This window comes from Candidatus Manganitrophus morganii (genome assembly GCA_021651055.1).
Lineage (GTDB): Bacteria > Nitrospirota > Nitrospiria > SBBL01 > Manganitrophaceae > Manganitrophus > Manganitrophus morganii.
This window is the reverse complement of the sequence record JAJHOH010000001.1, coordinates 2,878,354-2,936,024: the sequence shown is the minus strand read 5'-3', so window position 1 is coordinate 2,936,024 and position 57,671 is coordinate 2,878,354. Positions and strand designations below refer to the sequence as shown.

53 protein-coding genes (2 of these 53 only partly in view) are annotated in these 57,671 nt (G+C 58.1%); 20 read left to right on the top strand and 33 right to left on the bottom strand.

Annotated elements, in window-relative coordinates; all coding sequences use genetic code 11:
- The 5 genes from folP to MCM46_13555 all read left to right on the top strand — a co-directional run.
- On the top strand, positions 1–6 hold the 3' portion of the coding sequence (folP, locus tag MCM46_13575; GenBank protein ID MCG3112841.1) for a dihydropteroate synthase. The gene continues 963 nt to the left of window position 1, outside the view; 6 of the gene's 969 nt are visible here — the last part of the coding sequence; its start codon lies off the left edge, out of view; its stop codon occupies positions 4–6.
- Complete coding sequence (locus tag MCM46_13570) at positions 6–389, top strand: PilZ domain-containing protein (protein ID MCG3112840.1); 384 nt, start codon at positions 6–8, stop codon at positions 387–389. The genes folP and MCM46_13570 overlap by 1 nt, the downstream gene beginning before the upstream one ends.
- Positions 390–407: 18 nt before the next feature.
- Positions 408–1,001, top strand: a complete 594-nt coding sequence (locus MCM46_13565; protein ID MCG3112839.1) for a DUF309 domain-containing protein — start codon at positions 408–410, stop codon at positions 999–1,001.
- 53 nt (positions 1,002–1,054) lie between these two features.
- Positions 1,055–1,438: a tetratricopeptide repeat protein gene (locus MCM46_13560; GenBank protein ID MCG3112838.1), complete on the top strand. Its 384-nt coding sequence runs from the start codon at positions 1,055–1,057 to the stop codon at positions 1,436–1,438.
- A gap of 89 nt (positions 1,439–1,527) precedes the next feature.
- Positions 1,528–1,890 carry a hypothetical protein gene (locus tag MCM46_13555; GenBank protein MCG3112837.1) on the top strand — a complete coding sequence of 121 codons (363 nt, stop codon included), beginning with the start codon at positions 1,528–1,530 and terminating at the stop codon, positions 1,888–1,890.
- Between the two features lie 67 nt (positions 1,891–1,957).
- Here the strand turns inward: MCM46_13555 and MCM46_13550 are convergent, their stop codons facing one another.
- The 33 genes from MCM46_13550 to MCM46_13390 all read right to left on the bottom strand — a co-directional run bounded on the left by MCM46_13550 (position 1,958) and on the right by MCM46_13390 (position 41,354).
- Positions 1,958–2,611, bottom strand: a complete 654-nt coding sequence (locus MCM46_13550) for a response regulator transcription factor (protein ID MCG3112836.1) — start codon at positions 2,609–2,611, stop codon at positions 1,958–1,960.
- A 61-nt stretch (positions 2,612–2,672) separates the two neighbouring features.
- A complete protein-coding gene (locus MCM46_13545) occupies positions 2,673–4,838 on the bottom strand; it encodes a GAF domain-containing protein (GenBank protein MCG3112835.1) in 2,166 nt (721 codons plus the stop codon).
- Positions 4,820–6,019: an aminoglycoside phosphotransferase family protein gene (locus tag MCM46_13540; protein MCG3112834.1), complete on the bottom strand. Its 1,200-nt coding sequence runs from the start codon at positions 6,017–6,019 to the stop codon at positions 4,820–4,822. Before MCM46_13540 ends, MCM46_13545 begins: the two co-directional genes overlap by 19 nt.
- Positions 6,016–6,738, bottom strand: a complete 723-nt coding sequence (locus tag MCM46_13535) for an acyltransferase (GenBank protein ID MCG3112833.1) — start codon at positions 6,736–6,738, stop codon at positions 6,016–6,018. The genes MCM46_13540 and MCM46_13535 overlap by 4 nt, the downstream gene beginning before the upstream one ends.
- 14 nt (positions 6,739–6,752) lie before the next feature.
- A complete protein-coding gene (locus MCM46_13530) occupies positions 6,753–7,985 on the bottom strand; it encodes a glycosyltransferase (GenBank protein MCG3112832.1) in 1,233 nt (410 codons plus the stop codon).
- Positions 7,986–8,001: 16 nt separating this feature from the next.
- Positions 8,002–8,814, bottom strand: coding sequence for a PHP domain-containing protein (locus MCM46_13525; protein MCG3112831.1), 813 nt, complete (start codon positions 8,812–8,814; stop codon positions 8,002–8,004).
- On the bottom strand, positions 8,798–10,036 hold the full coding sequence (locus MCM46_13520; protein MCG3112830.1) for an ATP-grasp domain-containing protein: 1,239 nt from the start codon (positions 10,034–10,036) through the stop codon (positions 8,798–8,800). The genes MCM46_13525 and MCM46_13520 overlap by 17 nt, the downstream gene beginning before the upstream one ends.
- Entirely contained in the window at positions 10,033–11,013 is a 981-nt protein-coding gene (locus MCM46_13515; protein MCG3112829.1) for a polysaccharide deacetylase family protein, read from the bottom strand. Before MCM46_13515 ends, MCM46_13520 begins: the two co-directional genes overlap by 4 nt.
- The gene (locus tag MCM46_13510; GenBank protein ID MCG3112828.1) at positions 10,997–11,737 is read right to left on the bottom strand and encodes a hypothetical protein; all 741 of its coding nucleotides are present in this window, start codon (positions 11,735–11,737) and stop codon (positions 10,997–10,999) included. The genes MCM46_13515 and MCM46_13510 overlap by 17 nt, the downstream gene beginning before the upstream one ends.
- Positions 11,721–12,926, bottom strand: a complete 1,206-nt coding sequence (locus tag MCM46_13505) for a hypothetical protein (GenBank protein MCG3112827.1) — start codon at positions 12,924–12,926, stop codon at positions 11,721–11,723. Before MCM46_13505 ends, MCM46_13510 begins: the two co-directional genes overlap by 17 nt.
- Positions 12,927–12,930: 4 nt before the next feature.
- Positions 12,931–14,802 (bottom strand): asparagine synthase (glutamine-hydrolyzing), encoded by a 1,872-nt coding sequence (gene asnB / locus MCM46_13500; GenBank protein MCG3112826.1) that lies wholly within the window; start codon positions 14,800–14,802, stop codon positions 12,931–12,933.
- Positions 14,803–14,811: 9 nt separating this feature from the next.
- Positions 14,812–15,771, bottom strand: a complete 960-nt coding sequence (locus MCM46_13495) for a hypothetical protein (GenBank protein MCG3112825.1) — start codon at positions 15,769–15,771, stop codon at positions 14,812–14,814.
- Positions 15,768–16,814, bottom strand: coding sequence for a glycosyltransferase family 4 protein (locus tag MCM46_13490; protein ID MCG3112824.1), 1,047 nt, complete (start codon positions 16,812–16,814; stop codon positions 15,768–15,770). Before MCM46_13490 ends, MCM46_13495 begins: the two co-directional genes overlap by 4 nt.
- Entirely contained in the window at positions 16,811–18,025 is a 1,215-nt protein-coding gene (locus MCM46_13485) for a glycosyltransferase (protein ID MCG3112823.1), read from the bottom strand. The genes MCM46_13490 and MCM46_13485 overlap by 4 nt, the downstream gene beginning before the upstream one ends.
- Before the next feature lie 11 nt (positions 18,026–18,036).
- Entirely contained in the window at positions 18,037–19,623 is a 1,587-nt protein-coding gene (locus MCM46_13480; GenBank protein ID MCG3112822.1) for an oligosaccharide flippase family protein, read from the bottom strand.
- Complete coding sequence (locus MCM46_13475; GenBank protein MCG3112821.1) at positions 19,620–21,041, bottom strand: O-antigen ligase family protein; 1,422 nt, start codon at positions 21,039–21,041, stop codon at positions 19,620–19,622. Before MCM46_13475 ends, MCM46_13480 begins: the two co-directional genes overlap by 4 nt.
- Positions 21,042–21,063: 22 nt before the next feature.
- A complete protein-coding gene (gene wecB, locus MCM46_13470; GenBank protein ID MCG3112820.1) occupies positions 21,064–22,218 on the bottom strand; it encodes a UDP-N-acetylglucosamine 2-epimerase (non-hydrolyzing) in 1,155 nt (384 codons plus the stop codon).
- Positions 22,219–22,227: 9 nt separating this feature from the next.
- Entirely contained in the window at positions 22,228–23,370 is a 1,143-nt protein-coding gene (locus MCM46_13465; protein ID MCG3112819.1) for a polysaccharide deacetylase family protein, read from the bottom strand.
- Entirely contained in the window at positions 23,367–24,659 is a 1,293-nt protein-coding gene (locus tag MCM46_13460) for a GNAT family N-acetyltransferase (protein ID MCG3112818.1), read from the bottom strand. The genes MCM46_13465 and MCM46_13460 overlap by 4 nt, the downstream gene beginning before the upstream one ends.
- On the bottom strand, positions 24,656–25,822 hold the full coding sequence (locus MCM46_13455; protein ID MCG3112817.1) for an aminotransferase class V-fold PLP-dependent enzyme: 1,167 nt from the start codon (positions 25,820–25,822) through the stop codon (positions 24,656–24,658). The genes MCM46_13460 and MCM46_13455 overlap by 4 nt, the downstream gene beginning before the upstream one ends.
- Positions 25,819–27,063, bottom strand: a complete 1,245-nt coding sequence (locus MCM46_13450) for a GNAT family N-acetyltransferase (GenBank protein MCG3112816.1) — start codon at positions 27,061–27,063, stop codon at positions 25,819–25,821. Before MCM46_13450 ends, MCM46_13455 begins: the two co-directional genes overlap by 4 nt.
- Positions 27,064–27,147: 84 nt before the next feature.
- Positions 27,148–27,477: a hypothetical protein gene (locus tag MCM46_13445; protein MCG3112815.1), complete on the bottom strand. Its 330-nt coding sequence runs from the start codon at positions 27,475–27,477 to the stop codon at positions 27,148–27,150.
- Complete coding sequence (locus tag MCM46_13440; protein MCG3112814.1) at positions 27,449–28,501, bottom strand: glycosyltransferase family 2 protein; 1,053 nt, start codon at positions 28,499–28,501, stop codon at positions 27,449–27,451. The genes MCM46_13445 and MCM46_13440 overlap by 29 nt, the downstream gene beginning before the upstream one ends.
- Before the next feature lie 52 nt (positions 28,502–28,553).
- Complete coding sequence (glmS, locus tag MCM46_13435; protein ID MCG3112813.1) at positions 28,554–30,374, bottom strand: glutamine--fructose-6-phosphate transaminase (isomerizing); 1,821 nt, start codon at positions 30,372–30,374, stop codon at positions 28,554–28,556.
- Between the two features lie 76 nt (positions 30,375–30,450).
- Positions 30,451–31,839, bottom strand: coding sequence for a TIGR03013 family PEP-CTERM/XrtA system glycosyltransferase (locus MCM46_13430; GenBank protein MCG3112812.1), 1,389 nt, complete (start codon positions 31,837–31,839; stop codon positions 30,451–30,453).
- The gene (locus MCM46_13425) at positions 31,832–32,593 is read right to left on the bottom strand and encodes a CpsD/CapB family tyrosine-protein kinase (protein MCG3112811.1); all 762 of its coding nucleotides are present in this window, start codon (positions 32,591–32,593) and stop codon (positions 31,832–31,834) included. Before MCM46_13425 ends, MCM46_13430 begins: the two co-directional genes overlap by 8 nt.
- A gap of 10 nt (positions 32,594–32,603) precedes the next feature.
- Positions 32,604–33,674 carry a Wzz/FepE/Etk N-terminal domain-containing protein gene (locus tag MCM46_13420; protein MCG3112810.1) on the bottom strand — a complete coding sequence of 357 codons (1,071 nt, stop codon included), beginning with the start codon at positions 33,672–33,674 and terminating at the stop codon, positions 32,604–32,606.
- A gap of 91 nt (positions 33,675–33,765) precedes the next feature.
- A complete protein-coding gene (locus MCM46_13415; GenBank protein ID MCG3112809.1) occupies positions 33,766–34,362 on the bottom strand; it encodes a polysaccharide export protein in 597 nt (198 codons plus the stop codon).
- Between the two features lie 31 nt (positions 34,363–34,393).
- Positions 34,394–35,740, bottom strand: coding sequence for a sigma-54 dependent transcriptional regulator (locus tag MCM46_13410; protein MCG3112808.1), 1,347 nt, complete (start codon positions 35,738–35,740; stop codon positions 34,394–34,396).
- Positions 35,741–36,033: 293 nt separating this feature from the next.
- The gene (locus MCM46_13405; protein MCG3112807.1) at positions 36,034–37,236 is read right to left on the bottom strand and encodes a hypothetical protein; all 1,203 of its coding nucleotides are present in this window, start codon (positions 37,234–37,236) and stop codon (positions 36,034–36,036) included.
- Positions 37,237–37,307: 71 nt separating this feature from the next.
- Positions 37,308–37,925 (bottom strand): polysaccharide biosynthesis/export family protein, encoded by a 618-nt coding sequence (locus MCM46_13400; protein MCG3112806.1) that lies wholly within the window; start codon positions 37,923–37,925, stop codon positions 37,308–37,310.
- A gap of 252 nt (positions 37,926–38,177) precedes the next feature.
- The gene (locus tag MCM46_13395; GenBank protein MCG3112805.1) at positions 38,178–39,566 is read right to left on the bottom strand and encodes a sigma-54 dependent transcriptional regulator; all 1,389 of its coding nucleotides are present in this window, start codon (positions 39,564–39,566) and stop codon (positions 38,178–38,180) included.
- Positions 39,567–39,704: 138 nt separating this feature from the next.
- Positions 39,705–41,354: an ATP-binding protein gene (locus MCM46_13390; GenBank protein ID MCG3112804.1), complete on the bottom strand. Its 1,650-nt coding sequence runs from the start codon at positions 41,352–41,354 to the stop codon at positions 39,705–39,707.
- Between the two features lie 537 nt (positions 41,355–41,891).
- Here MCM46_13390 and MCM46_13385 point away from each other — a divergent pair.
- The 15 genes from MCM46_13385 to MCM46_13315 all read left to right on the top strand — a co-directional run.
- Positions 41,892–42,239 carry a hypothetical protein gene (locus tag MCM46_13385; protein MCG3112803.1) on the top strand — a complete coding sequence of 116 codons (348 nt, stop codon included), beginning with the start codon at positions 41,892–41,894 and terminating at the stop codon, positions 42,237–42,239.
- A gap of 320 nt (positions 42,240–42,559) precedes the next feature.
- Positions 42,560–43,750 carry a sensor domain-containing diguanylate cyclase gene (locus MCM46_13380; GenBank protein MCG3112802.1) on the top strand — a complete coding sequence of 397 codons (1,191 nt, stop codon included), beginning with the start codon at positions 42,560–42,562 and terminating at the stop codon, positions 43,748–43,750.
- A complete protein-coding gene (locus MCM46_13375; protein ID MCG3112801.1) occupies positions 43,740–45,434 on the top strand; it encodes a hypothetical protein in 1,695 nt (564 codons plus the stop codon). Before MCM46_13380 ends, MCM46_13375 begins: the two co-directional genes overlap by 11 nt.
- Positions 45,435–45,728: 294 nt before the next feature.
- Entirely contained in the window at positions 45,729–46,097 is a 369-nt protein-coding gene (gene ndhC, locus MCM46_13370) for an NADH-quinone oxidoreductase subunit A (protein ID MCG3112800.1), read from the top strand.
- A complete protein-coding gene (locus tag MCM46_13365; GenBank protein MCG3112799.1) occupies positions 46,088–46,564 on the top strand; it encodes an NADH-quinone oxidoreductase subunit B in 477 nt (158 codons plus the stop codon). Before ndhC ends, MCM46_13365 begins: the two co-directional genes overlap by 10 nt.
- A gap of 155 nt (positions 46,565–46,719) precedes the next feature.
- Entirely contained in the window at positions 46,720–47,199 is a 480-nt protein-coding gene (locus MCM46_13360; GenBank protein ID MCG3112798.1) for an NADH-quinone oxidoreductase subunit C, read from the top strand.
- An 87-nt stretch (positions 47,200–47,286) separates the two neighbouring features.
- Positions 47,287–48,510 carry an NADH dehydrogenase (quinone) subunit D gene (gene nuoD / locus MCM46_13355; GenBank protein MCG3112797.1) on the top strand — a complete coding sequence of 408 codons (1,224 nt, stop codon included), beginning with the start codon at positions 47,287–47,289 and terminating at the stop codon, positions 48,508–48,510.
- A 48-nt stretch (positions 48,511–48,558) separates the two neighbouring features.
- Positions 48,559–51,321 (top strand): molybdopterin-dependent oxidoreductase, encoded by a 2,763-nt coding sequence (locus MCM46_13350; protein ID MCG3112796.1) that lies wholly within the window; start codon positions 48,559–48,561, stop codon positions 51,319–51,321.
- Between the two features lie 44 nt (positions 51,322–51,365).
- Positions 51,366–51,998: an NADH-quinone oxidoreductase subunit NuoI gene (gene nuoI / locus MCM46_13345; GenBank protein ID MCG3112795.1), complete on the top strand. Its 633-nt coding sequence runs from the start codon at positions 51,366–51,368 to the stop codon at positions 51,996–51,998.
- Between the two features lie 49 nt (positions 51,999–52,047).
- Positions 52,048–52,692: an NADH-quinone oxidoreductase subunit J gene (locus tag MCM46_13340; GenBank protein MCG3112794.1), complete on the top strand. Its 645-nt coding sequence runs from the start codon at positions 52,048–52,050 to the stop codon at positions 52,690–52,692.
- On the top strand, positions 52,692–52,994 hold the full coding sequence (gene nuoK / locus MCM46_13335; protein MCG3112793.1) for an NADH-quinone oxidoreductase subunit NuoK: 303 nt from the start codon (positions 52,692–52,694) through the stop codon (positions 52,992–52,994). The genes MCM46_13340 and nuoK overlap by 1 nt, the downstream gene beginning before the upstream one ends.
- Positions 52,995–53,116: 122 nt before the next feature.
- Positions 53,117–54,655 carry a monovalent cation/H+ antiporter subunit D family protein gene (locus tag MCM46_13330; protein ID MCG3112792.1) on the top strand — a complete coding sequence of 513 codons (1,539 nt, stop codon included), beginning with the start codon at positions 53,117–53,119 and terminating at the stop codon, positions 54,653–54,655.
- Entirely contained in the window at positions 54,652–54,912 is a 261-nt protein-coding gene (locus tag MCM46_13325; GenBank protein MCG3112791.1) for a transglutaminase-like cysteine peptidase, read from the top strand. Before MCM46_13330 ends, MCM46_13325 begins: the two co-directional genes overlap by 4 nt.
- Positions 54,905–56,770, top strand: a complete 1,866-nt coding sequence (locus MCM46_13320; GenBank protein ID MCG3112790.1) for a Na(+)/H(+) antiporter subunit D — start codon at positions 54,905–54,907, stop codon at positions 56,768–56,770. The genes MCM46_13325 and MCM46_13320 overlap by 8 nt, the downstream gene beginning before the upstream one ends.
- 84 nt (positions 56,771–56,854) lie before the next feature.
- Positions 56,855–57,671, top strand: the 5' portion of a protein-coding gene (locus tag MCM46_13315; GenBank protein ID MCG3112789.1) for an NADH-quinone oxidoreductase subunit M. Its footprint extends 821 nt past the window's final position; the window shows 817 of its 1,638 coding nt (coding positions 1–817); its start codon is at positions 56,855–56,857; its stop codon lies off the right edge, out of view.

The window sequence follows — 57,671 nt, the reverse complement described above, 5'->3', positions numbered from 1 at the left end:
CGATAATGGAAAACAGTCCCGACAAAAGAAAATCGTCCCGTCTGGAAGGGGTCACTTTCCCGGTGGAGTATGCCTTATCCAATCAGCACTTCCAGCGGGCCCGCGCAATGGGCATCGGCGAGGCCGGCTTCATGCTCCTTCTTGAAGAGGCCCTTTCGATGGGAACGCCGCTTCAGGTGAAGCTCTATCTTCCCAAGACCCTCTTTCCCTTCTCGAACTGGCAGACGATTCCCCTGGAGGCCAAAGTCGTCCGGGTCGACAGCCAAACGAGCCAGGACGGCTGTTACCGCCACGGCCTGCTGATCACCCAAATTTCGGACCAGGACGGCCTGACGCTGAAGCGGTATGTCCACCTCTCTCACTGGATGAAAGAGAAAATCCAGAGCTAACGGATCGACCCGACAGACATGCCGGTACTCTCTCCCATTCCCGATCCCCCTCGCATGGAGACCTTTCCCTGGTATGCCAAGGAACGGGCGCTCCCGGCGTACCGATTCGTCCCAGGCCTCCTCCCCCACCCAATCCGCGACCCGAGCGGGCACAGCCGTCGCGCCGTCCGCACCCAGGTTCATCCTTTCTGGACACCGGACCAGTGGAAGAAGATCGAGGCCTACCTGCGCGGCGTCGATCTCTTTAACCGGTTCTACTTTTGGGAAGCACACGAAGTCTGGGAAACGCTCTGGAAAAGCCATCCTCCCCGGACCGATCCGGCCCGATTGATTCAGGGATTGATCAATCTCGCCGCCTCGCTCCTTAAACTTCACATGCGGGAGGCTTCCTCTTCCCAAAAACTCTGGCGCGCCGCATCGGAGCAACTCAACCCCTTTCGGGATCAACGCTGGATGGGGATCGATGTGGCTCGGCTTCAGAGTGAGATGGACGATTACCTCCGCCCGATGGAACAGGGGAAGCTCCCACTGTTGGGGCCAGGCACCCCTACGATCCAATTGGCGGACCCGCATTCTTCTCGGGAGCCTCACTTGAATTCGGCACCAGATTGACCTATAGTATTCGAAGTCGTCTCACCCCCATCCATTAACCCAGGAGGTGCAACATGAAGATGAAATCCCTTTCAATCGTATTTGTACTATTGGCGCTCGCCGGTTGTTACGGTTCGGGAGGGGGAGGCGGTTCGAGCGCGCAGATCCCCGCCATCACCTCACCGGCCAGCATCAGCAACAAAGATGCGGCGGCCAAGAACAACGAGGGAGTTGACCATCTTGTTCAGGGCCACTACGACGTGGCCGCCCCGCTCTTTCAAGAGGCACTCGGGATGCAACCCGATTTCGCCGAAGCCCATTTCAACCTGGCCATCGCGCTGGATGGAAAAGGAGATCACGCCGGAGCGACGGAGTCGTTCAAGAAAGCAAAGGAGTTCGGGGGAAGCAACCCGAAGATCGCCGAAAACGAAAACCTGAAGAAACATTTGGGAATGTAAGTCTAAAGGTGGGTCGAGGGTCGGGTGTCAGCGAGAGATCGCTCCCGACCTTCGTCACCCGTCACTCGACACTCGCTTTTGGAGGACTTTTGAAGAATTCGTCTGCACGAAAGGGGACACTTCACTTCACCCCGGAAGATCACCAGAAAATCGCATCGTTGAAAAAAACGGCCGAGAGCACCCCCTGTTGGGACGGCGCGCGTCCGGCCGATTGCCATCGCGCCGTCGTCTGCGGGGTCGATATCGCTTTTTTTCTCGCAGTCGATCGGGAGGATGCGTCCGGCCAGTATCAGCTTCATATTACCGGAAAAGAAGGACAGCCGGCCCTCGAGGTGGTCCAGGCGATGGCCGTCCCCTTTTTCGGAGATCAACCATTCCAGATCCTCCCCGATGAGCGCCATCCCGCCCGCATCCGCGTATTAGGACTGTTCTTCGATCACGCGGGGCGATGAAGGAATCTATTTTTTGTAGAGGCGTGATTCATTACGCCCACCCCGGAGGGCGCAATAAATTGCGCCCCTACACCTTTATGATTTTTCGCCTGATCGCGTATTTAATCAGATCGGTGCGGGAGTGGAGTCCCAGCTTCTTCATGAGGTTGGATCGATGCGCGTCGACCGTTTTGGGCTGAATATTAAGAAGGCGCGAAACCTCTTTTGCGGAATGCCCCTCGGCCAGCAGCCGGAGGATTTCCCGCTCCCGAACGGTCAATTGCTCATAAGGGGTCTTCGGCTCCGGTCGTTTCGTCCGCTGAAGGTAACCGGTCACAATCTTCTTAGAGACGCCGGGAGAGAGATACGTATCCCCCCGATAAACCGAGCGGATCGCCGAGATCAACTCGTGGGAAGCCGAATCTTTTAGCATGTAGCCCGACGCCCCCGCGCCGAGCGCCTCTTCGACATATTCCTCGTCGTCATGCATCGTCAGGATAATGAGCTTGGTCTTCGGCTCCATCTGCTTGATTCGAAGCGCCGCCTGCGGTCCGGTCAATCCCGGCATGGCATAGTCTAGGACCACCACGTCGGGGCGAAGCTGCTCCGCCTTGTGAATCGTCTCCAGCCCCTCGCCGGCCTCTCCCACAATTTCGAAGTCGTCTTCCGCTTCCAACAATCGCCGCATCCCCTGCCGAAGCAAGGTGTGGTCATCGGCCAACAGAACCCTTATTTTAGCCATTTTTCGTCTCGCATTCTTCGTTAGGAAATATCCTTCAGTGAAACAGATTCCCGCTCCGAAATCAATGGGGCGGAAGCCGCCGCGGCCTGCGGATCGAGAGGGGACGCTTTGTCGCCTTGGTCGAGATCGGCTCCCTTCGAAGTTCCGGCCCGGACGGAGGAGGCAGCCACTCCGGTCTCTGGACGGCCGGTTCAAAGGGAAGCTCGACCCGCAACTCGGTCCCCCGCCCTCTGCAGGAGAGGATCTGGAAAACGCCCCCCATTAAGTCGACCCGCTCTTGAATCCCGACCAGCCCAAACCGGCGGGCGCGCCGCCGGGCCAGGGTCGTCGCATCAAACCCGACCCCGTTGTCGATCACCCGGACCCGGACCTGCTCTTCAATCCGCTCCAGCCAGATCGACACCTGCGTCGCCCGGGCATGTTTGGCGACATTGGTCAGCGCCTCCTGAACGATCCGATAGATCATCGTCTCCATATCGGAGGGAAGCCGACGGTAAAGTTTCACCCGTTTCAATGTGGTCCGGATCTTAAACTTCCTGGAAAAGTCTTTGATCAGCCCCCGCAGGGTGGGGACCAGTCCGAGATCGTCCAGCTTGAGCGGCCTCAGATCGGCGACCAGCCTTCTGATCTCCTCAATCGTCTGAGTTGCAATGGCGTGAGCCTCCCCGATCTCCTCTCGCTGGTTGGTCATTTCTGGAGGGATCTGGTCGGCCAGGATCTCCAGGTGAAGTTTGAGCGCCAACAGACCCTGTCCCATCGCATCGTGCAGCTCCCGAGAGATCCGCCTCCGCTCGTCCTCCTGCGTCGAGAGGACCTTCAGCGAGAGCTGCCGCAGCTCCTCTTGATGCGCCCGGTTTAATTTGTAGAGACGCACGTTCTCGATTGTCAATGCCACCTGGTGGGCGATCGAGTTCATCAATGCAACCTCGCGTGGAACGAAGCTGCGCGGTTGCCGGGTCGCGATGGAGAGAATTCCCCGCGTCATTCCCTTATAGACCAACGGGACGCCGAGATAAGAGGCCCACCCCTTCAGCCTCCCCCGCTCCGACGCCGGGAGTTTCTTCTCCGATCCGATGTTCGGAATCGCCCACGGTTTCTGAGAAAGCGCCATCATCCCTTCCAGCCCCCGCGGGGAGAGCGGCTTCGGCCTCCCGGTCGGCGCCAACGACGGCCCGCGCGAAACCGAAAGGGTCGGGATCCAACGCTCCGGATCGATCAGAAAAACCGTCCCGGCATCCACCCGCATCAGCGAAACGGCCTTCTCGATCGCCAGACTCAGGATCGATCGCTCCTCGTGCAATTCCGTCCCCGTCGTCGCAATCTCCGCCAGAAGACCGAACTCTTTCGCTTTATCCCGCTCACGCTGGCAGTATCGTATATTCTCAATGCCGACCGCCGCCTGATCGGCGATGAAGCGAACGAGCTTGACCTCCGATTCGGTAAAACGGTGAGGGGCTTCGCCCGAATCGACCGAAAGGACACCGAGCAAGTTCCCCCGGAGGAGGACCGGAACAATCAGCATCGAGCGGAGATGCAACTTTTTCAATAAAGAAGGAAGCCGTCGATCCTTCTGTGCATCGTCGATGACGACCTCTTTCCCCTCATGAAGGAGGTCATAGATCGCCCCTCTGCGAACCGGAATGCGGACCTCCCGCTCCACCGGAACATTCGACGCCTTGAGCACCAATGCTTCGCTCTCCTCAGTCAAAAGAAAGAGCAGACAGCGGGGAAGGGCCAAGACCTCCGAAAGTTTTTCAACCAGATTTTTCAGAAAAGCATCGATTTCGGTCTCCCCGGTAATGGAGCGGCCGACCTGATAAAGCAGCTCCATTTTTCGCTGAAGGGTCACCGCCTCGGAGATCTTCTTCCGCTCCAGCGCCTGCCGCACCGACCGCTTCAACTCCTCCGGATGGGCCGGTTTGAAAAGATAATCGCTCACCCCGCGTCGAAGGGCCTCGATGGCGGTCTCGATCGAAGCGTAGCCGGTCAGCAGGACCGTGGCGGGAGTGGGCTGGATCTTTTCAATTTCGCTCTGGAGCGCAAGTCCGTTTCCGTCCGGGAGATGATGATCGATGATGGCGACGTCATAGGGCGCGTGGCGCAGCTTCTCCAGTGCCTCTTTGCCGGTTCTCGCGGAGTCGACCTCATACCCTTCTTGCCGCAGGATCTCCTCGAGCGTAATGACGAGGTGCGGTTCATCATCGATGATTAAGATTCTTTCCGGCATCGTACCGACTTTGCGGCGCTCCCCTCTTCATCCTCAAGGTGCTGGTGAAACCACTCGATCAAGAAGCGGCGGAAGGGAACGGCATAGAGTGATTGATAATAGGAGCCCGCGGGAATACAAAAGATCGATTGCGCAAAGTAGGTCATGTGCATCAATCGAAAAGCCTCAAACAAAGGGAGGGGTTGCTTCATCTCCAGAAAACCGGCCTCTTCATGACCATTGAGATAAGCATCGACTAAAACCGACTGCATCCGGGACAAAAGCGCCCCATCCACGGTTCGGTAACGGTAGAGAAGGTCCAGGGCGCAGTAGAAGAACGCCAGATCAAAGGAGGCAAAACCGGGGGTGAAGTTTTGGAAATCGGTCAAATAAAGATGCCGATCCCCCACCATCAGATTCCAGGGGGCGAAATCGGAATGTTGCAAAACGATCGGTGGAAAGGGGGATTGGCTTTCAAGCCGATGAAACACGGCAGACTGGATCCGTTGAATCAAATCCTCCGGAAAACCCCCTTTCCGGCAAATGCCGAGATGGCGCAAGAGCTGCTTTTCATAACGCAGCACGATTCCCTCCGCCGTCTCCGTCCCGGCCGCCGGGTGGTGGCTGACCGGGATGCGCTGAAAGTGCGACAGAAGCCGGCCCGCTTCGATCATATATTCGAGCAGTCTCTCACGCTCTCGGCTCAAAAGCAACAGGCGCGAAAAACGAAGCGGCCGGAAAAGCACTTTTTTCAGACTGGCGGAGGGACAATACTCCATAAAAAGGATCTTCTCGCCGAGCCGGCAGCTGTAAGGCTGGGGGGCGCGGAACCGGTCGGTCGATTGAAAGGCCTGATGGGTGATCTGAATCCCGCAGAATTCGTTCTCCACCACGGCACCGTCGATCTGCGGATGGTGATACTGCTTCAGAAACACCTTCCGCTGCGGTTTTTCATCTTTTGAGAAAAAGGTTGCAAGATATTTGGCGGCGTTTTCTCCCTCGGCCTCGATCGGCGCGAGGGTGAACGACCACTCCGGTGAGAAACCGAGCGCCTCCCATCGGGTCTGTTGCTCCCGGAAAACCATCGCGCGTAGACGCGCGAGGGAATCCCCGTTCGTCTTGCCCTCTAAAAACCGTGAGGCGTCCGGCGTGGGGGAGGCGTAAATGATTGGCGCTTGGCGCTTTGACTCCTTACGCCTCACGCCTCACTCCTCACGGCGCTTGAGAGCTGTTTCACCACGCGCGCCGGATTCCCGGCCACCACGGCGTAGGAAGGGACATCGGACGTAACGACCGCGTGCGCGGCGACGATCGCCCCCTCGCCGACGGTGACCCCTTTTAATATCGTTGCGTTCGAACAGATCCAGGCATTGTCCTCGATGATAATCGGCCGTCCATCCTCCCTTGGCGCGGGCCGGTGGTTTCTCCGCTCGACCGGATCTTGCGGATGGCCGTCATATCCGATCAAGCTGACACGGTCGGCGATCAAGACATGCCGCCCGATCCGAACCCGCGGGCCGACGGTGATCGTCACCTGATAACCGATGTAAGAGTCATCGCCGATCTCCAGGGCCGGTTTTTCCCACACGGTCGCCCCGGCGAGCGTCGTGATGCCGTTGAGCGTCACATCCGCCCCGATCCGGATGTCGAGATATCCCTCCACCCAGGGGATGCCGCTGACCAGCCGGAACCGCGGTCCGACCTCTCGACAGATGCTCTTGAAGAGCGGCTCCCAATAGAAGACCCGCCGGAGATAATGCCACGCCGACTTCCTTGAGAGCCGTTCGTAATAAAGAAATCGATGCAAAGGAACGAACACCGGACAGGCCAAATGCCGGATCCGAATCGCGAGTTGGTAGAGACCCTTGTAAAGGGTCCCCTCCCTCCTCCTGATTTTCAATGCCAGCTGTTGTAAACCCATGTTCTCCCCCAAACTCACTTCATCGGTCTTATACGACCGATCGGATCTAAATGACTGATAGGACCGATTACTGACGCGCGGGAACGATCTCCCTCCTGGGATAAAGCCCCCTTCTCGATCAGCATCGAGAGAAGCTCCACCTTGTGATCCCAACTCTCCTGCTCCATGCTCTTGGAACGCGCAAGAGAAGGACCCGTCCCTTCTTTCTGAACGAGATCGGCGACGTGCGCGATGAAACTGGAGTGGCTTCGGCCGATCCGGATGTCTCCCCCGAGGCTCCGCACCTCCGGAAGATCGGTCGAGACCACCGGCAGGCCGGCCGCCAGATATTCCCGGAGCTTGAGAGGATTCGCATACAGCGTCAGACGATTCACCACAAAGGGGAGAATCGCCGCATCGAATCCCTTGCAGTAAGAGGGCAAACTCTCGTAGGGACGCTTTCCCAGGAGATGGACATTTTTTAACCCGGCGATCTGCGAGACGTCGGTCGTGGCCGATCCCAAGAGAACAATCGACCACTTGGGATATTGGATCGCCATCTTCCGGATCAGGGGGAGGTCGATCCAGTCGGCCACAAGCCCATGAAACCCGATGATCGGCCGCGGCAGGGCCGCGAGTTCCGGAGGAATGGCCGTTGCAGGATCGAGCGCCTTTCTGAAGTGATCGTACTCGACGCCATGGCGAACGAGGTGGGTGTTCGGATTCCACCGCCGTTTGCTCTCCTGGAGGGTGCTTGCCGAAACGATCACCATATCGGACTTTTTCAGAAGGGTCTCCTCCATCTTTTGAATCGCCGTTTGAGGCGCGTCCGAAAAAGCGGAGAACTCGTCGACACAATGGTAGATCACCTGGGATTCGCCGAGCCATCCCACCACATCGGCGGAGGAGGGGGCAAATGTCCAGGTGATCGGCTTGGAGAAACCAAGACGTTTCAGCTGTCTCCGGATCATCGCGGCCAAGAGGAGCTGGTTCGCCTTTCGGAACGCCATCGAATGGTAGAAGGGAATCATCACCGGCGAGAAGACGTAGATGTTCTTCTCCACCTCGCGGACCCCCTGGAAAAATTGGTTCGCCTTCCTGAAAATCCGGCCGAGATCTTTTTTATTGATCTTGGGGCTCCGATTTCCGATCGAGTTGACCCAGAGGATGCGATTCCGTTGCGCCAGCCGTTTCATAATATGTTTCTTGCTCAATGGATCGCCGTCCCAATCGTTCGCAAAACAGATGATCTCTTTTCCCTGAAGCATGATAACCCCCTATGAATTAGAGCACTTTCCTTGCCATCGCCTTGAGCCGCTGCGGGATCGGGAGACGAAGGGCCTTGAAGGGGCCCCGCGCGCCGACCACCATCTTTCTCCAGAGCCGATAAAACCGCTCCTTTCTTTCGAAGGAAGACTTCTGATCGGAGGTGAGGGAGCCGTCCGGGGTGAGGCGCATCCCCTCTTTTTCCGCATAAAACTTTCCGTTTCGAAGCGCCGCTAAAAGGGATGCCGGGGTCAACGCGTCGGCCTCGATCCAGACCGCTAGCCCGGCGTATTGCGTCTTCCAATGAAAGTCGGTGCCGTAGAAACCGAGGACTTCCGGCCGGAGTCTCCTCACCTCCTTCAAGAACTCGTAATTCCAGAGGGCGGGGGCAATTCGGCCGTTGTACTTCGTGTTCCAAAGTTCGATCCCATCAATCGTTCCTTTCATCGGAACGATTTGAGGCAACAACGGCGGATAAGGATGGGCCAATACCGCGACCCCTCCCAGTTGATGAATCGTCTTGACCATCTCGACCGGTTCCTCCTCGCGTTGGTACCGACTGACGCCGTAACCGAGCAGGTGAAGACTGCCGCTCTCAAATGGATATGCAAACTCAAGACCTGGGACGATGCAGAATTGATCGTCGGAGAGGGCGCGGCATTGAGCAACATACCTTTCCATCCCTTCCGGCGTCATCGATTCGGCATGATCGCTCATCATCAAACATCGAAACCCTTCCTTCTGGAACCGGGCTTTCAATTCTTCCAGGGTCAGCTCCCCATCCGAATAGGTGGTATGAAGGTGAAGCGCGGCCTTAAACCGGTTCGGCATGTTTGGCAAGCCTCCTCTTGGAGCTTCGAAAATATCCGGGCGCTTTCGTGAAGGCAAAATAGAGCCACTCGATCAATCCCGGCATCGGGTCTTCCCATCGGAAGGTGTCGGAGACGATTCCCCGCCGGTGCGATTTTAAAAAGTCTAAAAGGGTCTTGCCCCGCCCCGGAAAAGGGACCGGCCATCCCGGCGGCGCCCCGCGCAAAACGGAAAAGAGATGACGGCAGTCGCCGAGAAACCACCGGCAGAGGAGATCGGTTTGATATGCCGGGAAATCGTCGAACGGCTTTCCTTGGGCCATCTGCAACAAAAGCCAAGGAAAGTCGACCCCCGCGGCGATCGCCAGCGGAAGGGAGTTCCAGAAACGCCCGTTGATTTCCATGAGAACCGGCTCGGAGCGCCCCCGCTCCCACTTGAATTCGACCATCGCCACCCCGTGCCACTTCAGCGCTTTGAGGAGCGACACGGCATGCTTCGTCAACAGCGGATCGGGGGGGATGCTCCTCCGCAAGGCGCTCCCCGAGCCGGTCGGCCGGACATCCCGCAGCCGCTCATGGGCGAACAAGACCCGCGGCTCTCCCTCCTCGAAGAGGGCGTAAAGCCCATATCCTCTTCCGGGAACAAACGACTGGATCAATGGGAACGGAATTTCTTGATGGACGCGCCGGAACTTCTCCACCAGCTCGTCCGGCCCGAAGGCATACGCCGCCCCTCCTCCCGACGTCATCCGGTCTCCTTTCCAGTAAGAAGACCACTTCGGCTTGATCACGACCGGATAAGGAATCGTCTTTGCCAGGGCCGGCAGCTCCATCAGCTCCTCCACGAACCAGGTCTGTGGAATCGGAACCCCCTCCTGCTGCGCGAGGGCAAGGGTGTCTGCTTTATTGCAGGCCTGAAAGATCGCTTCATGTGAGGGGAGCGGAAGGCGGACATAAGGAAGAAAACGATCCCGATTCGCCGAGATCGGCAGCAGACACCCCTCCGTCATCGGCAGGAGGAAATCATACTCCCCTTTTTTCATCTCCTCGACCATCCAGGAGAGGAAACCGCCGACACTCTCCGCCGGGGAGGGATAGACCCGACGCTGCCGGCAATAGCGGGAAAACCCCCCTTTGGAGAGGACGGAAGATTCCCCGACCACCACCTCGACCCCCTTCGCCCCCAGGGAGCGGGCCACCGCCAAGGCATGGTTCTGTGCGCCGTCGGTCACAAATACCTTCATGGCGATCTCTCCGTGTTGATGGAAATCTCTCTTCCCTCTTCTCGGATCGTCGGGATGAACTCGGTTTTATCGTCCCGCCGGAATCTCTTCTGCCAGCCGTCCTTCAGCCATCCGACCCAATCGGCCGCGCCGACCACCTTGCACTTGAAATCGAAGAGGGTGTCATGGTCATAAACCGGAATTCGTTTGAGCCGGTAGCAACGCTCCCCGGCCAGGTTGGCCCCCCATTTGGTCGTGCAGGCAAAGCGGTATCCCGCCTCTCTCAATGCCTCTTCCGTCCCCTCATTCAAATCGCCATAGACTGCGGAACCAAAAGGATAAGAAAAGAGAGTGATCGCCGTCTGCAGGCCCGACTCCAATTCTTTCTTCGACTGGGCGATTTCATTCCAGACCTCGCTCCGGGTCAGACCGGCGAGTGAGCGATGGGACCAGGTATGGGATCCGATCGTATGGCCCTGCTCTTTCAACCCGCCGAGCATCCCCCAGGTCATCGGGAGCCACGGCTCCGGGTGCGCCGCTTGATCGGCCAACGAGGATTCATCCCATTGAAGGTGATCGAAAGGGGCATTGCGTCCGATCGCCCCTGTGATCACGAAGAAGGTCGCCGGCAACTGATGCCGCCTCAAAATCGGCGCGGCGTAAAGATAGTTATCCTGAAAACCGTCATCAAAGGTGATCACCACTTTTTTCCGTCCCCTTCCGAAAGACCCTCCTTCCAGCCAGCCCCCGAGATCGTCCAATGCAACCACCTCCAACTCGCTCTTCGCCAAAAAGCGCATCTGCGTCTCGAAGGAGGCGACCGGGACATTGCAATAGGGAACCTCCCGCTCCGGCGGAAGATTGGAAACTTTGTGGTACATCAAGATCCGGACCTCTTCTCGTCTCCTGAAAAAATCGATCAGAAGATAGAAGGGATAAAAGAGGCGGACCATCCACTTGATCCCCCGCTGCAATTTTCGCTTAAGAAGAGACCGCATCCGATTCCATCCGCGAAAAAGAGGTTTGAAGCGCGAACTTGATCTGCTCTCCCAGCGAGAGCGACCCGGTCGCCGGGATCGAAACGGGACCCCGTTCGATCGTAAACTGTCCGTCCCGCAGGGCCGCCAGAATGCCGGCCGCCGTTCGGGGCGATTCGACGGCGACGGAAAGCCGCCGGTCTTGCGTCCCTTTGTGAAAATCGATCCCGGCAAAGCCGTGGAAAGCGGGCCGCGTCTCTCGGAGCTGCTCCAGCGCCCGCAACAACCGGAGCGGCAGACGGCTTCCTTTGTGATAGCGGGTGTTCCAGATCTCCATGCCATCGAGCGCTTCGGCCGCGGGATAGATCAGGTTGAGCGCCGCCGGAGTCGGATGTGCCAAGACAGCCACCCCCCCCGCCTCATGGATCTGATCGATCAGCGCTTCGATCGACCTGCCGCGGAGCAACTTCCGGATGCCGAACCCGAGGAGATGGATATTCCGTCCGACGGAGAACTCGAACCCCGGGAGGAGCAGACAGTCCGAATCGGAGAGGCGATCACACTCGTCCAGCCAGGCCGCCACCTGCTCCGAGTCGAGCCCCTCCGCATGTTCGGTCATCGCCAGGAAGTGATACCCCTCCGCTTTGAAGACCGTTTTACATCGCGCCAGCGGCCACTCGGCGTCATGCGAGGTGTCCGAGTGAATATGAAGCGCTCCGATCTGTCGTTCAGACGGCCGGTCCATGGCCCCCCTCTTTTTTCGGCGGAATGTCCGAGAAGGCAAAAAGCAGCCATCCAAGCTCATAGGGGCGACACTCGCGATCAATCATCATCAGCGACGGGTGATCCAGGGCCGAGATCCAGCCGGTCGGCCCGACGAAGCTGGCGACCTTATTGATGTAGATCGCTTTCGCCATCGGAGATCGCCGCTTCATCGACCGCCAGATCACCGAATGCGCCTCATCGACAAATTGAAACCCGAGGGGATTCTCGCCGAAGAGATACCGAAGCCCCCGGGTGATCTCAACACGGTAATCGCCGGTCGAGATTTCGGAGAGCCCTTTGAGGGCGAGCGGCGCCATCCCATGTTGATGGACGGCGTAGACCGGATAACGGTCGACCATTTTTCCCCGCAGGGCATTGTAATGCCATGCCCACTCCCCCCGCCCTCCCTGGAAATCGCAAATCCGCTCGGCGCAGTGTTTGGCATGGGAGAGGGCCTCCCCGTCCGAGAAATGCCGCGCATACTGCGCGAAGGAATAAATTCCATAAACCTGCCCGTCGAAAAAGCCGAGCCGGCTCCGAAGCGGCCGCGTCCAGCTGCTGGAGAGTTGCGTGGAGAAAGCAAACAGCGAACTCCTCGAATTGAAATTCCGTTTCAGAAGCCGGTAAGCGAGATGGGCTGTCTCCTCGAAGCGATGCCGCTCGGCCCCCGTGGTGATCTCCGCCGCTTCGATCATGGCGATCAACAGCCAGGCCAGCTCGGTCGTGGCATAGACCCCGTTGCCCGCTTCTTGATAAAAAGGACCATGCGACCGGATCGCCGCCTCGACCTTCGGATCGACCTTTTGCGTCAAGGCCGCCCCCGCCCAGAGAATCAGCGCCAGGGTCCCGATGTTCCGTGTCGTCGGCGCGGCGTCGATCGTCTGACGGAGGATCGACTTTAGATCGAGCGGAACCGGCCAGCCGTTCGTTGCGGCGCGATGCAGGCCGAGAAGGGTGATCGCCGTATAACGGAGGGAGACCCCTTCCGGCGCGGGACCGTTTTGGCCGTCGCGCACCGTAAAACAGAAGAGCCCTTGATCTTTCATCCACATCCGCTCCAATCCTTTGATCGACAGTTCAATCAAAGGGCGGACGGTCTCCTCCAGGGTTGTGGGGCTGCCCACCTTACCCGACAGATCCGACGGAACACGAACGGCGCTTTCCTTCATTTGTTCAACTCCCTTTTTGTCGAATAAAAATCCGGTGCCAATAATCGAGGATCACCAATGTCCAGATTTCCTTGTGACGGGTGTAAGGATGCGCTTCCTCCTCCGCCAACATCTGCGCCACCTTCTCTTTTCGCATCACCTCGCCGATGAGCGAGCCGCGCTCGGAGAAGAGCGCGCGCGCCGCCGGCAGGACCTCCTTCCGGAACCAGACCGCCGGGATCGGAAAACCTTTTTTGGACCGGGTCAGAATCCGCTCCGGGAGACGATGGGCCATCGCCTCGCGAAGAAGGCGTTTCCCCACCCCTTTAGAAAGCTTCCGGTGGATCGGGAGGGTCGCCGCAAACTCGACCAGCTTATGATCGAGGAACGGAACCCGCAGCTCCTGCGAATTCGCCATCGTCATCTTGTCAGCCTTCAGCAGGATCTGGTCGGGAAGCCAGACCTTGGTGTCGAGATAGAGCATTCGGTTGAGCGGATCGAGGCCGGCGCTCTTCCGGTAATACTCTTTGAAGAGGGCCGCGACCGATCGACCTTGATCGGGATGTTGAAGCAGCTCGCGCTTGGCCGTCTCGGTAAAGACCCGCGAAACCCCCCAATACCGATCTTCCAGCGGGCGATCGATCCACTCGGCATATTTCCGCCAGCGGGCCGCCCGTTGTGTTGATAACAACCGCGCGGCACCGCCCAGGAGCCATGCGGGCACCTTTTTCTGAACCTGGTCGATGAGGCGCATCTTCTGGTAAAGCCCATACCCCGCCAGGATCTCATCGGCCCCTTCTCCCGAAAGAACCACCGTCACCGATTTCTTGGCGTATTCTGAAATGAAGAAAAAGGGGACGCAGGAAGGATCGGCCATCGGCTCATCGAGATGCCAGACCATTTTGGGAATGAAATTATGGAACGCATCTCCTTCCAGGAGAAACTCGTGGTGATCGGTTCCGAAATATTTTGCCACCTCCCGCGCGTAGGCAAATTCATTCGCCTTCGGATCGTCATAGCCGATCGAGAAGGTCTGAATCGGCCGGTTCCATCCCCCCTCTTTCGAAATCTGAGTCATCTCGGCAACGATGGCGCTGGAGTCGAGGCCGCCCGATAGAAAGACGCCGAGCGGCACCTCGCTCATCAACCGCATTCGGACCGATTCTTTCAGGAGCGCTTCGAACTCCTCCTGCAGATCGTCTCTCCCATCCTCTTCCTCTCGAAACGCGACATCCCAGTAGCTTTGGACCTTGACCTCTCCCTCTTTATAAAGAAGATAGTGCCCCGGCATCAGCTTGGTGATGTCTTGAAAGAGGGTCATCGGACCGGGAACGTAGCGCAGCGACAGATAGGGATCGATCGCCTCCCAGTTCACCCCCCGCGTCACCCCCGGAACGGTTAGAAGCGCTTTCACCTCCGAAGCGAAGAGGAGCGCGCCGTCGCGCCGCGTGTAGTAGAGCGGTTTTTTTCCGAGGCGATCGCGCGCCAAAAGAAGCTGCCGTTTGGAGCGGTCCCAGATCGCGAAGGCAAACATCCCCCGCAGCCGCCGGAGACAGTCGGGGCCGAATTCCTCATAGGCATGGAGGATCACCTCGGTGTCGGATCGGGTGGCGAACCGATGTCCCCGCTGAATCAGCTCGGGACGAAGCTCCTGGAAGTTGTAGATCTCCCCGTTGAAGACGATCCAGACCGATCCGTCCTCGTTGGTCATCGGCTGCCGGCCCCCTTCCCGATCGATGATCGAGAGCCGTCGATGCCCCAGACCGATTCCCGGCTCCGTAAAGAGCCCCCCCGCGTCGGGACCGCGATGCCGGATCAGATCGGTCATCTGTTCCAGCAAGCCACGATCGACCTCTTGTCTCGGATCTCTCTGAACCCACCCTGCAATGCCGCACATCGTCGTCCCTCAAAAATGGAGAATCAATCGATCCCTGTCCCGCGTGAAATAGGTCTTTTCTCCATTCACATGCACCTCTTCGACCCCGTCGGCATAAAAGGAGATCGGTCCCGAGAGGGTTCCCCGAACGTACAAAATTTCTCCGCGATAAGAGAGTTCAAGGAAGGGGACCGGCTGCGCGCTCTCGAAAAGGGTTTTCCCCTCCCAATAACAGAATCGGCCGGAGAGGGCGAAGACGCGCGCGATCTCCCCGACATAGTCCCGTCGCACGAAGAGCTGCTCCCCTTCGAACCGGACGTTGGAAAGGGCAAGCCGTTTCCGGGCGGGTGCGAAGAGGAACGTATCGGTGTGGGTCGCCGTCAGAACCTCAAAGGCGCTTCCCCCTTCGATCGAAGGGAAGTAGAGCGATTTGAAATCATACCGGCTGAGCGAAGAAGCGTGATCGGGATAAAGCAGCGTGGTCAGAAAGAGCGGGAGCGGCCCCGCGCTCCGAACTACCACCTGCTTTTCCGTCGCATGCAGTCGCACCTCGACCCCCTTCATGTGTGTTCCGAAGGCAACCAGCCAGAGGCGTCCGTCGGGGGTAGTGATATGGAACCCCTCGGCCAGATTCCCTTCGATCCGCGCCTGCGGCGCGAAGGAATGAAGCCAGTCGATATTCACGACCCCCTCCCCCGAAAAAAGGTCCCGAACAATCGAGTAGTCCGGTTTGACGAAAAGGACCGAGCGTTTCTGCGTGCAGGCGGGGGAGGCGCGGTCGATCGGCTCCTCTCGCTCGACATAATCGACCTCCTCCCCCAAGAACGTGCGGGTCCCCGGAGAAGGGGACGCCCCGTTCTTGGGAAGAACGGTCTGAAGCGGCCGGCTTGGGCGATGCGGCTCATTATTTTTCCCACGTCGGATAGTGATTAACGGGTCCTTGAAGAAGAGGGGTCCCGGCGCCTTTTCTTGTTCTACAGATCGCTTCATCGTCTCTCCTTTACCACCCGTTCATACACCCCCCGGAGGAGGACCAGATTTTCAGGAATTTCCTCCGCCGCGGCGGGGGGCCGCCCCTCCTGCAGCGCCCGATCGATCTGAAGCGCCAGGTCGGCGACGTCCCCCGGCTTGAAGAGCCGCGTCCCGTGAGGCCGAAACCCAACGTCGCTCGCCACGGTCGGGACACCGAGCGCCAGCGCCTCCCGAACCGAAATCGCATCCCCATCGAAGAGGGTCGGACGGACAAAAAGATCGGACTGCGCCATCAGAGAGAGACAGAGATCATGAGGAACGTTTCCGAGCAGGAAGAGAAAATCTTCCCCTTTTTCCGTCCGGATCTGGGATCGAATGGCTTCTTCCTCCGAACCGGAGCCCATGATGATGCAGCCGAGGCGCGGATATTTTTTCCGAAGCGCCGCGCAGGCGCTCACCAGCAGATCGGTCCCATATTCCTTTTCCAGATAAACCGCCGAGGCGATGAGGGGGGAGAACCGTTTTCGATAATCTCCGGCCCACGCCGGCACCACCTCGGCGCGCGGGCCGAGGGCGAAGGCCGGGAGGACCGAAATGCGCGACGGCGGAACACCGATCTCAAGAAGCGCCCGCTCGATCTTTTGATTGACGGCGATCACCCCTCCCAGCGGCCAAACGGCGGCCCGGATCAGAAGTTTGCGGCGCCGACCCCCGGCGGCATACGCCGGCATCAGTCCGGAGTGAACGGTGGCGATGTTCCGTAGGCCGGAGAAAAAACCGACCCATGCCGTCACCGCGATCGCCAGCCAGCTTTTGAAATTATGGCCGTTGGTATGGATGTGGCTCACATACCGCCGTCCGGAAAAAAGGATTAACGTCCAGAGGAAACCGAGATACCCATTGAACCGAATCGCTCCCGGCTTGGGATCGGTCCCGCGCTCGATGTCAAGCACGACACACTCGGAACCCTGCCGCCGGAGGAAGTCGGCGAGTTGCTGCACATGCACCGAGATCCCGCCGTAGGGGGGGGGATAATCACCGATCAAGAGGACCTTCATCATGGCGAGACCTTGACGCGCGAGAGATCGGTTTCAATTTTCTGACCCTCCGGCCCCCGGCCCCGGGCCCCCGCCCCCCGTTCTTCCAGCAGCCGTTCATAAAAACGCTCCGTCTCGGTCACCATCCGCTGAAGCGAGAAGGTCGTCTTGATCCGCTCCCTTCCCGCCTTTCCCATCCGTTGCCCCCCCTCCCGATCGCCCAAGAGTCGGAGAATCCGGTCGGCCAGGGTCTCCGGATCGCGCGGCGGCACCAGAAAACCGGTCTCCCCTTCCACGATCGCTTCGCGGTTGCCCCCGACGTCGGTCGCCACCATCGGAAGGCCGGCCGCCATCGATTCGAGAATCGCATTCGAGAAACCCTCCGCCAGCGAGGGGAGGACCGAAATTTCCATCTGCGGCAAGATCTGAGGAACGTCCTGACGGGGGCCGAGAAAGAGGACCTGTTTGTCGATCGCGAGTTCCCGCGCCCGCGCTTCGAGAATCGCCCGGCGCGCCGCCCCCGTTCCGACCAGGACGAACTTCGCCGTCGGGTAATAGGCGGTGACCCGAACCGCCGCCTCGAAGAGAATCTCATGCCCCTTCACCGGCCAGAGATTCGCCACGACCACAATCGGCCGATCCCCCGGCTCAAGGCGGAGATCACGCACAGGCGGGACCGGTCCTTTCTCCTTCGACGGAATCTGGAATTGATCGAGGTTGACCCCGTTGTAGATCAATTCGATCTTCGCCGGATCGATCTTCTCCTCCTCGATCAGCATCGTCCGGACCCCTTCGGAATTGGCCATCACCCGGGTGATCGCGAATGACAGCAGCTTCAGCGCCCGGCGATGCCATCGCTTCATCGTGTGCCCCAAATCGAGCCGGTTCGTGATCACGACCGGCACCCGCGCGATCAACGCGGCGGGGACGCCGACCAGGTGGGAGTAGAGATCCTGCGTATGGACGATCTGCACCCGCTCCCTGCGCATGAACCGGGCAAGGCGGAGAATCTCCCGGATCGAGCGGGGGTAGAAGAGCTTGCCGCGGACCGGAAATTCTTCTACGACGATCCCGGCCTCCTCCAGAACGGGAACGAGCTGCCCCTGCTTGCGAAGACAGCCGACCAGCGGGCGGAATTTTTCCCGGTCGATCCGCCGGAGGAGATCGGCCATCTGCATCTCGCCGCCGCCGATAAAGAGGCAATCAATCAGGTGGAGCACGGTCGGTTTCGTCATACCATTCCTCACTACGATTTGGACGTCGCCGGAAGAAGCGCCCCCACCCGCCGGACCATTCGGGCGATCTCCCGCTTCTCATCAAAGGTGATCAGGTGCGAGGTGAAGAGGAAAATCAGATAAAAGAGCGCAAAAACCGCCGCCGACATCCCCAGAAGAAGGAGCGGCGAGGCGATCTCGAAACTTTTGACAAAAAGAACCGGAATCCCGCAGAGGAGCGAAAAAAAGGCGATGCTGAAGAGGTCGCGCCACGGGAGAAGGGCGGCCAGCGGGAGCGGGATCAGACGCGAGACCTTCCAGAGCATCAACGTCTTCGCCGTCGCCAGCACCACGATCAGCGTGACCACCCCCCCGGAAAGCCCGAACCAGGCCAGAAAGGGGAAGATCAAAATCAAGGTGAGCACCAGCTTCATGAAGGTGGTCTTGAGAATAAACTGGGTTTCCGCGTAGGCGCGAAGCACCCCTTCGGTCAGGATAATGGCGGTCAGCAACGAGAGGAGGGCGACGCGGAAGAGGGGGACGCTGGCAAGATAGGTCGGCGTGAAGAGAAGCGTGATCAGCTCACGGGCCATCAATTGCAAAAAGACAAAGACGGGGAAAAAAACCATCGCCAATTTTCGGGTGATATCGAACCAAAGGGAGATGATCTCTTCCCGGGTTGCCCGCTGCCGGAGCGCCGCCATCCGAACGATCAAGAGCTGCGACATGGGGGTGTAGATCAGCTCGACGATCGGAAGCTGGAACATCCCGACCGAATAGACGGCAAAAACGGCGGCGCTGTAGGAGTAGGCGACGACATATTGATGGAACTGGTCCTGGGAGACCTGGAGAATCACCGCCAGGCCGAACGGAATCGCATAGACCATCTGCTGCCGAAAGGCGGGCCACTGGACATCCTTCCAGGAGAGGGAGTAGCTTCGGAAGACATAGACAAAGACAAAGCAGAACCGGCAAAAGGCGAAGAGGTTCATCCCCCACATGAGGTCGGAGAGCCGGCCGGTCAGGATCAACGGGATCAACATGCTCGCCGTTTTGGTCGCTTCCGAGACAAAGCCGAGCAGCGCCGCCTGGCCGATCTTTTGAGAAGAAATCAGAAGGGCTTCGAAATAAGCGGAAGAGAGCATCAAAAAGATAAAAAGCCCCATCTGGAAGAGATATGGGGAGAGGCCGGGATTGCTGAGCTGGAGGGCGATGCTCTCCCTAAAAAACGCCAAAAAGAGAAGGGCGATCAGCCCGGACCCCTGCAGGAAAAGAAAGGCCTGGACCAGGTACGCTTTCATCCGCTCCGGCTCCTTCGGCACGAAATAATAAAGACTCTGGATAATCCCGAACGGAAGGATCGAAAAGAGGCTCGCATAGATCAGGAAAATTTGCTTGTAGGTGCCATATTCGGCCGGGGCCAAATAGCGGGCGAGGACGATCGGAATCAAAAAAGTAAAACTGGAGGAGAGACCCCGCCCGAAAATCAACGTCAACGCCTGCTTGTTGATCGAAGCCGGTTTGGCTTCTCCTTTCGGAAGCGACGGGGGGAGATCGATCGACTCTCCCGATCCCGCCTCGACCCCTTTTAAGATGTCGTTCTGCCGGGGCGGCTTCATTTGAATTCTCCACGCGCTTCTCTAACGTCCGCCATTCTGAGGGTGTAAAGGGCCACGGCCAGACCGGCAAAGAGGTAAGGGGGCCAGCTTCGCGCGATTCCGAGCGTCAAGCTGCACGCCAGGAATCCCCAAAGGGCGATCTCCACACCGCGCGCATAAAGCGCCGCCCGCCGGTTTGCTTCGGTCACGGAAGGGGCTTCGGCCGGTTCTTTCTTTTCGACGGAGGGGGAGATGAAGAGCGGCCGCGGCGCCGGGCGGGCCAAACGGTTGACTTTCTGCGCCCCCCGCAAGGTCGTTCCGATAAAGGCGCCGAACGCCGCCAGTCCGAGCAGGCCGGTCTCCCCCATGACCGCCACAAAGGTGTTGTGCGCCGCTCGCCACTTCGTCCCCGCTTCGGCGGGGGCGTAGATCGGCCAGCCCATGACAAAACAGCCCAGCCCCACGCCGAGCAGCGGCCGATCGGCCACCATCGACAGCCCCGCCTGCCAGGCGTAGACCCGCCCCATCGCCGATTCGTCGTGGTGGAACTTCAAGATCGTCTCGGCCCGCTCCCAATACCGGGCCGGCGCCACCGCTAAAAAAACCATCAAGAGAATCGTTGCGAGCGAAAAATGGAGCATCCGATTCCGCGAGCGGAGGATCTGGAAGAAGAAGACGGCCATCAGCCCGACGAGCCCTCCCCGGGAAAAGGTCACATAAATGGCCATCATAAAGACGGTCAAGATGCCGAAGACAAGACCTCTTTTGACAAACGATCGCTCCGCTTCCAGAAGAGACAGGCCGATCGGAACCAACACGATCAGGTTATAGGCGAGATCGTTCGGATCGGCGTAAACCCCCCGCCAGGCGCCGCGATACCCCTCGACCAGATCGATCTTGAGGAGATAGTGCGCCAGCGTCCCGGCCGCCGGGACCATCCCCGCCCAGAGCATCACCCAGAAGAGCCGGCGGACCCGCTCCAGGCGATCGACGAGATGGAGGACCAGGAGATAGACCAGGATCAGCTTCAAGACGTCGAGAAACGCATTCAAGGAATAGATCCGCCAGAGGGAGGTGGCAATCGACAATCCTCCGATCGCCACAAAGGCGATCAGCCAGAGGGTCGCCGGATCGGAGAGCCTCCAGGAGGCCCCCTTCGCTCGCAGGGCGGAGAAGAGAAAGAGAAAAGAGATCACCGCCACCCCTTTGGCGATCGGCACCGCTTCCAGCGGCGGATAAAGGGTCCCGGGGGTAATGTAGATGAGGGCGACAAACAAGAGGAGCGCGCCGTAGGCGATCCGCTCTTGCCGTGAGGGGGCCTCCGTTTCCTGAAACGATCGGCCTCCCGTCTCCGAAACCTCCGCCGTTTTCCTCCAGCCGAGAGCGGTCATCGATCCGCCGAAGCGCCGCTTCGGAAAAGGGGTTCGAACTGTTTCCATCTGCGCCACGTTACAGTCTCCGCTAAGAACGGGGGAGGATCGTTGAAAGAGGAACCTCTTGACTCGGCTCCCGACGCGTCGATCGGCTTTGCAAAACCCGGACGATGCGACGGGCCGCCTGGCCGTCCCAGAGGGTCGGGACCTTCCCGCGCTTCCCGCGCCCCTCCAAAATATCGATCACCGCCGCCAAGACCCGCTCCGGATCGGTCCCGGTCAGAAGATTGGTTCCCTCCGTGATCGTGACCGGCCGCTCCGTGTTCTCTCGCAGGGTCAGGCAGGGAATTCCCAACGCGGTGGTCTCCTCCTGGATCCCCCCGGAATCGGTCAACACCACCTTGGCGTCGCGCATCAGCCGGATGAAATCGAGATAACCGACCGGCTCGCAGAGGGTCACGTTTTGAAGGGCGCGGATTGCGGATGCCAGACCGAACTCCTCCATCCGCCCGCGGGTCCGCGGATGGATCGGAAAGAGGATCCGTATCTGTTTTTCCACCCCCGAGAGGATCGTCAAAATCCGGCCCATCCCTTCCGGCGTATCGACGTTGGAGGGGCGATGCAGGGTGACCAAGGCATACTGCTGCGCGGCCACGTTCATTTCTCTCAGAATCGTCGATCGCTCGGCTTCCTGCGCATGACTGATCAAAGCGTCGATCATCAAGTTCCCCACCCAAAAGATTCGATCTTTCTCGACCCCTTCGTTTAGCAAGTTTTGAACCGCGCTCTCCTCCGTCGCAAAAAGAAGATCGGAGAGCCGGTCGGTGAGGACCCGATTGGTCTCTTCGGGCATCGCCCGGTCAAAACTACGGAGCCCCGCCTCGACATGGGCCACCGGAATTCCCATTTTCTCCGCCGCCAGCGCGGCGGCCAACGTGGAGTTGACATCGCCGACCACGACGACCCGGTCGGGTTTCTTCCAAAGGAGGACCTCTTCAAATCGCTGCATAATTTCGGCAATCTGTCGCGTCGCCGTCCCGGAGCCGACGCCGAGGTTCACATCGGGCTGCGGAATCTGAAGCTCTTCGAAGAAAACCTGGGAGAGCTTCTCATCGTAATGCTGGCCGGTATGGACCAGCGTCGCCTCAAACGTGTCGCTCCACGCTTCCTTGATGTGCCGGACCAGCGGGGCGATTTTCACAAAGTTCGGCCTCGCGCCGACCACACAAACGATTCGAATCATCTTATTCTCCTACCCTGTTTTAAAAAGTCCCTTGATCTGCGACGCCACCATCGCCTTCGAGCAGTTCGACGACCATCCCAACGCGCTGTTTTCCCAGAGCAGCTCCCGTCCGAGGAGATGGAGATTCCCCCCGATCCGGTTGACGCTGTGGGCGGTGGTGCAGGCGGAGCGATAGCCGCAGGCGCGCGCCGCTTCGACGATAAACGGGTTTACCCTTCCGTCGGGGTAGGCGAGATGCTCGATCTTCCGATCGAGCCGCGCCTCCAGCGACGCCTTGGAGCTTCGGAGCTCCTCCATCACCACTTTCGGATCGACTTCGGTCAAAAGACAGTGGCTGGCGGTGTGTGATCCGAAAGTCATTCCCCCCTCGGCCATCTCTTTCACCTCGTCCCACCCGACGATCGCCGCTTCGGACGGAAAATCGGCGCCGCCGACGGAGAGCTTCTCCTGGAGCAGCCGGATGAAACCGTCCAGTTCGGTTTTAGAACAGATCTCCAGCAGACGCCGCGTCACCTCCAGCGGGGCGCCGTGCGTGATCGGATTCGCCGAATCGAACGGGACGTCACGTTGAAGCAACAGCCCCTCGATCGGCAAGGAGGCATTCACCGCCCTTTGGATCAAATAAAAAAGCCGGTCATGATCGAACAGAAGGGAGGTGCCGACATAATCGCTGCAAAGATAGAAGATCGCCGGAACCCCCTTTTTCTTCAAAACCGGGTAGGCATGATCGTAGATCCCCCGGTATCCGTCGTCGAAGGTCACCACGACGCTGTCGCGCTTGAGATGAAACCTCCCTTCCAGGAAATCGACCGCCTGATCGATCGAGAGAAAGTCGAACTGCGCGCCGATTTGGTCGATTTCCTTCTCAAAAAGCGATTTGGAAATCAGCTGCTGCGGCATCATTCCCGCGTCGATCGCCCGGTCGGTCTCCTCGACGACGGCGTGATAACCGACGATAAAGAGGCGGCGCTGGGCCGGACATCGATCCCGAAATTGAATATAGAGATCGAGCAGCCCGCTATAATAGGCGGTCCCCGCCACGGCCGACTTCAACAGTCGGCGGAAGCGGGAAGCCCGGGGACGGGGGGAAGCCGCGTCTCCATTCCCGGAGAAGGGATACCCGTTGCGCTGTTTGAACTTCATTACATTCATTCCGATTCCTTTTCCTTTGCGTCTTTCTCGATACCTGGCTCGACACCCGGCTCGATACCTGGCCCTACACCTGCAACCCGGTTCCCCTTCAACCGTTCCACCCAGGCGTCCGGAAGGTAGCGCCGCGCCAGACGCCGGCCGGTCTGCGACGAGGCGGCCAGAAACCGGTAGAGGTCATTTTTCATTCCGGGCGGAGAGAGGATCCAATGCTGCGTCTGCCGCCGATCGGAGGTCCAATGGGATTTGTACTCCTCCGGCCCCCTTAAGAAATCGAATTCGCTCCATCCCTGCGAGATCGCCGCCTCGATGCACTTCGCCATCAAGACCATCCCGACGCTCTTCCCCTTCCAAGCGGGATCAAAGCCGGCCTGGTAATAGAAAAACCGCTGTCCTAAAATAAAGCCGTAAAGCGCGGCGACCGTTTCGCCGTCGGCCTTGAGAAAGAAGAGGCGGGCCGTCCCTTGTTGGAAAAATGCCTCGGCGGTCTCCCGGTGAAAGGGAAGCTTGATTTCGCTGACAAAAGCATCCGATCCCCCGCGATCCCCCCATCGTTTCTGATGAAGGGCGAGCAACCGCTCCATCGCGGGCCGGCCTTCGTTGAGATCATCGATCGCGATGAATTCCACCCGGTGCCCCTTCTCGAGATTTCGGATTTTCCGGCGGACGGTGTAGCGCATGCTGGCGCTGAGCCGGTTGAGAAAAGCCTCCCAGGTCGGCGCCAGGGGAAGATAGGGACAGACCTCCCCTTCCCGCCGCTGAACGCGCCACCCCCGCTCGGTGAGACGGAGGAACCGGTCCGCGTGAGGCGACGCCTCCGCCATATGCCGGAGGGCGATGAAATCCCAGCCGCGGCGATCGTGCAGCCAGGCTTGAACGACCGCCTCCGCCACCTCGTCCTCACACCCTTTCCGGGAAAGAAAATCGAGGTGGTCCGATCCGACCGCCTCGTCCCCGAGAAACGAGAGGGCGCGGAACGAGATCCCACCCAATCGGATCTCTCTTTGATAGAAGGGAGCGATACCGATCAACGCTCCCTGACGCCGGACAAAGAGAAGATGGAGCTTCCCGGCGCCCAAATGACGCCACCAGGCCGCCATCCACTCCCAGCTTAAGAAGGGATTCTGAGCCGACGCTTGCGCGAAGAGCCGCTCCCAATCGGCCTTCGATTCGAAAAGCCCCTCGTCAGTGCAGACCCGCTCCACCGCAATCGACGGGTCGGAAAAGACCGTTTCGACCAAACCCTTGTTGAAAGTGGGGGTCATCGGCGAGGGGGCTTCTTTCGAGATCATCGAAGCGTCTCCTTGAGAATCTCGATCATATAATCCAGGTGGCCCTGGTGGAGTCCTTGGTGAATCGGCAGTTCCAGAAGGCGCGCCCGAACGTATTCGACCTCGCCGTAGATTCCTTTTGGGACCGAGGGGTGAGGGATCCCCCAAAAATCGACCGTCTCGATCCCCCGCGCCATCAGATTCCGGCAGACCCGCTCTTTCTCCTCGACCAAAATCGGAAAGAAAAGGGGACAGACCCCCGGCGGAAGGGCGTCGAAGACAAAGCGATCTTTGCAGTCGAGCCGATCGAGAAGGTAGCTGAAATTCTCCCTCCGCCGCGAGACCACCTCGGCGGAATCGATCGTTTGAAGGATCGCTTTCGACAGCCCCGACATCCCCCAATCGACCTTGTTCAAATTAAATTCCATATTCGCCACGCTGGTCCGATCGACCTTCCCGATCCTCAGGAGGGTCGAGACGAACTCCCGCGAAAAAGCGTGGAGAAGCGCGCCGGCGGCGGGATGCGACATCTTCAACCGGTTCATGATTCCGCCGGTCAAATGGCTCAATGTGGAGACGAGCGGCGGCCCGATCCGTTGCGGAGGAAGCGGCCGGTCGGTCCGGTTGACGACCAATCCTCCCCCATTGGGAAGGGGAAGGGTCTTATGGAAGGAGAAGATGCCGACATCGCCGAAAGAGCCCATCGGCTTTCCGTCGATTTCGCTGAAGAGCGAGAGAGCGCAATCTTCCACCAGGGAGAGGCCATGCCTCTTGCAGAGCCGGACGATCTCCTCAACCGGATGGGGAAATCCGATGTAATAAATGAGGTAGATCATCCCGGTCTCCGGGGTAATCTTCTTCTCCAGATCCTCCAGATCGATCTGGAGCTTGAGGTTGACCCGGTAAAAATCGACCTGATAACCGGCCTGCAAAATCGCCTCGACCTCCACCCCGTGGTGGTAGGCGGGGACCAAAATGCGGCGGTTCTCGGGAAGGCCGATCTGCTTCATCCCGTGCCAGACGGCGTTCCGCCCGAAATAATAATCGTAATAGCGGGGATGGCTGAACGGAAACGGAAGCGCCCCCTCCCTCCGCCGGAGAGAGGTCGCCGACGGCGCCGGAAGAACCGGAATGAAATACCCTTTGGACCGAGATTTTCCTTTGATGACGATCGCCGGATTCATGCTGCTTCTTTCCTCGCCTCTTCGAGCGAATCATGTTGAGGTAGCACTGTTGATGGGGACTTCGTGGAAAGCTCGGAGGGCCCTTTCGCAAAGAGCCTCTGCTGCAACCGATGCACCCAATCGATCTTTTTAAAATAGGGGAACAGTTTGAATTTGATTAAATAGATCATCTCCGGAACGAACCCTCTTTGGAAAAGGTAGACCCAGACATGGGGGCGGACCCCTTTGGCCCAATCTTGCTTCCACGCCATCATCGGCCCCAGGAAGTCGAGCTCGATGAGCTTTTGGTCGAAGGCTGAGGCGAGGATCTCCTGGTGAAGAAGAATGCCGGGAGAATACCTCGCGTACGCGGGATCGTATCCCAGTTTCAAGTAGTAGAGCTTCCGCCCATAAACCAGGGTGTAGTAAAAAGCGATCGGCTGATCGTTCAGCTTCAAAAAATAGAGACGCAGCCAGCCCCGCTCCGCCGCCGTGCGGGCCCATTCCTGATAGAAGTCGACCCAGCCTTCATTTTCGCGAATGGCGGTCCCGGCCGATCCCTTCCAGGCCATCGCCTCGATCCGGAACCCCTCCCGAAGATGATCGGCCAGCCGCGCCGGCCCCCCGGAGATCTCCTCTCCGGTCACGCAGATCACCTCGACCTTTCCTTGCTCCTCCAGCTGTCGCCGGCGGCGGCGCAGGTTGCGCCGCAGATGCCCGGAGATCGATTCGTAATAATCGAGCCACTTTCCTTCGATCGGGATGAACGGCGTTTCCAATTCGGGGCGGAGGCCGACCTTCCGCCCCGACCGGACGACCGTATCAAGAAGAAGGCTCAGGGCCGGAGAGTCGACGGGAAAATCTTGCAACTCCAGAAGATGAACCCGAGGGGTTCGCCGCGATAAGAAGGCGGCCAGCGCCTCGACGATCCGGGCGCGCGCCTCGTCCGATGCCTCGCCCATAATAAAATCGAAACGGGAGGAATGGTCGTTGCTCATGGAGGTCCAGATCCGGCAAGGAATCCCTACTCGGAATCCCCGCTCCTCCATGAAGGGGACGATCGCCGCCAGGCGGCCGTCGCCGGATCGGACCGTGAGGATCGCGAGTCGTTTTCCGCGGCCGAACGCCTTCCACCAGACCCGAAACCACTCGTGCCGCAGAAAAGGGGCATTCACCGGCGCCGCGACCAATAGGGCGTTCCACTCCTTCTCCAATGAGATAAACGCGTCAACATCGGAGATCTCTTCCACTTGATAATTCAAAAGGCCTTCCTTTCTTGAAAAGACGTGAGGCGTAAACGATGAAAAATTTAAATCTTTTGAACTGACCCCTTACGTCACCAGCCTTCAGGCTGCTTTCCTCACCGAGTGGGGGCGCGCCGTTGACAACGAAACGGTCGGCTCCGGCAGGGTTTCCCATGCCTCCACATCGGCCGTGCGGACCCAGATGTCTTTGCGATTTCGAAGGAAGGCATAGAGGCCGACCACCGCCGCCCCGTTCATTGCAACGAAGGTGTAGGGGAATTGAACCGCTCCCCTCAGCAAGCGAAGCGCCCGGCCCTGTTTTCGCGACGGGACTTCGGAGACCGCTTCCGCCGATCGAATCGGAGTCGCGGCGGCCGCCTCTCCTGTGACGTGCCGTGCGCCATCACGTTGTTTTCGGATCAATCTTCCCATTCGACACTCCTCCTAATAACGCCAAACCGTACCAAGCGAGTTGAAGCCAAAGAAAAACCAAGTAAACCCCCTGCATCAGAAATAAATTCGAGAACAACAAAAGGATCAGCATGAAGGGAACCACCAGCCGCGCCACTTTGTGCGAGAAATACTGGATAAAGACGCGATTCCTTCGCCACGACCGGAGCGCGTCGATTCCCCAAAGGAGCTGGTAATTCCCGGCGAGGGTCCTCACTTTCCGGGCGAATTCGTTTTCCGTCCGCTTGACGATGAAATCATAGGCCAAGGCGTTCGGCTCGAAGACGGTCCGATATCCCTTGAAAACCGCCTGCATCGGGATGAGGACATCGTCCAGAATCGTCTCCGCCGGAATCGGATCGTAGAGCGATTTGCGGATCGCATAAATCGCCCCGGTCGCCCCCAGCATCGAATCGACATCGCTTTCCATTTTTCGAAGCCACTTCTCGTATCGCCAGTACAAACCGACCCCCGACGCCCCTTCCCCTCCCGGCCGATCGACCAAGATCAACTCTCCGCTGACCGCCCCGACCCGGTCGTCGGCGAAATTGGAAACCAATGCCGCGGCGGCCTTCCGATCGAGCTTTTGCCGCGCGTCGGTGAAGACGAGAATCTCTCCGCGGGCATGGGCGACCGCCCGGTTGAGGGCCGCCGCCTTCCCGACGTGGGCCGGCGCCGTCAGCAGGAGGAGGGAGGGTCCGTTCGGATACTGCTCTTTCCATCGGTTTACCTTCGCTTCCGTTTGATCGGTCGAGCCGTCGGAGGAGACGATGATCTCCAAAAGAGAGGCGGGATAGTCGAGGCCGAAGAGGTTTTTCAATTTTCTCTCGATGACCCGCTCCTCGTTATAGGCGGCGACGATCACCGAAACCGAGGGAAGGATCTCTCTTTTTTTCACCTTCTGTCTTCTCAGAGAGCGCCAACCGGATAAAACCAGCGGATACCCGATATAGGTATAAAGAATCACGAAAAACGAGAGCCAGAAAACGAATTTAACCAGACTCACTTCACCTTCCTTTATTGTAAAAGAGAGAGGGGATTTTACGCTGTGAGGCCCCTTACTCCACGGTCACGCTCTTAGCGAGATTTCTCGGTTGATCGACGTCGCACCCTTTCTGAAGCGCGACGTGATAAGCCAAAAGCTGCAAGGGAATCGTCATCAACACGGGGTTCAAAAACGTGTCATTCTTGGGAAGATAAATCACATGATGGGCCTTGGCGGCGATCCGCTCGTCTCCCACCTGCGCCAGGGCGATGATCCTTCCCCCCCGGGCCCGAACCTCCTCGATGTTTCCGAGGACTTTTTCATAAACGGCGTCCTGCGGCGCCAGAAAGACCACCGGCATCTCCGGATCGATGAGGGCGATCGGCCCGTGCTTCATCTCTCCGGCGGGATATCCTTCCGCGTGAATGTAGGAGATCTCCTTCAACTTGAGCGCTCCCTCCAGGGCGATCGGATAATGAATCCCCCGGCCCATGAAGAGGAAGTCCCGTTTTTGATAATATTCAATCGCCAGCGCGCGGATCTCCTCCTCCTTTTGGAGGATCTCCTGAATCTGCTTCGACAGCGCCGAAAGTCGGTTCTTGCGATCTTCCATCGAGGAAGAACCGATCCCCCGCGCCTCCGCGATCCGGCTCGCCAGCTGATAAAGCGCGACCAGCTGACAGGTAAACGCCTTGGTCGACGCGACCCCGATCTCCGGACCGGCATGGGTGTAGAAGACCGTCTCCGCAAGCCGGGTCATGCTGCTTCCGGCGACGTTGCAGACCGCCCAGACCGCGCTCCCTTTTTCCGCCGCCAATTGGAGGGCGGCCAGGGTATCGGCCGTCTCTCCCGATTGACTGATCCCGACGGTGACCGTCCCGGCGTCGAAGATCGGCTCCCGATATCGAAACTCGGAGGCGATGTCGACCTCCACCCGTATTCCCGTCATCTTTTCGATCATCCGCTTCCCGACCAGCGCCGCGTGCCAGGAGGTGCCGCAGGCGACGAGATACATCTGCGAGACCGCGCCGGCCCCGGCGAATCGGCGCTCCGGCGGCGCCCCTTGAAAAAGGACCTCCCGCCGCCCCATCTCCATGATGACGTCGGGCTGCTCGTGGATCTCTTTGAGCATGTAGTGCGGAAACCGTCCCTTCTCGACCTGCTGCGCATCCCAGGGAACGGACTGGATCTCTTTCTGAACCGGATTCCCGGAGAGGAGATCGATCACCCGGACCCCCTCCGGACGAACGACCGCCAGCTCTCCCTCCTCCAGCCAAAAAACCTCCCGGGTATAAGAGACGAGCGCCGGGATATCGGAGGCGACAAACTGCTCCCCCTGCCCGGTCCCGATCACCAGGGGACTTCCCCGTCGGATCGCGACGATTTCGTCGGGCGCGAGGGCGCTCATCACTTCAACGGCGAAGCTCCCTTCCAGATCGAAAGAGGCCCTGCGGACCGCCGCGGCCAGATCGCCCTGAAAGTATTTCTCGACCAGATGGACGATGACTTCCGTGTCGGTTTCGGAGAGGAAGTGATGCCCTTCTTCTTGTAACCGCTTCTTCAAGACGGTATGGTTCTCGATAATGCCGTTGTGAACGACCGAAAAACGTCCGGAACAATCACGGTGCGGGTGGGCATTTCCCACGCTGGGCGCCCCATGGGTCGCCCAGCGGGTGTGCCCGATGCCGGCGCCGGACGCGGCTTCCATCTTCTCCTCCGCCAGCCGTTTCTCCAAATGGATCAGCTTTCCCACCTCTTTCGTGACCGCCATCGTCCCTTCGATGAAGTAGCAGATGCCGGCCGAATCATAGCCGCGATACTCCAACCGTTTCAGCCCTTCCACCAAAATCTGCACCGTATTTCGATTTCCGACATAACCGACAATCCCGCACATATACACCCCCAAACAACCTGCTTACCATTCTTGGTTTCGGTTCCTCATTCCTCATTTCCAGATTCCTCATTGTCCTTTAGCGTCCCCCCCTTCCAAACAGAACGATCTTCACCGTCTGAAAAATGATGGAGAGGTCAAAGAGAAGCGCCATGTTCTTGATGTAATAAAGGTCATACCTTAGTTTTTCCCGCGCATCCTCGACCGAGGCGCCGTAGGGATAGCGGATCTGGGCCCACCCGGTCACCCCCGGCTTTACGGCGAAGCGGAGCGCGTAAAAGGGGATTTGCTCCGAGAGCTGCGCGACGAAAAAGGGCCGCTCCGGCCGCGGGCCGACGAAGCTCATCTCCCCTTTCAAGACATTGAAGATTTGCGGGAGCTCGTCAAGCCGAAGCTTTCGCATAATCCGCCCGATGCGGGTCACGCGGGGATCGTCCTCCACCGCCCAGACCGGCCCGCTCACCGCCTCGGCGTCCTCCCGCATGGAGCGAAACTTGATCAGCATAAACGGCTTTCCCTCCTCCCCCACCCGCTCCTGCCGAAAGAAGATCGGCCCGGGTGAATCGAGCTTGACGAGAATCGCCAATAACATCATCAGCGGAAAGGTGAGGATCAGGATCGCCGAGGAGGCGAGAATACCGGTCAGCCGTTTGGTCCAACGGGTGATACCCGACTTGTTAAACCCTTCCGCGTAAATGAACCCGCTCGGCTTGGCGTCTTCCAGAAAAACCTTGCCGCTGATCTGCTCATAGAAACGGGTCCCCTCGATGAATTCAACCCCCTGCGCGCGGGCCCCCAGGATCTCTCGAATCGGCAGCCGGCCCCGCCGCTCGAGCGCGGCGATCACGACCTTGTCGACCCGCTCCTTTGCGAGGACCGCCTGGAGCTGCTCATAGGTTCCGATGATTTTCGGATTGATGAGACTCTGTCCGAGACGGCTTCCGTCTTCATCCAGAAATCCGACCACCTTCATCCCGAGCCCCTTCCGCTTCAAGACCTCCTGCGCCACAAGACGGGCCACATCCTGCGTTCCGAGAATCAAAATCCGGTCTTCCATTTTCTCCAGAATGCGGCTGTAAAAAGTCCGCCAGCCGAAGATCAGAAAGAGGCTCAGAATGACGGAGAGGCGAAAGCTCTTTCCGGGAGGAAACCAGGCCGGGAAAAGAGAGACCATTCCTCCGAAGACGATCAGACCGATTCCCCCGGCCCGGACCAGCCGGATCAGATGGACCCGGTCGGGAGGGAAAAGGGAAAAATCGTACAGGTCGCTGTAGTACAGGGTGAGATGGAAGATGGCGGCCAGGATCAGTCCTTGGATCAGGATCAGCCGCCCTCCCATTTGAAGCGGCTCTCCCGGAAGGGGAAAAATCAGAACACTGACGACAACGGCAAACCAGATCAGGAGATCTTCCGCCAAGCAGAAGAAGACGCTTCGGGTGGGGAGCGATCTGTTGCAGAACTTAATCATCGATTTCCCCTCTTCCTTCAATCGCGTGGGCCGAGTAGGTCTTTTGGTAGGTGGCGTAGATCCCCCCGTATTGCGAAGAGCGCTCGAAATCGACCCCGTTAAGGATCACGCCGACCCAATTCTGCAGATCGACGCTCTGCATCGCCAGAGAGAGTGTTTCCGTCGACGTCCTCCCGGCGCGGAGGACCAGAAGCGCGCCGTCGACCTTCCCCCCCAACACCGCCGCATCGGCGAGGGGGAGAATCGGCGGGGTGTCGAAGAGGACCAGATCAAACCGCTCCGAGAGGAGGGTGATCAGCTTGTCTGTCTTGGAAGAGCCGAGCCATTCCGACGAGGCGGCATTCGCTTTCCCCGCTGGAAGAAACGAGAGCGCGCCGGGGGGAAGGAGAGGATGCTCGATCGGAACGAGTGCCGTCTCCAGCGGGGTCCGTTCCTCCAGAACGTCGATGAACCCCTCCCGCATCCGCATCCCGAACAAACGATGAAGCGAGGGACGGCGCAGATCGCAATCAACCAGCGCCACCCGCCGGTCTCTCGATTGGGAGAGGCTGAGAGCGAGATTGGCGGTGGTCATCGATTTTCCTTCCCCGACCACCGGGCTGGTGACAATGAAGGTTCGAGCCCCTTTCTCTTGACACAGATGCTCCATTCGGGACCGGAGAACGCGGTACTGCTCCGACGCAATCGATTTTGGATCGGTCAACACCACCAGGTGTTCGTCAAAACGGGCACTTCCAAAAGATTTTCCGCGCATCTCGCTCTCCTCACCTCTCTTGAAAACCGATCGTCGCCGCATCCAAACGGCCGAGGCTCACCGGGTTTTGGTAAAAATAGAACAACGTCAGACAGATTAGGATCAGGCTGACCCCCCAGATGAGACGCCGCCGGATCCGGACCCTTCTCAAGTCCCCGGCGGTCTCCACCTGCGGAATGCAGACCAGGACCGGGAGGCCGACATAACTCTGAAGATCGCCCGCGTACCGGAACGTCCGGTCCGAGATCTCCGCCAGCACCGCCAGGCCGACGCCGGCGCCGAGGCCGATCAACGACCCGATCAGGGCGAAGAGGGTCCGATTCGGCTTGAACGGCTTCATCGGCAGGGTCGCCTCGTCGATGATCCGGGCCTCCGCATTCTGCAATTCAGGTTCGACCGGAGCGCGTGTCTCCGTCGTCGCCGCTTCCGCGGCGGCCCGCTTCTCCGCTCTCAACACCGCTTCCACCTCGGCGATTTTCTTTATCAGAGCAATCAATTCCGGATGCTCTTTCGTATAGGTCGCTTGAAGATCGGCCCGCTCGGTGTAGAGATCCTTCAGCCGGGTCTCCAGGAATTCGACTTGGGGGTTGACCGGGGCGACGGTGACCTGCTGCTGCAACAGGGAGATGAATTGTTTCGCAAGCCGATTGGTCGCGTTCATCACCTTTTCCGGCTCGGCGCCTTCATAGGAGATGCTGAAGACGTCGTTCGCCCGGATGTCGATCCGGATGTCTTTCCGCATCTGCTCGATGATTTCATCCGAGGTCCGCCGATCCACCTGATCGGCGTAAAGCGACTCGGCGTCGATGATCGGTTGCAAGAAAGTGCGGCTGTAGATCACCTCGCTGAGCGCCTTCAGACGATTTTCCATTCGGTGCAGATCGTAGGTCCGCGCCACCTGCTCGGGGAAGCGATGCGGCTGGACAAGGACCATCGAGGTGGCCTGATAGATCTTCGGCATCCGAAGCGCGATCACCACCGAGGCGACCGAGATGATCAGCGCCGTCAGCCAGATCCAGTGTTTCCTCCGATGAAACGATTCAAGAAGATAGCCGATTGAAAAGGAGCCCTGTTCACGCATTGTTGTCCCTTATACAAGTGCGGAGCACTGTGAGATGAATTTGAATGGCTTTCTACCGGTCCTGCCTTTCATTCCTCATTCCTAATTTTCTTTACGGCACCACCAACGTGTCCCCGGAAGCGAGAAAGAGCCGATCCTCCGAGATCCTCCCCTGGAGGATTTCGTCGTAGTTGACCTTGATCCAATGAGTTTCCTTTCCGTTTTTTCGAATAATCACCATCCGGTCCGGCGCCGCAAATTCATTAAACCCCTCCGCCATCGCGATGGCGTCGAGTACCGTCAGATCGCTGCGGAGCGGATAAATCCCCGGTTTCCTCACCTGCCCCAGGACGGAGACCTTCGAGCTGTTGATCTCCTTCACAATCACCGTCACCCCCGCCACTTCGACAAACTTTTCCAGCCGTGTCGAGATGATAGCGCGGAGATCCGACGGCGTTTTCCCGCTCGCCTGGATATCGTTGATCAGGGGAAGGGTGATCTTCCCGTCCGGCCGGACACGGAGTTCCCGGGAAAGCGACTCGTTTTTCCAGACGACGATTTGAAGCAGATCGTCCGGCCCGATCACATAGGAGCGCTCTTCAGAGGTCGGAACCCGTCTGAAATTCGGCACTTCGGTCATCTGATCGACACACGCGGTGAAGACCAAAGAAGAGAGCAATAAAGCCGCGATCAACATACCCGCGCGCATTCGAGGAGTCCCCCGGTTGGATGAAAAAAGATTAAGAAGAAGAGGTCTCGAGACCTCCCTCTTTGATTTTATAGAGCAAGGATCGATAGCTGATCTTCAAAATTTCGGCGGCCTTTCGCCGATTCCAGCGGGTCTGGTTCAACACCTTCCGGATGACCTCGCTCTCCAACTTCTTGGCCACGTCGCGGCTGACCTGCTTGAGGGAAAAGCCGGACGGATCGGTCTGTCCGTTCGAGAGGGTCCCTTTCGACAAGAGCAGCGGAAGATTGCAGTGCTCCTCACCCAAGATCACCACCCGTTTGATGAAGTTTTCAAGCTCCCGCACATTTCCGGGCCAGTCGTAGTGGATAAAGGCCGCCAAAATCTCCGGCGTGAGCGGCCGATAGGTTTTGTTGTACTCGTGGTGATACTGACGGAGAAAATACTCCGCCAACAACGGGATCTCCTCCTTCCGCTCCCGCAGCGGCGGAATTCGGATGGCGACGACGTTGAGCCGATAGAAGAGGTCATCGCGAAAGAGTCCCGACCGGACGGCCGATTCGAGATGGCTGCTCGTGGCGGCGATAATCCGGACATTGACCTTCTCGTTCTCCTCCCCCCCGAGACGGGAGAACTCGCCGGTCTCCAGGACGTGGAGGAGCTTGGCTTGGAGAGAGGAGTGCATTTCGCTGATTTCATCGAGGAAGATGGTCCCCTCGTGCGCCAGACCGAATTTGCCGGCCTTCCGTTGATAGGCGCCGGTAAAAGCCCCCTTTTCATATCCGAAGAGCTCGCTCTCGAGCAGTTCCTTCGGAAGGGCCGCGCAGTTGATTTTGACGAAGGGCATCTCGCGCCGTCTGGAATGGAGGTAAATCGCGCGCGCCACCACCCCCTTGCCGGTGCCGGACTCCCCCCGGATCAGAACGGTCACATCGGTTCCGGCGACCTGCTCGACGATCTTCTTGACCTCATTCATCGCCGGACTGCTGGAGGAGAGGAGCCACGAGGGCTGCTCTTTCGCAATCTCGTTCAAGGTGGCGATCTCGGAGACGAGATGATGCTCATCGATGATGTTCATCAACACGCTCTTCAGATCCTGCGCGTCGAACGGCTCGGACATGTAGTTCGACGCTCCCATTTTCATCGCGGTCACAATGTAGTCGATCTTTTTCTCTCCGACCACGATGACCGGGGTTTCTCCCTGCTCCTGTTTCAAGGAGTGGAGCCGCTCCCAAACAGGGGGCTCTTCTCCGCGCATATCGAGCAGAACGAGATCGGGCGCTTCGGAATGGATCGCCCGGCCCGATTCCAGAACCGCATACTTGAGGCGAACCAACATCAACTTAAGTTGAGCCTGTTTTTCCCACGGCCCTCCCAGGATGAGCACTTTCTTCTTCACGTTCACGGTCGCCTCGATTCGATCAAACGATGAGAATGGAACGATCCTTAAATTTTCCTACATGAGGAGCAAAAGCCATGCCGCATGCGGCATGGCAGCGGACCGCGTGAAACCCATCCGACGAATCTTTGCAAACCGATCGATCCACCGTTGTTTCATTTCTTGCACATCTTCTGCAAAGAGTTGCGAAAGAAGACAAGAAACGGAATAGAAGGTCAGAGATCAGGAACCATCAGGAAAAGAAAAATCCTTTTCTATCTGAATTCCGATTTCTCTATTTCGTATTCCGGATTTTATGGCGCGGGCGGATAGGTGGTATACGCGGTCAGGCCGATGAAGAAGCGGTTGTCATAGATATCGCGGACCCCCTCTTCGTGGAAGTTCTGACGGCGATGGGAGTAACTTGCCACCCCCTTGAGCCAGGAGGTGATTTCAACCTGCTCTTCGATCCGCAGCCAGAGGGTGTCGATGTCGGATCGCGTTGAGAGGATCGGTTGCTGGAAGGTCCAGGTCACCGCGAAGATCGAGTCGAACCACTGCGTCACATGGTAAGTGGCCGAGCCTGAAACCGTATCAGAGATGAAGGTCCCGGAGAGGCCGCCGACGACGGAGACGTCGCGAAGATAATCGGCGCGGAAAACCACCGTCGGGCTGTATCGCTGCTCGGCCCCCAAGCCGAGGAGCAGCTCGCTCTGCGCTTCCCCCCGGTCGATAATCACCACCCCGCCGGCCATGGCCCGCCCGGTCAACGTTTCGGTGAACCGATATTCCTCCCGGAGGCTCACTGTGTGCGCCTCGGTATGCCCCCGGTTCTCGAAGTAGAAATTTCTGTAACGATATTCCGGGAAGAGGGTGACCACCGGCGTGAGACGATAGACCAGGCCGCCGCGAAGCTCATCCTCGGTGACATCGATCAGGGTGGGGTCTTTAAACTGGGTGATCCGGTTGATCGCCTCTCCCTCCATCGTCAACCGGGGCGACACGCGATACCCCACTTTCAGCGAGAGGACGTTCGAATAATACTCGCTCCTTCGGAAGAGAAGATCGAGCTGCTCGGTCGGATCGTTCGAGTGAGTGAAGGCGTCGCGGAATTCAAAGGTCCAGACGCCCGAGGGCCGAAGGGTCAAGTGGGTGTCGATATTCTGGGCGCGATCGAAGGTCGACAAATCGGGATGGTCGCGGTAGAAAGCGAACTCCACTTTCAGATCGGTCACCCATTGCACCCGCTCCTGCTCCACCAGTAGATTGAACCCCGGCCGCACCCGCGTGATATGATCGGAGATCCGGTTCACAGCCCGGAGGAGGATATTGTCGTCGTATTCGTAGGTGAGTTCGAGCGAGGGGGTCCACCGAAGCCGCGGCGGCTCGGGATCCGAAGGGGGGATCGGATCACTCTCCAACGAGAGCTGGGCGGCGACCGGATCGGCCTGCAAAAGAAAGAGCGGCAGAAAAAAAAGTTGGAAAAAGAGAACAACCGCGGCGCGAGAAAAAATCAATCGCCCACAATGCCTCCATACCCCTCTCGCCGGAGCGAAGAGAGGCTCATTTCCAGACGCGTTTGCGCTCCTCATCTCACGATGATGGTATCGCCTGGATCGAGATAGACGTTTTGGTCGAGGTTTTCGCCGTTGACGAAGGCACGGTAGTCGAAACGATATCGCTGGCCGGTTCGCCGTTTCATGAGGAGGATATTGTTGGTCGTGGCAAATTCGGTGAATCCCTCCGCCATGGAGATCGCCTCCAGGAGGGTGGTTCTCCCCTTGAGGAGATAGACCCCCGGCTTCTTCACTTCGCCGAGCACGGAGACCTTGTAGTTGTTCACCTCCGAGACGATGACCGTGACGATCGGGTTATCGATGAATTGCTTCAACCCTTTGGCGATCATCTCTTTTAATTGCGACGGGGTGACCCCCGACGCCTGAAGATCATCGACCAGCGGCAAAGAAATTTTCCCGTCCGGACGGACCGGAAGTGTCTTTGAGAGGTGCTCATTTCTCCAAACGACGATCTGAATCACATCGCCGGGTCCGAGCACATATTCATCCGACCGCTTCGAGTCCGCTTTGGCCCCCATGTCCCCTCCGCGCTCGCCTGCGGACTGCGCGAAAGCGCTCTGAGCCGTGATAAAGAGCACTCCAATAAGAAAAAGAACCCACGATCCGTTGATCAACCTTCGCCCGAACATAAATCCCCCTCTGCAAGCGCCTATTTGTATAGGGGAGGAAAAGAGCAAAAGCTGTGCCTCAACAAAGCGGCATTCAGGATTGTAGAAACAAGGGAGGATGAATCAATCGATCCAAATGATGCAGAAGATTCGGAAAGAGGTGCAAAAAGATGCAACAATTTAATACTGACTTTTAAACGGGTTTGTTAAAAATGTGTAGAGACGTCCCGGCCCGACGTCTCTACCGCGATCGGCGACCGATTCATCATTGGCTTATCGATCGATGCCGTACTCCTTAATTTTATACTGCAGGGCGCGATAGCTGATGTTCAGCGTCTCCGCCGCCCGCTTCTTATTCCAGTTATTTTCGACCAATGCCTTGAAGATGGCGTCTCGCTCGACCTCGACCGTTTTTCGCTTGCTGATCTCTTTCAAAGAGAGCGGTTCGAGGGAAGGAGCCGCTTTTTCCGGCTCGGGCCGGGCCTCCGCCGGAAGGACCATCTCTTTGAGAACATATTTTTCATCTCTCAAGACCACCAGCCGGCGCATCATGTTTTCCAACTCCCGGATATTTCCGGGCCAGGAATAGCTCATGAAGGCCCCGAGAATCGTCTCCGGAACCTTTTCCATATCGCTGTCGTACTGCGCACGAAATTTCTTGAAGAAGTGCTGGCAGAGGATCGGAATATCCTCCTTTCGCTCTCTGAGCGGCGGCACGAGGATCTTGACCACGTTGAGCCGGTAGTAGAGATCTTCCCGGAATCGCCCTTCTTTGATCGCCCGCTCCAGATTCTGGTTGGTCGCGGCGACGATCCGAACGTCGACCTTTAAATCTTTTTTTCCTCCGAGCTTCGAGAACTCTCCGTCTTGGAGAACATGGAGCAGCTTCGCCTGCAGCCCCGGGCTCATCTCCGCGATTTCGTCGAGAAAGATCGTTCCGCCGTTGGCCAGCTCGAATTTTCCCATTTTCCCCCGCATGGCGCCGGTGAAGGCCCCCCGCTCGAATCCGAACAGCTCGCTCTCGAGCAGCTCCGACGGCAGGGCGGCGCAGTTCACCCGGACCATGATTTTGTCGCGCCGCAGCGATTGATCGTGGATGGCGCGGGCGATCAGCTCCTTTCCGACGCCGCTCTCGCCGAGGACGAGAACCGTGGCATCGGTTCCGGCGATCTTGCGGATCATCTCTTTAATCCGAATCATCTCATCGTTGATACTGATAAAATCGCTCGTTTTGTTGAGCTGATCCCGCAGATCTTCCACCTCTCGGACCAGCGTCATCTTATCAAACACTTTTTCGAGGGTAATCCCGAGCTCGTCATCCTCGAACGGCTTGGTCAGATAATCGGAAGCCCCCATCTTCATCGCCTTGACGATCGTGGCGGTCTGCCCGACCGCCGAGAGCATGATAACCGGCAAGGCTTCGTCCATCTCGCGGATTCTGCGGAGGGTTTCCAGCCCGTCGACCTGGGGCATCATCACATCGAGGATGACCGCGGAGGGGGAGAGCTGCTGCTTGATCATGCCGAGCGCCTCCTCCCCTCCTTCCGCGCAAGAGACCTCATATCCCTCCGAGGTCAAGAGCGTCGCGAGATAGCGCCGGACCGACTCCTCATCGTCCACCACCAGAACGTGCTTCTCTTTAGGACCTATTTCGGTGTTCATGGCTTCTCCTTCACACTTTCGCACTTGCACGCTTGCTTTGAGGCTCCCCCGCAGCAGGCTGCAAGGAGGCGACCCCCCAACGGGAATTCACAATCGGAGCAGAGAGGAGCGCCCCCGGCGCATCGTCCCCGCAAGAACTCACTCTTGTTTGGGAAGAGAGAAACTGAATTCCGTTCCGTGACCCGATCGACTCGTCACCCGAATTTTACTTCCGTGGCCTTTTACAATGTCCTGGGCGATCGCCAGCCCCAGCCCAAAGCCGCCATAACGGCGCGATTCGGACGACTCCACCTGATAGAAACGATCAAAAACCTTTCCTTGCTTTTCCGTGGGAATTCCGATCCCGGTGTCGGAGACCGAAATCAGAATTTTTCCTTTTTTCTGATCCTTGAACCGAACGGTAATTTTCCCCCCTTTGGGGGTAAACTTGACGGCATTCGAAAGAAGATTGTCGAACACCTGACCCATTTTTTTCCGGTGGCACCGAACCCAGCAGGGGGCCGGCCCGATCGAGGTCACGAGGAGGATCTCTTTTTCTTCCGCCTTGGGCCGGATCAGTTGCAGGCTTTCATCCAGAATTTCGACCAAATTCATCCGTTCGAGCAAGAGGGTCTGCTCGTTTGTCTCCAACTTCGAGAAATCGAGAAGATCGTCGATGAGGTCGAGCTGCTTGTGAATATTCCGAAGGGCAATCTCCAGATACTCTTTCTGAAGGGAGGCCAGCGGACCGGCTTTCCCTTTAAGTACCAAGCTGGTATATCCCTTCACCGCCACCATCGGCGTCTTGAGCTCATGCGAGACGTTCGAGAGAAGATTCGTCTTCATTTGGTCGAGGCTCTTCAACTCCCGGTTCGCCTCTTCCAAGGCCAGCTTCGTTTTGCGCAGGCTTCGATTCATCCACTTCAATTCTTCGAAGAGGCTGGCGTTCTGGATCGCCAGGGCCGCCAGATCGGCCAGGCCGACGACCAACCGGAAATCTCTTTTGGTGAAAGCCTGCGTCGCGATTTGGCTGTCGAGATAAAGCGCCCCGGCCAGCTGTCTCTGATAGGTCACCGGAACGGCCAAGAGCGTTTTGATCCGCAACCGCTTCAGGATCGGATGCGGCCGGGTTTCTTCCGCCTCGGCGTTCGGAAGGAGAACGATTTCCCCTTTTTCCAGTTGAGACGAAATCTCCTTGTCTTCGTTCAACAGGGCGGTCACGGCGTCGGCCCACTCCGGATCGGCCTCCTTTTCACCGGTCACCCGATGCGTCTCGCCTCCTTTATAGAGAAGAAAAAGACTCCTTGAAAAGCCGGTCAGGTGCGACGCCTCGCGAAGCACTTCATTGAGAATGGAATCGAGCTGAAGGGTCGAAATGAGGGTTCGGGCAATCTGATAGAGAACTTCAACCTCGGAGAGCCGTCGCTTCTCCAGCCCTTGGCGGATCGACGCCTTCAGCCCCTCGATGCCGAACGGTTTGACGAGATAAGCATAAGCGCCCCGGTTCAACGCCTCCACCGCCGACTCCAGCGATGCGTAGCCGGTCAGAAGCACCGTCACCGGCCTCGGCCAGAGTTTTTCGGCGTGGGCCAAGACATCCAGGCCGCTCATCCCCCTCATCTTCAGATCGGTCAGAATGAGATCGAAAGAGGTTCGCTCCATGGCCTGAACGGCCTCTTCGCCGCTGGAGACGGTCACCACCCGGTACCCCTCCAGCTCCAAAATGCTCCGGAGGGTTTCCAGAAGGGCCTCTTCGTCGTCCACCAAGAGGATCTTCTCGTTGAATTTTGCGGAGGGGGTCTGAATCATACGTCTTTGTCCTTGGATCCCTCGAATTTCTTTCGAAAGAACTTCATGAGCCGGCCCGGACGGCTCCGGATTTCATCCCATCAAGGGATTGAGAAGGGCCGATGCGTAGAGAAACAGCGCGGAGCAGGTTCCGATCCGGCCGCGTCGGCTGCACGTAAAGTCGAATTTCCTTGCTTTGAGGGTCGTCCTTGCCGGTTCCAGTGGAGGAGAGAAGAAACGGTTCATTGATATCGTGGGACAAGCCCCCTTCCCCTCGAAAAAAATCTAAATTCATTCTACTCTAAAAAAAATTTATGAATCAAGTTTTTTCCTGAAAGAGTTTTTGCATGAAACCTGCAAGCTTTTTCGCTCTCCCTAGGAAGACTTCCCTGATCGAACGATAAAGCGAGGACCTGCCGCAATGTCCTCCCCTATTTCCCCCTCTGGCATTTAATTTGCTCCTAGTCACGGCGACGCTTGTAATAAAGGCGGGCGTCTCGCTTCTAAAAAGGCAAGGCCAACTCTACATCTAAAAGAACGAAGGGAGGTGAGATTAGGATGAAAAAACGACTAATGATCGGAATCCTCGCCGTTGCCCTCATCGGAGCAGGCTCACTGACGCCGATTTATGCTGCGGGTGAGCAAGATCAGGGCGCGGCTCAGGGTGACCAAGGCGCCGGCGGCATGGCTCAGGGACAAAAACTGACCGGGGTCGAGGTCACCGAGATCAACAAGGATCAGGGGACCGTCCAGATTAAAAAGCAAGAGGGGGGTCAAGAAACCTTAAAACTTGATCCAAGCCAGAAGGCGCAACTAGATCAAATCCAGAAGGGTGACAAAGTGGATATCACAATGGTCGAACGCGGTGGTGAAAAAGTCGCAACCTCAATCTCGAAGAGCGGTTAGACCTTTCTGGTACAAAGAGGAAAGAGAGGAGCGATCCTCTCTTTCCTCTCCGCCTCCAACGAGGAGAGGACGGGACGCCGAATGGATCGATCCACTCTCTCCCGATTATTTCAAGTCCATTGGAAGGGCGTTCAGCGTCCTTCCCAGTCAGCCGGGGAAAACGTGCTTAAGAAGTTATCCGTTCCATATATGATCGTACTCCCTGTAGGTATCGTCTTATTTTATAGACCGATCTGGGGCCTTTCGGAGACGCTTTTCTTTCTCCTTGCTGGAACGTACCTCCTCATCGCCGCTGAAGTCGCGAAAAAGGGAGGCGCCGGGTGAACCGGCCGCCCCTCCTCCCGGATTCGGGAGACCCCTTCACAACCGATTCCATGAAAACAATGTCGAGAAAACCGCCCCCGAAGGTGGATACGTATTTCGTCAAGAAGCCTCCCGAATTCACCAAAGGGATGGCGCAGCAGCACTATCATGCGATGAACATCCTTCTTCGCGTGCCGCGGATCACCGGCAATCATGCCGACATGGAGATCTCCCTCACCACGCTGATGGATCTGGCCGCGGAGATTACGCCATACGATTGGGGACTTTTCTATCTCTGGGACGACAACAAAAACGCGCTTCAATTGCGGGTCTCGAGAGGCTTCGGGAAAAGCTTCCCCCCTCTCTTGGAGAAGGGGAATCTCATCGCACGGTGGACCTTCCAATATTCCAAGCCGATTTTTATCCGGGAAAACGCCGGCAAGGAGATGGAGCGCTATTTCTCGCTGCTCAAGACCGACTCCGTCATCTCCATCCCCATCCTGGTGAACAACCGGCTGATGGCCATTCTTCAATTGGGAGGATGCCGGCAGCGGCGATTCGCGGAAGAAGATGCGCTGCTGGTCTGGATGCTGGCGATGCAGTCGGAAACCCTTTTTCATAACAGCCAGACGGAGCGCGAATTCCTCCGCCGGATGGCGATGACCGACGGATTGACCGGCCTCTTCAATCGGCGCTATTTCGACGAGCAGGTCGACCGGGAGATCCAACGCTCTTATCGAACCGGCAAGCCGTTCGTCCTGATGATGATGGATGTCGACTTCTTTAAGAAATATAACGACCGTTACAGGCACCTGAAAGGAGACCAGGCCCTCCGGGAGATCGCCGTCATCCTGAAGGCCCGGCTCCGCCAAATCGACACGGTTTCCCGATTCGGAGGGGAAGAGTTTTCGGTCTTGCTTCCGGAGACCGATGAAGCCGGCGGCCTCGCCGTCGCAAAACATATCAGTTGCTCGGTTAAAAACCATTCATTCGTCGGAAAGGAGAAAAAACGCGACGTCAGGATGACCATGAGTATCGGCTGTTCGATCTTCCCCGTCGACGGGAAAGAAAAGGAGGAGCTGATTCATCGCGCCGATCTCGCCCTGTACCACGCGAAAGAATCGGGGCGCGACCAGGTCGTTCTCTTTTCGCAACTCAAGGGCAAACCATACGATCAACAACTCAAGGAGGAACAAAATGTCTTCTAAAACCAGCATAAAATGGTTTTGGCACTTCATCCTCTTGTTCGCGATGATCGCGACAGGATTCGGATGCGGAAGTGGTGGGGGGGGAGGCAATAGCAACAAACCGGACGCTTCGGCGCCTCGGTTTACCGGTTTGGAGGGTGCCACATCCGATAATAACGGAAATGTGGTTTTAACCGCACCCGAAGCGACGGACGATCAGTCTTCCGCAGCAGAGATGAGCTATCTCATCTATGTCGCAACCTCGCCGGAGGGGGTTCAGCGAACCGGAGAAACCCCTTATGTTTTCACAGGAGCGGACGTTTGCACCGGCGGACAGTGCGCCTTCACTTTGACCGATCTAACGAAAGACGGCACGACGACCTATTATTTCGGCAGCCACGCGAGAGACGCTTCCGGAAAACTGGATGAGGATGCGCATCCGACGGAAGGGACTCTACAGGCAACCCCTTTGGTCGTGGCGGTCCTGCCACCGCCGGGCAATAACGGCGGGGGGGGGGTCATCGCCTCGTCCAGCCTGAACATCGATCCAGCGCTTCACGCCGTCCATCCTGCGCTTGCGGTCGTCGGCGAGCAACGTTATGTGATTTGGGAGGAATGTACTCCGGCCCTCCCCGGCGCAAACGGCTGGGAAAATGACCACCCGTGTGATCACGCCACGCCTTCCAAAATTCACATTCGCCAAGGTGCCAACTGGGACCTTCTCACCGATCAGGCATTGGGCGGACGCTCCGATCTGACCCAAAACCCCTCCAGTCACGGTCACAATCCGACGCTTGCTTACGACGGAGCGACGCTTTATGCCGCCTGGAAAGAGCGTGGAACACCGAGCAACCTTTTCGTAAGAAAATTCGATCAGGCGGGATGGAGCGACACCGGCTTTCCCGACACCGAAAGTGACGACCGACCGGCGCTGACGCGGCATCCTCTCCTCGGGAATGTCCTCGGGATGGCCTACGAACGTTCCTCACCCACGCCGCCGGGTCAAAAACATCTCCTTTTCAGGCAGATGAATGGTGGATGGCAATCGAACATCGGTCCGCTGAACCAAAACGCCGGCTTTTCGGCCGAAGCGCCGATCTTCTCTAAAAAAGGGGATCAGTTGTACATCACCTGGAAGGAGAACACGACCGCTGCACCCGGTACTCCGAATGTCTTCGTGAAACGATGGAACAACGGGTCATCGACCTGGGAAGCAGTCGGCTCCGGACCACTCAATCTCAACCCGGCGATGGAGGCGCGTTATCCGAGTATCGACGTATCAGGGAATGTCCCCTATGTCGCCTGGCATGAGTGCTCCGACGCCGGCTGCGGAAGGGAGCATATCTTTGTAAAACACTGGGATGGAAGCCAATGGATCCAGGACAAGGATACAGGAGCCTGCGGCGCCGACCCGAACTGCGGCAGTTTAAACGTCAACAGCCGCTTCGCCAAAACTCCTTCTCTGGCCGTTCACAACGACAAGGTTTATGTGGCTTGGTCGGAGCGGGATTTCGTCACAAATAAATTCGCCGTTCGGATCAAGCGGCTCGACGGGAACACATGGGTTCCGTTGACCTTACCCCAGGAGCTGTTCGTGAATAACGCCCACGCTCCGATCCTCTATGCAAACGGCTCGCTCCATATCGCCTGGGTAGAGGAGAACGAAGCCGGAGTGTTGCAATTGATTGTCGCAAAACTCGGGTAATCCCATCTCATGTGATGCCGGACTTCGTCTTGAGGTCCGGCATCACTATTTTCATTCTTAGACGATTATCTATGTGATTGGTGTCGTCTCTGGAACACGCACAGCAGAATAGTCCGAAAGACCCATCCCGGCCGACTCAATGGTAGGTCCTTTTATCTATTGAACATCCGACACTCCCCACGCTAAGATACCCACTAATCCTTTGACAAAAAACATAAATTATGAAAGAATAGCGCCTCGCTAACGCGCCAGAAATTATTAACAACGGCGATTGATTTAGGCTGGTTTATTGACATGACTGTAGCCCCGCCCATCAATTACATTCCTATCTTTATCTTCATTATGGCTTCGATCGCTTTTGGGGTCGGAACGCTGGTGATCAGCTATTTTGTCCAACCGCGGGTCTACAACAAAGAGAAGCTGACCACCTACGAATGCGGCAGCGAGCCGATCTCCGACGCCCGGATGCCTTTCCCCGTTCGTTACTACATCATCGCCATGCTTTTCGTGATCTTCGACATCGAGATCGCCTTCCTCTACCCTTGGGCGGTCGCCTTCAACAAGCTCGGCCTGTTTGGACTCATCGAAATGGTGATTTTTATCGCCCTTTTTCTAATTGGGTATATCTACGCCTGGAGAAAGGGAGGACTGGAATGGGATTAACCGGAAAATTCGAGGCGAACTTCATCACGACGACCCTCGACCAAGCGGTCAACTGGGCCCGGAAAGGGTCGCTCTGGCCGATGACCTTCGGGCTCGCCTGCTGCGCGATCGAGATGATCGCCGCCGTCGCCTCGCGATACGACATCGACCGCTTCGGAGCGGGCGTTTTCCGCGGCTCTCCCCGGCAGTCGGATCTGATGATCGTCGCCGGAACGGTCTGCCGGCGGATGGCCCCGGTCATCCGGAAAGTCTACGATCAGATGCCGGAGCCGAAATATGTCATTTCGATGGGCTCCTGCGCCACCTCGGGGAACATTTATAACAGCTACAGCGTGGTGCAGGGGGTCGATCGCTTCGTTCCGGTCGATATCTACGTCCCCGGCTGCCCGCCAACCCCGGAAGCCCTCTTAGAGGGCGTTTTACGGCTCCAGGACCAGATTATGAAGAAGAAGGTCTTCACCAAATGAACACGAACAGCACGCCGCAGACTCCCCAGCCTGATGGGGAGTCAAGGGGGGCGATTACAAATGATCAAGGTTCCGCCCGGGTCGAAGAATCCTCCCAGCAAGCTGGGAGGTTCTTCAAAATTCCGTCGGGAATGGAAGATGGCGGAGAGCACCCGGTGGCCCGGAAGGTCCAGGCGCAGTTTCCCGCCGCGTTTATCGGCGCCACCCTTTTTCGAGGCGATCTCTCGATTCACCTGAAGAAAGAGGGGCTGTTCGAGGTGGGCCGGCTGCTTCGAGACGATCCGGCGCTCGATTTCGATTATCCGGTCCATGTCGCCTCCGTCGATCATATGGGGGAGCGGGAGCGGTTCGAGGTGGTCTATGAGTTTTTCTCCATTCGGAAGAAGCATCAGGTTCGCCTGAAGACGCGGGTTTCGGAAGAGGACTGCACCGTCGACGCGTTGACCCCCCTCTGGGAAGGGCTGAATTTCATGGAACGGGAGGTCTACGACATGATGGGGATCAAGTTCAATAACCATCCCGATCTCCGCCGGATCCTCCTGCCGGATGAATATGACGAGGGCTATCCCCTTCGGAAAAACTTTCCGATCGAAGGGCGGGGCTGGCGCGATACCTTTGAATTTTTAGAGTCGTAGGATTTGTAGGGGCGATCCTTGTGATCGCCCTCTCATAATCGAAATTGGGCGAATACAAGATTCGCCCCTACCACACCAGACAACGATATGGATGTAAAAGAAACAACCCCGGTAACCGAGCAGAAAGCATCGCTCCCTCTTTTGAGGACGGAGGAGCTCCTCCTCAATCTGGGGCCGCAGCATCCGTCGACCCACGGCGTGTTGAAAGTCGTCCTCACCCTCGAAGGGGAGAAGATCATCAAGTCGGAGCCGGTCCTCGGCTTTTTGCACCGCGGCGTCGAGAAGATCGCCGAATCGATCACCTATAATCAGTTCATCCCCCACACCGACCGGCTCGACTACGTCTGCGCGATGTACAACAACTTCGCCTATGTCCGGGCGGTCGAGAAGCTTTTGGGCATCACCATTCCGGAGCGGTCGGAATATCTTCGAACCATCGTCGCCGAGGTGCAGCGGATCATCGGCCATCTCTTCTGGCTGGGGACACAGGCGCTCGATATCGGCGCGATGACCGTCTTCTTTTATACCTTCCGCGAGCGGGAAACCCTGCTCGACATTTTCGACGAGCTCTGCGGCGCGCGCCTGACGACCAGCTGGTACCGGGTCGGCGGGGTCGAGCGCGATTTTACGACGAAGATCATCGACGACCTCTACCGGTTCATCGCCGATTTCCCTTCGAAGATTGTCGACTATGACACCCTGTTGGCGAACAATCGGATCTGGCTCGCCCGGACGAAGAACATCGCCGTCATCTCGGGAGAAGACGCGGTTCGCTACGGCCTCTCCGGATCGACCCTCCGCGGCTCCGGCGTCGACTACGATCTTCGGAAGATCAGCCCGTACGGGGCCTACGACAAGGTCAAGTGGACCGTCCCGATCGGAAAAAACGGCGACACCTACGACCGCTACTGGGTCCGGATGATGGAGCTGCACGAGAGCACCAAGATCATCAAGCAGTGCCTCGATCAGCTTCCGCAGGGAGATTACAAAGCGTATGTCCCGCAGGTGGTCGCCCCGCCGAAGGAGCGGGTCTTCACCGACATGGAGAGCATGATCTATCAGTTCAAGCTCTACAGCAAGGGCTTCAACGCCCCGCCGGGAGACATCTATTGCGGCACCGAAGCCCACAAAGGAGAGCTCGGCTTTTACATTTACAGCAAAGGGGACAGCAAACCCTATCGGATGAAGATCCGGGCCCCATCCTTTATCCACATGGGGGCGTTCGACCACATGGCGAAAGGCTATATGATCGCCGACGTGATTACGATCTTCGGCACCTACGACATCGTGATGGGAGAGTGCGATAGATAAGTTCGAATGCAGAGTGCGGAGTGAAGGAATTAAAGACAAGGTGACAGCATGAGCGACGAAACCAAAGCGAAAATTGAGCTGCCGACCGCCCCAGAACCAGAGGCGGCCCCGGCCAAAAAGATGTTGGACGTGACGATTGACGGGAAAAAGCTCTCCGTTCCCGAGGGCTCCCTCCTGCTCGATACCATCCGGGGCCTCGGGATGGAAATTCCGGCGATGTGTTATCACTACACCTTCTCCTCGTTCGGCTCCTGCGGCGTCTGTCTGGTGGAAGTGGAAGGGAAGAATAACAACGTCCGCTCCTGCACCGCCAAGATCACCCAAGGAATGGTCGTGAAGACCAATACCGAGAAGATCGTCGATGCCCGGAAAAAGGCGATCGAAAAACATCTGATCGTCCACCCGCTCGACTGCCCCGTCTGCGACGCCGACGGCAAGTGCGAATTGCAGGACATGGCCTACGACCTCGGCGTCTATGACATCAAGAAAGGGACCCGGAAGGAGATCCCGGAAGACACCCGAAGCTTGGTACTCGACTTCAACATGAACCGCTGCATCCTCTGCGGGCAATGCATCAACGTCTGCAAAGAGGTCCAATTGGTCGATGCCCTCTGCTTCTACAAGAAGGATGGGAAGACCCACGTCGGCGCGCACGACGGGGTCCCCCTCTACTGTGAATTTTGCGGCGACTGTCTGGCGGTCTGCCCGGTCGGCGCGATCGTCAGCCGGTTTTCCAAGTACTCGTTCAAGCCGTGGCAGCTGAAGAAAACCGTGACCACCTGCGGCTACTGCTCCGACGGCTGCACGCTGCACCTGGAGAGCGAGGCGCAAAAAGTCGTTCGGGTCACCTCCAAGCTGTCGTATCTGAGCAAGTTCGGCCAAGAGGTCGAGCTGGGAGATGATCATGGCGGGACCTGCGTCCGGGGCCGGTTCGGATTCCAGTACACACAGAACGAATCGCGCCTCTCACGGCCGCTGATGAAAACCGACGGACAGTGGTCCGAGGTCCCCTGGTTCAAGGCGACGGCGATGATCGGCAAACGGTTGATGGAAATCAAAACACAGCACGGCGGGGAGGCGATCGCCGGCCTGATCACCGGCCGCTGCACCAATGAAGATGTCTATCTCTTCCAGCGCCTGATGCGGTCGGTGCTGGGGACCAATAACATCGACACCGCCGCCCGCTACGGCCATATGAACTCGGTCACCGCACTGCAAAAGACGATCGGGATCGGCCAGGCGACCACCTCCGACAAGGCGATGACCCTCTCGGATGTGATCTTGGTGATCGGAAACGACATGACCGAGACCAACCCGGTCACCGCGCTCCGTCTCAAAGAGGCAAAAGCAAGATTCGCGGCCAAGCTCATGGTCGCCCACAACTTCCAGACCAACCTGATGGCGCTGGCAAGCCACTCGCTGCAGTATACGGTGGGTGGCGAAACGGCGTTGATTCAGGGATTGGTCAAGTCGATCCTTGACAAGGGGCTCGCCTTCCCCGCTTTCGTCGAGAAATACCCCGCGGCCTATGAAGCGCTTCGTCAAAGCGTCGCCGGACTTTCCGAGGAAAACCTGGCCCGCGAAAGCGGATTGCCCTGGGAGAAGATCGCCGAGGCGGCCGAGCTGCTGGCAAAATCGAAACGGGGGACGTTGATCTGGGGCGAAGGAATCGTCTCCAAAAAAGAGGGCTATCACAATGCGCTCCGGCTGATCGATCTTGCCCTGCTGACCGGCCTGCTGGAAAAAGAAGGGGCCGGGATTCTGCCGATCTGCGAAGAGAACAACGAGCAGGGGGCGGTCGACATGGGAGCGGTTCCCGAATTTCTCCCCGGCCAACGCCCGTATGCCTCCGAAGCGGACCGGGAGCGGTTTCGGTCGGCCTGGCACACCGAGCTTCCCGAAGGAATCGGCGCTACCCTCCCCGAAATTTTGGAGCGGGCCGAACGGGGGGAGATCAAGGCGCTTTATCTCGTTGGAGAAAATCCGCTCGGGACCCTGCCGAATGCGATGCGGGTCCGCCAGGCGCTGGAAAACGTCGACTTCATCGTCTGCCAAGATCCTTTTATGACCGAGACCGGCGAAATGGCCGACTTCGTCCTCCCGGCCGCGGTCGCCGCGGAGAAAGAAGGGACCTTTACCGACGTGGAGGGGAAGATCCGCCGCGTCGCGCAAGCGTTCGACCCGCGCGGCGAAGCGCGCCCCGACTGGAAGATCTTCTGCGATCTCGCGAAGGGGATGAACCACCCGCTCCAATACAAAGGACCGGAAGACATCGCCCAGGAGATCGCAAAGCTCGTTCCCGGCTACTTCCGCGATGAGCGCCCGGCGCCGCGTCCGGAACGTTATTCAGACGGTGCCTTTATCGCCGAGATCGCCGGACGATACCGCGCGACCGAACGGAAAAAAGAAGCCGCCTTCCCCTTCTCGCTCGAATTAATCCAGGTCCTCTACCACTCCGGGAAGCTCTCCACGCGCGATCCCGGCCTGATGAAGATCGAAGACAGGGCGGTCCTTTACATCGGCGCGGCCGATGCCGAGGCGATGGGGCTGAAGACAGCCGACACGGTGAAGATCAAATCGTCGCTCGGCCAGGTCGAAGTTCCGGTGGAAGTGTTGGAGTCGCTCCCGAAGGGGGTGGTCCACTTCCCGAACCACTTCAACCGGCCCAACGTAAAAGACCTTCTGACCGGCACGATCGATCCGGCGACCCACGTCCCCTATTTCAAACAGGGAGAGGTGGCCCTGGAGAAGGTCTGGAAGATTCAATTGACGGTCATGCCGGCGGAACCGGCGGCAGAAGAGACGAAATAACGTAGGGGCGTGATTCATCACGCCCTACAGCAAGCGGAGAATCCGTGAAATTCACCGAGCTGCTCGACAAAATTATTTTCAAAGAAATTCTGAAGGGGCTGAAACTCACCTTCACCCACATGTTCGTACGGGAGGTGACGCTCCAATATCCCCATCAGAAGCTCGCCCTGCCGGACACCCACCGGGGCGCCCTTTGCCTGCTGAAATATGAAGACGGCGCCGAGCGCTGCGTCGGGTGCGATCTCTGCGAGGCGGCCTGCCCCTCTCACTGCATCAAGGTGGTCAGCGCGGAGGTCCAGGACGGTCAGGTCCTCCGGCGGATCGCCACGGCGTTCGACATCGATATCACCAAGTGCGTTTTCTGCGGCTTCTGCGTGGAGGCCTGCCCCGTCAACGCCCTCGGGATGACGAAGCTTTATGAATATTCGACCGACAATAAAAGAAACTTGATCTTCGACAAACCGAAGCTGTATGAGATCGGAGAGAAGTACCACGCCGAGGCAAAGGCCTATCTCGTGGCGCACAACCAAGAAAAAGCCGACGACAGCGCCCGCGAATATCGGTATAAATTCCCGGCCTATGTGAACGGAGAGACACAGGCCCCTGCCGCCGGCAAAGCGAGCGGCCAGGAGGCAGCGGCCGCCGACCCGAAGCCGGAATCTCCGGCGCCGGCCTAGGAGGACGATCGAAAACAGATTCAACGTCCCGTAAACCTGCAAGGAGTTCATGGCACAGCTTTTATTTTTTCTTTATTTTTCAGGGATGGCCCTCTTTTCGTCCGTATTGACGATCGGCCTTCGAAATCCGATCTACTGCACCCTCGCCCTTCTTTCTACTTTTCTTCACGTCGCCGGCTTGTTCGTATTGCTCCATGCCGAATTTCTCGCCGCCATTCAAATCATCATCTATGCCGGCGCGGTTCTTATTCTTTATCTATTCGTTCTGATGCTCCTCGACTTGAAGAGCAGCGAAGGGTTCCTTCACCGTCAGACCTGGATCGCCCTCTTTTTCGGCTTGGTGATCCTGGCGGAGATTTTGATTGTCCTTTTTAAATCGCCGATCCTGGAAGGGAGCGGCGCCCCCGGGGCGGCCGCCCTCCCCGCCGTCGGGAACACCGAGGCGATCGGCCTCTCCCTCTTCAATGAATATCTTCTCCCGTTCGAAATGGTCGGGGTGATCCTCCTCGGCGGCATCATCGGGGCGCTCGTCTTGGCAAAACAGCCCCGGCCCGACGCAAAGGCGGGGGGGAACGGCGCGCACGCACTGGAGGCTCCCCTTCCCCAGACCGGAAACGGTCACCCGGAAGGGACCCCCGACTCCGTCGCGGAGGAGACCTCCCGCGGCGCGCTCGATAAGGTAGGGTCGGCCTGATGATTCCCCTCTCCTATTATGTGATCGTCTCCACCGTCATGTTCGTCATCGGCCTCATCGGCGTCTTGATCCGGAAGAACTTTTTGATTATCCTCTACGCCATCGAACTGATGCTGAACGCCGCGAACATCAATCTGGTCGCCTTCTCGCGCCATTTCGAATCGGTCAACGGACAGATCATCTCGCTCTTCATCATCACCATCGCCGCCGCGGAAGCCGCGGTCGGATTGGCGATCATCATCGTTCTCTTCCGGAAGAAGGCGACGACGAACGTGGATGAAATCAGTTTATTGAAATGGTAGCGGCCCTGTAGGGGCGGACCTGTGTGTCCGCCCGGTTTTACGACGGTCAAACAAAGAGCGGGCAGGCACATAGGCCTGCCCCTACGAAAACAGACACCATACATCATTTATAAGAGGTTCTTTTGGAAGGTATCACCGACATCCGGCCCCTTCTCGCCATCCTCGTTTCGATGGTGGCCGTCGGCCTGATTCTCGCCTCGGATAAAAATCCGAACGTCCGCGAAGGGTGGTCGATCGGGGCCGGGATCATCAAGTTTCTGATCGTCCTCTCGATGGCGCCGACGATCCTCTCGGGACAGATCCTCGAATATACCCTCTTCACCTTTCTCCCGGGATTCGACATCAAATTCCGCGTCGATCCGTTCGGGATGGTCTTTGCGACGATCGCCTCGGGACTCTGGATCGTCACCACTTTCTATTCCATCGGCTACATGCGAGGGACGAATGAGAAGAAGCAGACCCGCTATTTCGCCTGCTTCGCCATCAGCGTCGCCTCGGCCCTCGGCGTCGCCTTCTCCGCGAACCTGCTGACCCTCTTCATCTTCTACGAGTTCCTCAGCCTCGCCACCTTCCCGCTGGTCAACCACAAGGAGACGCCGGAGTCGTTCCTGGGGGCGAGAAAATATCTGATCTATCTCGTCGGCGCTTCCAAGACCTTTTTGCTGGCGGCGATCATCCTCACCTACAACGTCGCCGGGACGCTGGAGTTCTCCAAGGGGGGGCTTTTCGCCGGCAAAGGGGAGCCGTGGATGCTGGTTTTGATCTACCTCTTCTTTATCTATGGTTTTGCCAAGGCGGCGATCATGCCGGTCCACGCCTGGCTGCCGGCGGCGATGGTCGCGCCGACCCCTGTCTCCGCCCTGCTCCATGCGGTGGCGGTCGTGAAGGTCGGCGTCTTCTCGGTGTTGCGGGTGATCTTTCATGTCTTCGGCCCCGAGCTGATGGGGCAGCTTCATCTCGGCGTGATGACCGCGTACCTCGCCTCCTTTACGATCATCATGGCCTCCGTTTATGCGTTGACGCGCGATAATCTGAAGGCCCGGCTCGCCTACTCGACCGTCAGCCAGCTCTCGTATGTGATTCTGGGGGCGGCGCTTCTCTCCCCGAGCGGGATGACCGCCGGGGTGATGCACATCGCCAATCATGCGATCTCCAAGATCACCCTCTTTTTCTGCGCCGGATCGATCTACGTCGCCTCGCACAAAACCAATATCAGCCAGATGCGGGGGATCGGGAGGAAGATGCCCTGGACGATGACTGCCTTCGCGATCGCCTCCCTGAGCATGATCGGGGTGCCGCCGGTGGCGGGGTTCGTGACGAAGTGGTATCTCGCCCTCGGAACGATCGAGGCGGGCCAGATCCCGATCTTCTTCGTCCTGATCGCCAGCACGATTCTGAACGCCGCCTACTTTGTCCCGGTGATCTACACCGCCTTCTTTCATGCGCCGGAGGGGGAGACGCATGGTCACGGGCATGCCCCGCTTCACCCGGCGCCCCAGAGCGTCGGGGCGATGGCGGCCCACGACGACCATCATGGCGAAGATTTCGGCGAGGCCTCCCCGTTCGTTTACGTCCCGCTGGTGGTGACGGCGATCCTCTCGGTCCTGGTCGGTCTTTTCCCCGACTATTTTCTGGCATTGGCAAAACTGGTGATTCAATGAAGAAAGAAAAGCTGATCCTTTATACGGCCGTCCTCCTCGTCCTCCTCGCGGCGGTCGAGTTTTTTCTGGTCCACAAACACCACGCGGTTTTCGCGCTTGAGAACGTTCCCGGCTACACCGCGGTTTTTGGATTGCTCGCCACGGTCGTGTTGATTCTTGTCTCGAAAGGAATCGGTCACTCCGTACTGATGGTGCGGGAAGATTATTACGAGAACCCTGCCGAACCGGCCCACGAAGAAGAGGCGCACCATGATTGAGTGGGTTCATCCCGGATTGCTCCTGATCCTCGGCGCCGCCCTGATCCCCTTCCTGAAAGGAAAGGCGAAGGAGGGCTATCTCGTCGGCCTCCCCGCCGCGGCCTTTCTTCTCGTCGTCTTTCTCGATCCCGGCCGTTACGGCGTCTTCAACTTTTTGGGGAACGAGCTGGTGATGGGGCGGGTCGACAAGATGAGCCTCGTCTTCAGCTACATCTTCACACTGATGGCGACGATCGGGATGGTCTACTCCCTCCATGTGAAGAACGACCTGGAACATATTGCGGCGCTCACCTACGCCGGAAGCGCGTTGGGGGTCGTCTTCTCCGGCGATCTCTTCACCCTTTTCCTTTTCTGGGAGATCATGGCCTTCGCCTCGGTCCTTCTGATCTGGGCCCGGGGGAAAGAGGCGGAGGGGGCCGGCTTCCGGTATCTTCTGGTCCATGTTTTCGGCGGGGTCTGTCTGCTGGCGGGGATCGTGATCCAGGCGACCGAGGCCAAAACCCTCGTCTTCGACGCCCTCCCGCACGGCGGCTGGGGAGGCTCGCTCATTCTGCTGGGGTTCCTGGTCAACGCCGCCGCGCCGCCGCTCCACGCCTGGCTTCCCGACGCTTATCCGGAGGCGACCGTCACCGGGACCGTCTTCCTCTCGGCCTTCACGACGAAGACCGCGGTGTATGTCCTCGCGCGGGGGTACGCCGGCATGGAGCTGCTGATGTGGCTCGGCGCTTTCATGACCCTCTACGGCGTCGGCTACGCGATGATCGAAAACAACATCCGCCGGCTCCTTGCCTACCATATCGTCAGCCAGGTCGGCTTCATGGTGGCGGGAATCGGGATCGGAACGCAGCTCGCGATCAACGGCGCCGTGGCGCACGCCTTCGCCCACATCCTTTATAAAGCGCTCCTGATGATGGGGATGGGGTCGGTGATCTTCATGACCGGGAAGCGGAAAGCGACCGAGCTCGGCGGCCTCTATAAAACAATGCCGATCACCTTCGTCCTCTTTATGATCGGCGGCTTCTCGATCTCCGGCGTTCCGTTGATGTCGGGCTTCATCAGCAAGTCGATGACGATCTCGGCGGCGGGCGAGGCGCACCGGATCGCGATTTATATCATGCTGACCCTCGCCTCCTGCGGAACCTTTATCTCGACCACCCTTAAGCTTCCCTACGCCGTCTTCCTCGGCGAGGATAAAAAGATCCCGGCGAAAGATCCCCCGATCAACATGATCTGGGGGATGGGGCTCGCCGCCTTCTTCTGCATTCTCTTGGGGGTCTGGCCGACCCTTCTCTATCAATTGTTGCCGAACGCGGTCGAATACCACCCCTACACCCTGGAGCATCTCTTCCAATCGTTCCAGCTCCTCGCGGCAACCGGACTGATCTTTCTTCTTTTCTTGAAGAAGCTCCATCCGGAGCCGACGATCTCGCTCGACACCGACATTGTTTACCGGAAGGGGGGAGAGGGCTTCATGTGGGCCGCGAACAATCCGATCGCCGACTGGGAGGCGTTTATCACCGAGGCGTACAAAAACGTCGTCATCCAGCCGATGAAGCGTTTCGTCGCCCTCTGCCGCCGGTTCGACGTCGGCGTGATCGACGGCGCGGTAAACGGCATCGGGCGCGGCGTCTTCGGCGGAAGCTGGTATTCGAACCTGATCGAGAACTATGTCGTCTACGGTTTTATCAACATGGTCGGCTACGCCAACCATGTGCTGTCGCGGATCTTCCGGAAGCTGCAGACCGGCTCGGTGCATAACTACGCCATGATCATCATCGTCGGGATCTTCTTTCTGGTGAACATCTATTGGATGTTCAAAGACCAGATTAAAGGCCTGATGATGGTGATGTTGCAATGATTCGTAGGGGCGAATTGCATTCGCCCCTTTTCGGGATTTAAGACAGGGCGATCACAAGGATCGCCCCTACAAGGAAATGGATTGATGATCGATCAAATTTTCGCAAGCGACCAGATCGGGTTTCCGGTGCTGACGTTGCTCCTTCTTCTCCCGGCGCTCGGGGCGCTGGCGATTGCATTCCTGAAGGACGAGCGGCAGATGCGGGTGACGGCGCTGGCGACCACGTCGGTTGTCTTCGCCCTCTCGCTCCTCCTCCCCCTTCTCTTCGAGCGGGGAACGCCGAACATGCAGTTCGTCGAGGAGCTGAACTGGATCCGGCCGCTCGGGGCCGCCTATCACCTCGGGGTCGACGGGTTCAGCCTCTTCCTCGTCACCCTCACCACCTTCCTGATGGTTCTTCTGGTCCTCTTCTCCTGGAAAGGGGTCGAGCTGAATCTCAAACAGTACCTGATCTGCCTTCTGGTATTGGAGACGACGGTCGTCGGGGTCTTCATGGCGATCGATCTGCTGCTTTTCTTCCTCTTCTGGGAGATCATGCTGATCCCGATGTATTTCCTGATCAAGATCTGGGGGGGGGCCAACCGCGACTATGCGTCATTAAAGTTCGTCCTCTACACCCTCCTCGGCAGCGTCTTGATGCTGGTCGGCTTCGTGATCCTTTATTTGAATTACCACGACTATGCCTTGGCGCAGAATCTCTCGCAGAGCTACTCGTTCAGCATATTGGATCTGTTGAAGGCGCCGATGTCGGAGAGTAAACAGAACATCGTCTTCCTCCTCCTCTTCTTCGGCTTCGCCTTCAAGGTTCCGATGTTCCCCTTCCACACCTGGCTCCCCGATGCCCACGTCGAAGCGCCGACTGCCGGGAGCGTCCTGCTGGCGGGGGTCCTCTTGAAGATGG

Excerpts from the sequence above, each read along its gene's own strand:
- MCM46_13535 (MCG3112833.1), bottom strand. The coding sequence starts at position 6,738 with ATGGGTTTACAACAGCTGGCATTGAAAATCAGGAGGAGGGAGGGGACC.
- MCM46_13560 (MCG3112838.1), top strand. The coding sequence starts at position 1,055 with ATGAAGATGAAATCCCTTTCAATCGTATTTGTACTATTGGCGCTCGCC.
- MCM46_13325 (MCG3112791.1), top strand. The coding sequence starts at position 54,652 with ATGAAGAAAGAAAAGCTGATCCTTTATACGGCCGTCCTCCTCGTCCTC.
- MCM46_13430 (MCG3112812.1), bottom strand. The coding sequence starts at position 31,839 with ATGATTAAGTTCTGCAACAGATCGCTCCCCACCCGAAGCGTCTTCTTC.
- MCM46_13485 (MCG3112823.1), bottom strand. The coding sequence starts at position 18,025 with ATGACGAAACCGACCGTGCTCCACCTGATTGATTGCCTCTTTATCGGC.
- MCM46_13520 (MCG3112830.1), bottom strand. The coding sequence starts at position 10,036 with ATGAAGGTATTTGTGACCGACGGCGCACAGAACCATGCCTTGGCGGTG.
- MCM46_13465 (MCG3112819.1), bottom strand. The coding sequence starts at position 23,370 with ATGAATGTAATGAAGTTCAAACAGCGCAACGGGTATCCCTTCTCCGGG.
- ndhC (MCG3112800.1), top strand. The coding sequence starts at position 45,729 with ATGACTGTAGCCCCGCCCATCAATTACATTCCTATCTTTATCTTCATT.
- wecB (MCG3112820.1), bottom strand. The coding sequence starts at position 22,218 with ATGATTCGAATCGTTTGTGTGGTCGGCGCGAGGCCGAACTTTGTGAAA.
- MCM46_13525 (MCG3112831.1), bottom strand. The coding sequence starts at position 8,814 with ATGCCGAACCGGTTTAAGGCCGCGCTTCACCTTCATACCACCTATTCG.
- MCM46_13530 (MCG3112832.1), bottom strand. The coding sequence starts at position 7,985 with ATGCTTCAGGGAAAAGAGATCATCTGTTTTGCGAACGATTGGGACGGC.
- MCM46_13545 (MCG3112835.1), bottom strand. The coding sequence starts at position 4,838 with ATGCCGGAAAGAATCTTAATCATCGATGATGAACCGCACCTCGTCATT.
- MCM46_13340 (MCG3112794.1), top strand. The coding sequence starts at position 52,048 with ATGGCACAGCTTTTATTTTTTCTTTATTTTTCAGGGATGGCCCTCTTT.
- MCM46_13455 (MCG3112817.1), bottom strand. The coding sequence starts at position 25,822 with ATGAATCCGGCGATCGTCATCAAAGGAAAATCTCGGTCCAAAGGGTAT.
- MCM46_13570 (MCG3112840.1), top strand. The coding sequence starts at position 6 with ATGGAAAACAGTCCCGACAAAAGAAAATCGTCCCGTCTGGAAGGGGTC.
- MCM46_13515 (MCG3112829.1), bottom strand. The coding sequence starts at position 11,013 with ATGCGGTCTCTTCTTAAGCGAAAATTGCAGCGGGGGATCAAGTGGATG.
- MCM46_13365 (MCG3112799.1), top strand. The coding sequence starts at position 46,088 with ATGGGATTAACCGGAAAATTCGAGGCGAACTTCATCACGACGACCCTC.
- MCM46_13425 (MCG3112811.1), bottom strand. The coding sequence starts at position 32,593 with ATGCGCGGAAAATCTTTTGGAAGTGCCCGTTTTGACGAACACCTGGTG.
- asnB (MCG3112826.1), bottom strand. The coding sequence starts at position 14,802 with ATGTGCGGCATTGCAGGGTGGGTTCAGAGAGATCCGAGACAAGAGGTC.
- MCM46_13375 (MCG3112801.1), top strand. The coding sequence starts at position 43,740 with ATGTCTTCTAAAACCAGCATAAAATGGTTTTGGCACTTCATCCTCTTG.
- MCM46_13460 (MCG3112818.1), bottom strand. The coding sequence starts at position 24,659 with ATGATCTCGAAAGAAGCCCCCTCGCCGATGACCCCCACTTTCAACAAG.
- MCM46_13390 (MCG3112804.1), bottom strand. The coding sequence starts at position 41,354 with ATGATTCAGACCCCCTCCGCAAAATTCAACGAGAAGATCCTCTTGGTG.
- nuoK (MCG3112793.1), top strand. The coding sequence starts at position 52,692 with ATGATTCCCCTCTCCTATTATGTGATCGTCTCCACCGTCATGTTCGTC.
- MCM46_13385 (MCG3112803.1), top strand. The coding sequence starts at position 41,892 with ATGAAAAAACGACTAATGATCGGAATCCTCGCCGTTGCCCTCATCGGA.
- MCM46_13415 (MCG3112809.1), bottom strand. The coding sequence starts at position 34,362 with ATGCGCGCGGGTATGTTGATCGCGGCTTTATTGCTCTCTTCTTTGGTC.
- MCM46_13320 (MCG3112790.1), top strand. The coding sequence starts at position 54,905 with ATGATTGAGTGGGTTCATCCCGGATTGCTCCTGATCCTCGGCGCCGCC.
- MCM46_13495 (MCG3112825.1), bottom strand. The coding sequence starts at position 15,771 with ATGAAGCGATCTGTAGAACAAGAAAAGGCGCCGGGACCCCTCTTCTTC.
- MCM46_13510 (MCG3112828.1), bottom strand. The coding sequence starts at position 11,737 with ATGGACCGGCCGTCTGAACGACAGATCGGAGCGCTTCATATTCACTCG.
- MCM46_13420 (MCG3112810.1), bottom strand. The coding sequence starts at position 33,674 with ATGCGTGAACAGGGCTCCTTTTCAATCGGCTATCTTCTTGAATCGTTT.
- MCM46_13350 (MCG3112796.1), top strand. The coding sequence starts at position 48,559 with ATGAGCGACGAAACCAAAGCGAAAATTGAGCTGCCGACCGCCCCAGAA.
- MCM46_13445 (MCG3112815.1), bottom strand. The coding sequence starts at position 27,477 with ATGGGAAGATTGATCCGAAAACAACGTGATGGCGCACGGCACGTCACA.
- MCM46_13395 (MCG3112805.1), bottom strand. The coding sequence starts at position 39,566 with ATGAACACCGAAATAGGTCCTAAAGAGAAGCACGTTCTGGTGGTGGAC.
- MCM46_13505 (MCG3112827.1), bottom strand. The coding sequence starts at position 12,926 with ATGAAGGAAAGCGCCGTTCGTGTTCCGTCGGATCTGTCGGGTAAGGTG.
- MCM46_13550 (MCG3112836.1), bottom strand. The coding sequence starts at position 2,611 with ATGGCTAAAATAAGGGTTCTGTTGGCCGATGACCACACCTTGCTTCGG.
- nuoD (MCG3112797.1), top strand. The coding sequence starts at position 47,287 with ATGGATGTAAAAGAAACAACCCCGGTAACCGAGCAGAAAGCATCGCTC.
- MCM46_13565 (MCG3112839.1), top strand. The coding sequence starts at position 408 with ATGCCGGTACTCTCTCCCATTCCCGATCCCCCTCGCATGGAGACCTTT.
- MCM46_13475 (MCG3112821.1), bottom strand. The coding sequence starts at position 21,041 with ATGGAAACAGTTCGAACCCCTTTTCCGAAGCGGCGCTTCGGCGGATCG.
- MCM46_13400 (MCG3112806.1), bottom strand. The coding sequence starts at position 37,925 with ATGTTCGGGCGAAGGTTGATCAACGGATCGTGGGTTCTTTTTCTTATT.
- MCM46_13490 (MCG3112824.1), bottom strand. The coding sequence starts at position 16,814 with ATGATGAAGGTCCTCTTGATCGGTGATTATCCCCCCCCCTACGGCGGG.
- glmS (MCG3112813.1), bottom strand. The coding sequence starts at position 30,374 with ATGTGCGGGATTGTCGGTTATGTCGGAAATCGAAATACGGTGCAGATT.
- MCM46_13480 (MCG3112822.1), bottom strand. The coding sequence starts at position 19,623 with ATGAAGCCGCCCCGGCAGAACGACATCTTAAAAGGGGTCGAGGCGGGA.